The 57,671-nt window shown below is 59.6% G+C and carries 42 protein-coding genes (2 of these 42 running past the window's edge); 28 read left to right on the top strand and 14 right to left on the bottom strand.

The features are described from left to right. Positions 1-321, top strand: the 3' end of a protein-coding gene (ggt, locus tag ACQK2L_RS03720; protein ID WP_425395587.1) for a gamma-glutamyltransferase. The gene continues 1,392 nt to the left of window position 1, outside the view; only the last 321 of its 1,713 coding nucleotides appear in the window; its start codon lies off the left edge, out of view; its stop codon occupies positions 319-321. A 20-nt stretch (positions 322-341) separates the two neighbouring features. On the opposite strand, the gene ACQK2L_RS03715 is transcribed toward ggt, so the two are convergent. Beyond that, positions 342-1,004, bottom strand: a complete 663-nt coding sequence (locus tag ACQK2L_RS03715; RefSeq protein WP_425395586.1) for a hypothetical protein — start codon at positions 1,002-1,004, stop codon at positions 342-344. A 196-nt stretch (positions 1,005-1,200) separates the two neighbouring features. Here ACQK2L_RS03715 and ACQK2L_RS03710 point away from each other — a divergent pair, with 196 nt between their 5' ends. The 3 genes from ACQK2L_RS03710 to ACQK2L_RS03700 all read left to right on the top strand — a co-directional run bounded on the left by ACQK2L_RS03710 (position 1,201) and on the right by ACQK2L_RS03700 (position 3,772). Next, entirely contained in the window at positions 1,201-1,983 is a 783-nt protein-coding gene (locus ACQK2L_RS03710) for a hypothetical protein (RefSeq protein WP_425395585.1), read from the top strand. Between the two features lie 280 nt (positions 1,984-2,263). Then, positions 2,264-3,274 (top strand): site-2 protease family protein, encoded by a 1,011-nt coding sequence (locus ACQK2L_RS03705; protein ID WP_425395584.1) that lies wholly within the window; start codon positions 2,264-2,266, stop codon positions 3,272-3,274. A gap of 15 nt (positions 3,275-3,289) precedes the next feature. Continuing rightward, entirely contained in the window at positions 3,290-3,772 is a 483-nt protein-coding gene (locus tag ACQK2L_RS03700) for a hypothetical protein (RefSeq protein WP_425395583.1), read from the top strand. On the opposite strand, the gene ACQK2L_RS03695 is transcribed toward ACQK2L_RS03700, so the two are convergent. Both ACQK2L_RS03695 and ACQK2L_RS03690 read right to left on the bottom strand, forming a co-directional pair. After that, positions 3,773-4,594 (bottom strand): YgfZ/GcvT domain-containing protein, encoded by an 822-nt coding sequence (locus tag ACQK2L_RS03695; RefSeq protein WP_425395582.1) that lies wholly within the window; start codon positions 4,592-4,594, stop codon positions 3,773-3,775. Between the two features lie 13 nt (positions 4,595-4,607). Further along, the gene (locus ACQK2L_RS03690) at positions 4,608-5,834 is read right to left on the bottom strand and encodes a lactate racemase domain-containing protein (protein ID WP_425395581.1); all 1,227 of its coding nucleotides are present in this window, start codon (positions 5,832-5,834) and stop codon (positions 4,608-4,610) included. Positions 5,835-5,995: 161 nt separating this feature from the next. Here ACQK2L_RS03690 and ACQK2L_RS03685 point away from each other — a divergent pair, with 161 nt between their 5' ends. The 10 genes from ACQK2L_RS03685 (at position 5,996) to phnD (ending at position 15,257) form a co-directional block, all read left to right on the top strand. Then, on the top strand, positions 5,996-6,994 hold the full coding sequence (locus tag ACQK2L_RS03685; RefSeq protein WP_425395580.1) for a hypothetical protein: 999 nt from the start codon (positions 5,996-5,998) through the stop codon (positions 6,992-6,994). Positions 6,995-7,104: 110 nt separating this feature from the next. Next, positions 7,105-7,512 carry a hypothetical protein gene (locus ACQK2L_RS03680; RefSeq protein WP_425395579.1) on the top strand — a complete coding sequence of 136 codons (408 nt, stop codon included), beginning with the start codon at positions 7,105-7,107 and terminating at the stop codon, positions 7,510-7,512. Positions 7,513-7,685: 173 nt separating this feature from the next. After that, a complete protein-coding gene (gene lpxD / locus ACQK2L_RS03675; protein ID WP_425395578.1) occupies positions 7,686-8,771 on the top strand; it encodes a UDP-3-O-(3-hydroxymyristoyl)glucosamine N-acyltransferase in 1,086 nt (361 codons plus the stop codon). Positions 8,772-8,789: 18 nt separating this feature from the next. Beyond that, positions 8,790-9,698 carry an LpxI family protein gene (locus tag ACQK2L_RS03670; protein WP_425395577.1) on the top strand — a complete coding sequence of 303 codons (909 nt, stop codon included), beginning with the start codon at positions 8,790-8,792 and terminating at the stop codon, positions 9,696-9,698. A gap of 435 nt (positions 9,699-10,133) precedes the next feature. Continuing rightward, positions 10,134-11,132 (top strand): sigma-54 interaction domain-containing protein, encoded by a 999-nt coding sequence (locus ACQK2L_RS03665; protein WP_425395576.1) that lies wholly within the window; start codon positions 10,134-10,136, stop codon positions 11,130-11,132. A gap of 583 nt (positions 11,133-11,715) precedes the next feature. Further along, complete coding sequence (locus ACQK2L_RS03660) at positions 11,716-11,892, top strand: hypothetical protein (protein WP_425395575.1); 177 nt, start codon at positions 11,716-11,718, stop codon at positions 11,890-11,892. Positions 11,893-12,272: 380 nt separating this feature from the next. Beyond that, positions 12,273-12,800 (top strand): hypothetical protein, encoded by a 528-nt coding sequence (locus ACQK2L_RS03655; protein ID WP_425395574.1) that lies wholly within the window; start codon positions 12,273-12,275, stop codon positions 12,798-12,800. Between the two features lie 111 nt (positions 12,801-12,911). Further along, a complete protein-coding gene (locus ACQK2L_RS03650; RefSeq protein WP_425395573.1) occupies positions 12,912-13,112 on the top strand; it encodes a hypothetical protein in 201 nt (66 codons plus the stop codon). A gap of 127 nt (positions 13,113-13,239) precedes the next feature. After that, positions 13,240-14,004 carry a hypothetical protein gene (locus ACQK2L_RS03645; protein ID WP_425395572.1) on the top strand — a complete coding sequence of 255 codons (765 nt, stop codon included), beginning with the start codon at positions 13,240-13,242 and terminating at the stop codon, positions 14,002-14,004. 182 nt (positions 14,005-14,186) lie between these two features. After that, complete coding sequence (phnD, locus tag ACQK2L_RS03640) at positions 14,187-15,257, top strand: phosphate/phosphite/phosphonate ABC transporter substrate-binding protein (RefSeq protein WP_425395571.1); 1,071 nt, start codon at positions 14,187-14,189, stop codon at positions 15,255-15,257. 9 nt (positions 15,258-15,266) lie between these two features. On the opposite strand, the gene ACQK2L_RS03635 is transcribed toward phnD, so the two are convergent. Beyond that, positions 15,267-16,061, bottom strand: a complete 795-nt coding sequence (locus ACQK2L_RS03635; RefSeq protein ID WP_425395570.1) for a TrmH family RNA methyltransferase — start codon at positions 16,059-16,061, stop codon at positions 15,267-15,269. A gap of 14 nt (positions 16,062-16,075) precedes the next feature. Beyond that, a complete protein-coding gene (locus ACQK2L_RS03630; protein WP_425395569.1) occupies positions 16,076-17,869 on the bottom strand; it encodes a sulfurtransferase in 1,794 nt (597 codons plus the stop codon). 216 nt (positions 17,870-18,085) lie between these two features. On the opposite strand from ACQK2L_RS03630, the gene ACQK2L_RS03625 reads away from it, so the two are divergent. From ACQK2L_RS03625 to ACQK2L_RS03560, 14 genes are all read left to right on the top strand, one after another. After that, positions 18,086-19,819: a hypothetical protein gene (locus tag ACQK2L_RS03625; protein WP_425395568.1), complete on the top strand. Its 1,734-nt coding sequence runs from the start codon at positions 18,086-18,088 to the stop codon at positions 19,817-19,819. Positions 19,820-20,123: 304 nt separating this feature from the next. Further along, positions 20,124-20,654 carry a sigma-70 family RNA polymerase sigma factor gene (locus ACQK2L_RS03620; protein ID WP_425395567.1) on the top strand — a complete coding sequence of 177 codons (531 nt, stop codon included), beginning with the start codon at positions 20,124-20,126 and terminating at the stop codon, positions 20,652-20,654. Between the two features lie 14 nt (positions 20,655-20,668). Beyond that, entirely contained in the window at positions 20,669-22,111 is a 1,443-nt protein-coding gene (locus ACQK2L_RS03615) for a FecR domain-containing protein (RefSeq protein ID WP_425395566.1), read from the top strand. Between the two features lie 101 nt (positions 22,112-22,212). After that, complete coding sequence (locus ACQK2L_RS03610; protein ID WP_425395565.1) at positions 22,213-26,358, top strand: beta strand repeat-containing protein; 4,146 nt, start codon at positions 22,213-22,215, stop codon at positions 26,356-26,358. 70 nt (positions 26,359-26,428) lie between these two features. Beyond that, positions 26,429-27,184 carry a PEP-CTERM sorting domain-containing protein gene (locus tag ACQK2L_RS03605; RefSeq protein WP_425395564.1) on the top strand — a complete coding sequence of 252 codons (756 nt, stop codon included), beginning with the start codon at positions 26,429-26,431 and terminating at the stop codon, positions 27,182-27,184. 129 nt (positions 27,185-27,313) lie between these two features. Next, entirely contained in the window at positions 27,314-28,321 is a 1,008-nt protein-coding gene (locus tag ACQK2L_RS03600) for a DUF1559 domain-containing protein (protein ID WP_425395563.1), read from the top strand. A 53-nt stretch (positions 28,322-28,374) separates the two neighbouring features. Continuing rightward, entirely contained in the window at positions 28,375-28,806 is a 432-nt protein-coding gene (locus ACQK2L_RS03595) for a hypothetical protein (RefSeq protein WP_425395562.1), read from the top strand. 59 nt (positions 28,807-28,865) lie between these two features. Then, on the top strand, positions 28,866-32,843 hold the full coding sequence (locus tag ACQK2L_RS03590; RefSeq protein WP_425397411.1) for a BNR-4 repeat-containing protein: 3,978 nt from the start codon (positions 28,866-28,868) through the stop codon (positions 32,841-32,843). Positions 32,844-32,859: 16 nt separating this feature from the next. Next, a complete protein-coding gene (locus ACQK2L_RS03585; RefSeq protein WP_425395561.1) occupies positions 32,860-35,802 on the top strand; it encodes a glycosyl hydrolase in 2,943 nt (980 codons plus the stop codon). 266 nt (positions 35,803-36,068) lie between these two features. Next, positions 36,069-36,770, top strand: coding sequence for an L-ribulose-5-phosphate 4-epimerase AraD (araD, locus tag ACQK2L_RS03580; RefSeq protein WP_425395560.1), 702 nt, complete (start codon positions 36,069-36,071; stop codon positions 36,768-36,770). Between the two features lie 21 nt (positions 36,771-36,791). Next, positions 36,792-38,294: an L-arabinose isomerase gene (gene araA / locus ACQK2L_RS03575; protein WP_425395559.1), complete on the top strand. Its 1,503-nt coding sequence runs from the start codon at positions 36,792-36,794 to the stop codon at positions 38,292-38,294. Positions 38,295-38,355: 61 nt separating this feature from the next. Continuing rightward, complete coding sequence (locus tag ACQK2L_RS03570; RefSeq protein ID WP_425395558.1) at positions 38,356-40,140, top strand: sodium:solute symporter; 1,785 nt, start codon at positions 38,356-38,358, stop codon at positions 40,138-40,140. A gap of 59 nt (positions 40,141-40,199) precedes the next feature. Further along, entirely contained in the window at positions 40,200-42,650 is a 2,451-nt protein-coding gene (locus ACQK2L_RS03565) for an alpha-L-arabinofuranosidase C-terminal domain-containing protein (RefSeq protein WP_425395557.1), read from the top strand. Positions 42,651-42,750: 100 nt separating this feature from the next. After that, the gene (locus ACQK2L_RS03560) at positions 42,751-45,315 is read left to right on the top strand and encodes a glycosyl hydrolase (RefSeq protein ID WP_425395556.1); all 2,565 of its coding nucleotides are present in this window, start codon (positions 42,751-42,753) and stop codon (positions 45,313-45,315) included. 43 nt (positions 45,316-45,358) lie between these two features. Here the strand turns inward: ACQK2L_RS03560 and ACQK2L_RS03555 are convergent, their stop codons facing one another. The 9 genes from ACQK2L_RS03555 to ACQK2L_RS03515 form a co-directional block, all read right to left on the bottom strand. Then, positions 45,359-46,255 (bottom strand): alpha/beta fold hydrolase, encoded by an 897-nt coding sequence (locus ACQK2L_RS03555; protein ID WP_425395555.1) that lies wholly within the window; start codon positions 46,253-46,255, stop codon positions 45,359-45,361. Then, positions 46,236-47,408 (bottom strand): FG-GAP repeat domain-containing protein, encoded by a 1,173-nt coding sequence (locus tag ACQK2L_RS03550; RefSeq protein ID WP_425395554.1) that lies wholly within the window; start codon positions 47,406-47,408, stop codon positions 46,236-46,238. Before ACQK2L_RS03550 ends, ACQK2L_RS03555 begins: the two co-directional genes overlap by 20 nt. A gap of 195 nt (positions 47,409-47,603) precedes the next feature. Continuing rightward, positions 47,604-48,311: a 3-keto-disaccharide hydrolase gene (locus tag ACQK2L_RS03545; RefSeq protein WP_425395553.1), complete on the bottom strand. Its 708-nt coding sequence runs from the start codon at positions 48,309-48,311 to the stop codon at positions 47,604-47,606. Continuing rightward, positions 48,277-49,107 carry an HpcH/HpaI aldolase family protein gene (locus ACQK2L_RS03540; protein ID WP_425395552.1) on the bottom strand — a complete coding sequence of 277 codons (831 nt, stop codon included), beginning with the start codon at positions 49,105-49,107 and terminating at the stop codon, positions 48,277-48,279. Before ACQK2L_RS03540 ends, ACQK2L_RS03545 begins: the two co-directional genes overlap by 35 nt. 361 nt (positions 49,108-49,468) lie before the next feature. After that, on the bottom strand, positions 49,469-52,018 hold the full coding sequence (locus tag ACQK2L_RS03535) for a GDSL-type esterase/lipase family protein (protein ID WP_425395551.1): 2,550 nt from the start codon (positions 52,016-52,018) through the stop codon (positions 49,469-49,471). Between the two features lie 34 nt (positions 52,019-52,052). Next, positions 52,053-54,350 (bottom strand): glycoside hydrolase family 3 N-terminal domain-containing protein, encoded by a 2,298-nt coding sequence (locus tag ACQK2L_RS03530; protein WP_425395550.1) that lies wholly within the window; start codon positions 54,348-54,350, stop codon positions 52,053-52,055. Positions 54,351-54,387: 37 nt separating this feature from the next. Next, complete coding sequence (locus ACQK2L_RS03525) at positions 54,388-55,515, bottom strand: endo-1,4-beta-xylanase (RefSeq protein ID WP_425395549.1); 1,128 nt, start codon at positions 55,513-55,515, stop codon at positions 54,388-54,390. After that, the gene (locus ACQK2L_RS03520) at positions 55,512-56,933 is read right to left on the bottom strand and encodes an MFS transporter (RefSeq protein ID WP_425395548.1); all 1,422 of its coding nucleotides are present in this window, start codon (positions 56,931-56,933) and stop codon (positions 55,512-55,514) included. The genes ACQK2L_RS03525 and ACQK2L_RS03520 overlap by 4 nt, the downstream gene beginning before the upstream one ends. A gap of 144 nt (positions 56,934-57,077) precedes the next feature. Beyond that, positions 57,078-57,671: the final stretch of an endo-1,4-beta-xylanase gene (locus ACQK2L_RS03515; RefSeq protein WP_425395547.1), read on the bottom strand. It continues 1,032 nt past the right edge of the window; 594 of the gene's 1,626 nt are visible here — the last part of the coding sequence; the start codon falls outside the window, past its right edge — the gene reads right to left on this strand; it ends in the stop codon at positions 57,078-57,080.

Raw genomic sequence — 57,671 nt, 5'->3', positions numbered from 1 at the left:
CAACCGCAGGGGCACGTGCAGGTGCTCATTAACCTGCTCGACTTCAAGATGGGCCTGCAAGAAGCGGGCGACGCCCCGCGGGTGCGCCACACGGGCTCGTCCACACCCACCGGCCAGTCGGCCGACGAGCAGGGCGGCACCGTGTTCGCCGAAAGCGGCATCGACGACTCGACGCGCAGCGAACTCGCCCGCCGCGGACACGAGCTGTCAACCGACAAAGCCGACTTCGGCGGCTACCAGGCCATCTGGTACGACGCCCAGCGCGGTGTGTACTACGGAGCGACGGAGTCGCGCAAGGATGGCGTTGCGCTTGGGTACTGATCGCCACGCAGGTACTCACGCTATTGCATCGGCTTGCCTGGCGTGTGGGCCTGGAACCAGAGGATGTATCCTGTTCCGAGTTTCGTTTGGTCCTGGTAGAAGGGTCGGTAGGTTCGCAGGATGATAGGTTCGGTTGCCTCTTGAGTCACGGTGGTTGATTTGCCCATCGTGCCGGATAAAACCGACGAGTGCGTCTCTCGCCACGCCATGTCTTCGGCCGGGATGTTGATTGCAAGATCAGGGATCTTGCGCGACTTGCCGTCGCCCGATCGACTGGTCACCGTCAAACGCCATGCACCGTCTTCCGCTTTGCGAAGCCGGGCGGTCACCACCACTTCGATGTCTTCCTCAACCGTCTCATTCGAATAGGAACCTAAGCCCGCTGATTGTGGGATGCCCTTGGTGGGGATCTCTTTGCTGGCTGCATGCACCGAGTAACGATAGCCTTTGGGAAAGAAGCATCGCCACCGCCAGGTGTGCTCTTCTCCCGTATCAATGGCAATCGCGTGGAACATGGTACGATCTTCAATCGTAAGGCGTCCCACCTCATCTCGTAGAGTACGCAGTTCAGCTTCGGCACGATGTAACTTACGCGACATGTTCCAGGTTGCGATGCCCATGCAAACCACCAGAGTGACCCACAGCAGTGTGCGGAGCGAGAACGACTTGCTGGCGATCGCCATGGTTCGCAATCCGTCGTTGGAACTTGTCGCAGATGAAGGGAGACGACCATTCAGGTTACTGCATGGCACTCGCCTTGGCCAGCAACGTTTGGATTGGCACGCGCCTCGGGTTATACTCCGCTTTGGTCTTTCGCACCCGGGATACTGGCACCGGTGGACCGATTCGGATCAGTCTTCGTTTCTATAGCCATTTATCATGAAACTCCTACGCGCCAGCTGCGACTGCGGTTTTTGTTCGCGAAAGGCGCGAGTCGGGTGTCACTTTCACCAATGGTGGTTCCCGCTGTTCGAGCGTCGAACGGGGCAAATGCACGACATTGCCCGCGCGCTGCCTGACGAACAGGTGGTCTTGATTCAACTTGGAAAAGTCGCGGCAGCTGAACTGCACAAGCCTTTTCTCAAGTCGGTGGTGCGCGAGTTGGACGAGCAGTACGCTGGCAACGACGAGTACCTGCTAAAACCGGGCCCTGTGGACCGACTTCCTTGTCCTCAGTGCTCTCGTTCCTCGCTGAAGATTGTGCAGGTCCGCGTTGTGGCAAACTGCAAGGCCGATTGCGGTCATGAATACCGCTGGCTCGATAGCGAATCGCGCGGTTGCCCACGGTGTAACCATCGCCCCCATGCGTTTAGTGCCGATCTGGAACCGGCGTTTGCCGACCAAGGCAGAGTGATTTCCTCCTGTCCTTGCAGTTCCAACTTGGAGTCGGCTGCGCACACAGATGCGTACTGCCCCAAGTGCGGAGAGCTGCCTGAGAAATACCGGGTGGATGGTCGAGAGTTCTGCGGGATGCACCATGTTGCGCTGCAACCATACGACGCTCCGAGCAACTTTCTCTTCATCCACACCGCAGCGAGCCACGCCGCTGATCAGTTTCCGAACGCCAAGCATTGGGGCGACGCCACCGGCGAGGCACACGCGTCGATGTACTGTCCAAATTGCGAATCCGACCATCAGACGTGGCTGGAGAGCCATGCGTGATTGGGGCGGGAAAGCGAGGACCTGGGGCAACCCAGAAGAATGCCCCATTGCTAGCTGCCGCGCGCCCGGCTGGCAGTCGCCGCGCAGGGCCTCGAGTACCCACCCAAGTGGGGCTCGCCGCAGGGGTGTTTTCGCCTGCGTTTTCGCAGATGTTTGCCGTTAGGGGGCACCAGTGGTAACATACTGGATGGTTCGGAATTATCAGGTGGTGTGTCGCACAGGCCGGGGGTTCGCAGATTCAAAAATGTTGAGGCAGAGTGGGTTTTCCTGGAGCGTCGGATTGGGTCGCTGGAATGGTACAGCGGTCGAGGTCCATCTATTGCTGCTGCTGGGACTCGCCGGAGTGCTCGCCCTGACAGCCGACAAGCCGGTTATTGGACTGGTGATGATCGTCGTCTGGTTGGCGAGTGTCACTTTGCATCAGTTGGCGCACGTGCTGGTGGCCATGCGGCTGGGCGGTGAAGTGTCCAGCGTGGTGGTCGGCCCAGCTGGCGGCAGTTACGAAGTCGATCTGGCCGACGAGCCCGAGCCGCAAGTGCTGGTGGCGATCGCCGGTCCGGCGGTGCACCTGATGTTGGTGGTGGCCGCGGTCTGCCCGCTGGTGCTTCAAGGAACCGACGAAGTGCTGGCGCTGCTGCACCCGATTTCGGCCTTCAACCAGTTCACTCTCAACGTGCCGCTTGGAATCACTACCGTGAAGGTGGTGTTGTGGCTCAACTGGATTCTGTTCCTGGTGAACCTGCTGCCCGCTTACCCGTTCGACGTGGCCATCGTGTTGCGGTCGCTACTGTGGCCCATGGTGGGTCGGCGGACCGCGCTACTGGCCACCGGTCGTTTGGCGCAGGCGACGTCCGTGGGCTTCTTGTTCTGCGGTTTGTACCTGGCGTCGATCGTGCAAGTGGAGAGCTACGTGTGGGTGATCCCCATCTTTGCTTTCCTCTACCTGGCCGTTGCAGCGCAGCGCGACTGGTACCTGCTGGAGGAACTCGACGGCGAGACAATCGACGACGATTGGTTGGGTCTGGAAGAAGAACTGGGCGAAGACATCTGGCGCGATGACGCCAGCCACATGGTGCTGGTCGAACAGCACTACGATCAACTTCGTGAGCGGTACGAACGCAAACGCAAAGCCCAGGAAGACTACGAAGACGCCCGCGTCGACGACATCCTGGCGCGGCTGCACCTGGAAGGGTTCGAGCACCTTTCGCAGGACGATCAGGCCTTTTTGCGGCGGGCGAGCCGCCGGTATCGCGATCGTCGTCGCGATCAACACCCTCCCGCCGAATCGTAACGAGCCGCACTCACGATGGCCCGGCAAAAGGAAGCCCGAGAGGATTTACTGCGCGACGCGGTAGCGTTTGTCGAGCGGATCATGTTCACGTCGCCAGAGTGCGCCGAAGTGTTTGTCGGTTTCCGCACCAGCGGCGCGGCCAGCGTGTACCTCGACCAGGATCCGGTGTACCACTTCAATTCCAGTGGCCAGCTTCGCCGCGGCTACGTGGCTGGCGAGCTACTTAAGGCCGACAAGGGCAAGCTCATCGCCATGCACCGCGAGCGCCCTGGCGGAGAAGTGCAACTGGTGAGCCGAGTGCTCGACCCATCCGCCAAAGCGGTCTTGCTTCAGCAAGCCCGACAGCAACTCCAAGCCCTGCTAACCTCCATCGAGCACAACGCGCAGGTAATCGGCCAAGTGCCCGAAGAGCGCGACCTTCACACGCGGGCGACTGAGTGGCTGCGTGAGATCGTTGCCGCGCCGCTGGAAGTGGCCAACTCGCCGCACGCGCGGTGATCAGTCGGCAAGCGACTCGACGACCACCTCACCAGCATCGGTGGTGAGTTTGGTTCCCGCCGCGTTGGCCTCGCGGCGGACCATTGCTAGTCCGGCGTAACCATCGTCGAGCTCGGCGGCGGTGGTCACCGTGCCGACTTGCTTGTCGCCAACGGTTAACGCAGTGCCCGCGGCGAGCGCGGCGCCGTCGATTGCCCGCACGCGCACCATTTGCTTGTTCACGTGCCCCAGCGCGTCGAGCCGCGCGATGGTCTCCTGCCCCAGGTAACAACCCTTAGTGAAGCTAATCGCCCGGGCGTCGCGGCTCAGCTCCTGCGGCAACGTGCCCTCGCCGAAGTCGACTCCGCCCAGTGGCCAACCGGCAGCCACGCGCACACCATCAAGATCGGCACGGGAAGCCTCCGCAAGTTCGCGGTCCGCCATACCGGCGTTAGCTGGTGCGACCCATGCGGGTTCGGGGAGCAGCGGAAAGGGAATCCAACCAGGCTCGTTCTCGGAGCCGACGACTAGCGCCGGCCGTCCTTCGTTCGCTCGCAGCGTGACGTCTTCGCGAATGACGTAACGATCGAGCTGCGCGGCGAGCGGCGCGGCATCGTCGGCCAGTACGACAGCCGTCACGCGGTCCTCGGCGCTGTGCAGCACCGCGTGGCACAGCACGTGCCCTTTGACGTTGGTGAAGAAGGCCTCGCGCGACTCGCCGACCGCCATTTGCTTGACGTCGGCCGTGCACATGTTGTGCAGGAACGCGATGCGATCGTCGCCGGTGACTTCGAGCACGCTGCCCGGCCAGTCGGTGAAGTAGCTTCCTGTTGGCAGGGTCACGGGTGGTCCTTTCTTACTCGGCCCACTTCGGCACGGTGTGTTGCACTTCGTTCAGTACGATGCAACTTGCGCTGCGTTGGGCGAGCCGGGCCAGTTCGTCAGTCGAGGCGATGTGGGTCATGCCCAGGTCTTCTACCACGTCGGGCTCCAGCTGGCTCATGAAGTACACCGGGCCGCGGCATAGCGCTTTGTAGATTTCCCACGCGGCCTGCGCATCGTCGGTCTGGGCGTCGTGCAGTTGGGCGGCGCGGTCGAGGTTGCCGCCGGTGGCGATCAGCTCTTGCAGCGACCCACCCGGCGGTGTGTCGAGCTGCGTGCAGATGGCCACCGCGCTTTGATCCATGTCGGCCACTGTGCCGGCCGTGTGCAGCGCGCGGGCGACGTTCTCCCACGTTTGTTCCTCGGGCCCACCCGCAAGCGTGGCCACCACCAACTGAGCGGGCTGCTCAACGGCCAATGCCCACTCGCGGCCGCCAACTTCGTCGACCACGCGGGCGACGTCGTCCGGCGCGCCGGCCACGACCTGAGCTACTCCGCCTCCACGCGCGGGAATCACTTGTACCACCAACGCCGAACCGAGCAGCCAGCCGGCTTGGTCGGTTTCGCGGCGGCGGATCATTCCGGCGGTGGGCGAGTCGAGCGCGTCGGCCTGCGCGTAGCGCCGCTGGGTGAGCACGTCGGCGAACCGCGGATAGATCGACTCGTACACGCCGCGTGCGTCGCGAGCGTGGGACAACCTTCCGCAGCCCACTGGGATCACCAGGTCGGCTTCGAACAACTGTCGACTGATCATCAGCGGCTCGTCTTCCACGGCCGCCAGATAGCACAGCGAATCGTCGTCGCCCGACACGTGCCCGACGACTACCAATCCGTCGTCGGTCAGATCGCGAAGTTCGTTGCGCAGTTTGTTGGCTTCCTCGACGCTGCCGGTCACTACTTGCACCAAGGACCGCTGTCCGCCGGTTGCTTCGAGCGCCGCCAGCACGCCGCGGACCACGTCGTCCGCTTGCCGCACACCAGCGCCGATGGCGATGGCCACGTGGTCGCCCGGCACGGTGGCTTGCGCGAGCGGCGGAAAGCCGACCGGCGACTCAAGCGCCGCGGTGGTCGCTGCCACGACGTCGCTGGCCGTCAGGCGTGTGGATTCCGCCGAGTCGCCACCGCCCAGCCAGGCTTCGTCGCGCAACGAGATTTCCAGTGGGGGAAGTTCGCCCAGTTGGACATGAGCTTGAATGGACATAGCAACTCGAAACGCACACGGGACAAAGGGAAACATCGGCACAACCGAGTACAAAATGGTATCGGCCGCCGCGCAAGGGGGTCAAGCGGCGATGGCCCACCGCCAGGGCGTGTGGTAGGGTGAATTACGGTTGTTCGCAAACCCTGGGAGCTGTCGCGGCAATGTGGAATCTGAGATCGTCAATCGCCTGCAGCACGCTTGTATTGCTCGGGGCGTTCTGCGCCGGCTGCGGTGAAAAGTCGCAGCAGCCGAGCGAGAATTCGGCCGAGGCCAGCGAGCCCGAGCGGCAAGACGGTATGACGGCCGTTGAGATCATGCAGAAAGTGGTCGCCGTGTACCGCGAGGCCGATTCGTACATGGACAACGCCGAATACGCCGAGCACTTCATCCGTCCAACCGACGGAGTGATGCGTCAAACGCCACCGACTACCTTATCGGTGAGACTGCAGCGTCCCAATCGGTTTCTCATTACTCACATGCGAACGATCATCGACGCTCCTCCACAAGGGGCGATCGTTGCCTCGGATGGATCGCGACTGGAAGCCGTCGTCACGAATCTCGCACCGCAACGGCTGCGTGTAGATGCCCCTGAAGTGGCAAACCTTCAGACCGTGGCCCCAGACCCTATCCTCCGCGAAGCGTTGTTCCCCGGACCGATCCCCGACATTTTTCCCCAGCTAGCGTTATTGCTGCCCGACGGAGAGAAAGCCCCTTGGCCGCTGGAGGATCCCAGGGCGTTAGTGTTGCTCCCACCCAAGAAAATCAAGACGCCATCGCAGGACGCCATCGACTGCTATCGCGTCCAACTGCGTACCGACGAAGGTCCCCAGGTGATGTGGATTCACAAAGAGACCTTCGTCTTTCTGCGGATCGAGATTGCCAACGAGAAAATCCAAAAGCATCTATATCCGGATCAGGAATTCACCGAATTCACTTGGCAGTTCAACTTCTTCGACGTGGCCGTCGACATAACGACCTCGAAGGACATGTTCCGATTGCCCTCGCTGGAGGGCCAGAACGAAGAAGAAATGGTCGACGCATTTCGCCAACCACCCGCCGAGCCCGAAGTCGAAGCAAATCCGCCCGAAGCGACGGAGGGAGCCGAGCAACCCGCGGACACTGAGCCCTCGACCGACGAGGCCGAGCAGCGAGAAGAATAAGGTTCCCGCTGCTTTGCGGCCCGTGTGCAGTGAGCTGCGTAGTCGAGTAGAATACCCGTAAATCCGTGACAGGCGCTGTTCCCAAACCAATTCTGCGATTCGAGGGGGCTATGACGCAGATCCTGGCAGTCCAGCAGCAATGGACCGACAGTTTCGACGTGTTGGTGCTATTGGGTTTCGTGGCGTTGGTCATCGGGGGGCCGGCGTTTGGTTGGGCGCTGATGGTGCTCGACATTCGGGCGTATTACCGGCGGCTCCGTGGAGCGCTGGTGGTTGTTTCCAACTACGTTCGCTATGTACCGGCCTGGGTGGCCGACGAAGCCCGTCGTCGCCGCCGGGTGCCGCCTTGTTTGGCGGTGTTTGGGTTGACGCTGCCTTGCACCGAGGCCGAACTGCTCAAGGCCTACCGCGAACTGGTGAAAGAACGGCATCCCGACGTCGGGGGCGACATGGCCGAATTTCTACAGTTGCAGCGTTTCTTTGAAGAAGCCCGCTCGTTAATCGCAAACGCTGAGTGAACTTGTGCGCGGCAAGTGCTAGCACCGCTGCTGGTTGCTGTTGCCCGGCCGGGGGGGACCGGATACCATCGCGGCCCAACCAGCGGCAGCAGGTAGCGATCGCCGCCGACCGCCACTTCGCGTCGTTGGGCTTATCGCTTTTGATTCCACCAGCGGGGAAAGGATTCCCAACGATGAATGAGCTACGACCTCGCACCCTGGCCGACTTGGCCCATCTGGTCGCCGGCCGCACTACCGGCGACGCCACGGTTACCATTGTCGGAGCTGCCCCACTGGACGAAGTTGCGCCGCGCGAAATCACCCTGGTCGACCAGCCCGAACGTGTCGCCCAGGCGCTCCAGTCGCCTGCCGGCGCCGTGCTCGTGCCCACCGGCATGGCATGCGATGGCAAGCCGACCATTGAAGTCGACGACGTGCACACCGCCTTCACCACCATCGTCAAACTGTACCGGCCCCAACGGCAATCCGTTGCGCCGGGAGTCGATGCTTCGGCCATTGTGAGCGCTAGCGCCCGACTGGCGGACGACGTCACCATCGGCCCTCGCTCGACCGTGGCCGACGATGTGACCATTGGCTCTGGCACCACGATTCACGCCGGCGTGAACATCATGGCTGGCTGCCAGATCGGCGAAGGTGTCATCATCTTCCCGGGCGTCACGTTGTACGAAGATACCATCGTAGGCGATCACGCGATCATTCATTCCGGCGCGGTCATCGGCGCGTATGGCTTCGGCTACCGCCAGGCCCAGGGGCGTCACGAACTGGCGGCCCAACTCGGCAACGTGGTGATCGGACCGCACGTGGAAGTGGGCGCCAACTCGACCATCGATCGCGGCACGTACAGTTCCACTCGCATCGGCGAAGGCACCAAGATCGACAACCTGGTGCAGATCGCCCACAACTGTCAGATCGGCAAACACAACTTGCTGTGCGCCCAAGTGGGCATCGCCGGCAGCACCTCCACAGGCGACTACGTGGTAATGGCCGGCCAGGTCGGTGTTCGCGATCACGTACACATTGGCGAAGGAGCACGCATCGGCGCCATGGCAGGCGTATCGAACGACATTGCCGCCGGCGTGGTGGCCTTCGGCGCACCAGCCACACCCGAACGCGATCAGAAGATCTTGCTCGCCTCGCTGGCCAAGCTGCCCGAGATGCGCAAGCAATTCAAACAGATTCGCAAGACGGTGCAAGACCTGGAATCCACCGCGCGCCAGCAAGACAGCTCTGGCGGCCACGCCATGGACCCGGCTGCTTAAGGCAACTTCGATCCGACAATGCCAACAACACCCGCCAACAACGCGACCGACGATAACACCGTCGGCCTGCTGGCCGCCTGGGGAAGGTTTCCCGTGGTTGTGGCCGAAGCCTTGAAGCGCGACGGGTATCGCGTGTGTTGCCTGGGCGTGAAAGGGTACGCCGACGGAAACTTGGCGCGAGTGTGCGACGAGTTCGATTGGGTTGGCCTGGCGAAGCTTGGTCGCGCGTCGAAGTGGTTTGCTTCGCACGGAGTGCGGCGGGCCACGATGGCCGGCAAGATTCACAAGGTGAATCTGTTTCAGCCCATGACCTTCTGGAACCTGCTGCCCGACTGGACCACGTTCAAAGCTTTCTATCCTCACTTCGTCGCGCGCACTTCCGATCGCAAGGACGACACGCTGTTGTTGGCGGTGGTCGATACGTTCGCCAAAGGTGGCATCGAGTTCCTGCCAGCCACCGACTACGCTCCCGAACTGTTGATCGACGAAGGCGTGGTGGCCGGTAGCGAATTGACCACAGCCGAGTACGCCGACGTGGAATTTGGCTGGCACCTGGCCAAGCAGATGGGCCAGCTCGACGTGGGCCAGAGTGTCTGCATCAAAGGGCAGGCAGTGCTGGCGGTCGAGGCCGTCGAGGGAACCGACAGCTGCATCGCCCGGGCGGGTGAACTTTGCCGGCAGGGCGGGTTCACGGTGGTCAAAACCGCCAAACCCCAGCAGGACATGCGTTTCGACGTCCCCACGGTGGGCCAAGGAACGCTGGAAACCATGGCCGAGGCCGGCGGACGCGTTCTGGCGGTGGAAGCCCGGAAAACCATCCTGCTCGAGGATTCAGCCTTCCGAACCGCGGCCAACCGCTTGGGGATAACCGTGGTGGCGATCTCCCCCAAGGGGATGGATTCCCAGGGTGGCCGGCAAGCCGCATAGCACTGCCGAAATCACAAGTCCCTGTCAATAAGGGACTTGCGCTACGTGGCGGCATCCCGGGCGGGGACTCCCAGCCCGCAAATCCCTTAAATCAACGCCAGGCGCTATTCAAGCGCAAAACGCGGTAATCGCACGGTTTTTTCTCGGCATTCAACTCAACTTGATTGAGACATTCGCACACCGTGACTATACTGCACGCTGGGGGTAGGAGCCCGACGTGTAAGATGCGTGACGGGTCTGCACTCTTATTGTTTTCGTAACTACTATTCAACATTGGAACCGCTAGTGACGCGAATGGCGTCCGATTCGCTTCGAAAGACTCGAAGCTGGAACAGTCGGACTATTTTCACCTAGCCAATGCAGGTAAGGCAACTTTTGGAACAGAGATCCAGAGCACGCAAAATGCGTTGCTTAGGCCTGCGGAGCTTCTGAGAAATGGCACCTGAGGTTATCACTCCCTCGATCGAGCGACTGCTTTCACGGCCGCCCGAACACCCTAGAAGTTGGATTCTGGGATCTAATCCGAGGGTTACTCGCATTGCAAGCCACGCCGAAAAGGCGGCTGAAGTGCAATGCCCCGTTCTAATCACCGGCGAGACCGGCACCGGCAAAGAAGTCTGGGCTCGCTTGCTGCATGAGTTGGGCCCAAGGCGCGATCGGATGTTCGTGCCCGTCAACTGCGCGGCGCTCACTCCCACCCTGGCCGAGAGTCAACTGTTCGGTCACGAAAAAGGGGCGTTTACCGGAGCAGCCGGCGCCAGTTTGGGTGTCTTCCGCGCAGGCGAAGGTGGCATCGTCTTTCTTGACGAAGTGGGCGAAATGCCCGCTGAATTGCAGCCTAAACTGCTTCGTGTACTGCAAGAAGGCGAAGTCACTCCCGTTGGCGCCGCCAAGCCAGTGCCCATCAACGTGCAGATCATCGCCGCAACGAATCGCAACCTGGAAGCCGAGGTGGTAGCCGGGCGGTTCCGCGAAGATCTCTACTATCGATTGAACATGGTGGAGCTGGAAGTTCCTCCTCTGCGGCACCGCGTGGATGACATCCCACGGTTCATCGAGTACTTTTCGGCCAAGTACGCGGCCAAGTACAAACGCGACGCCTGGAAGCCCTCGAGCGACAGGCTCCGCGAATTCTGCGAGTACCCTTGGCCTGGCAACATTCGCCAATTGGGCCACGTGATCGAGCAGGCGTACGTGTTGGATTGCGAACCATCGCTTCCCACCACGCGCACCCCCGAGTCGGCCACGCCGGCGTTGCCTTTCACCAATCTGTCGAAACTGCGTCGTATCGCGGTGCGTCAGGCCCTGCAGGCGACCCGTGGGCACAAAGGTCGGGCCGCCAAGCTGCTTGGCATTCACGCCAACACGATGACTCGCCTGCTGGCCCAGATCGACCAGGAGCCGCAGGACGGCGATAGCCCCTCTAAGAACTAGTCTGACGGGCGGCGATTTGAATCCCCGGATGGTGGATGCTTCGCTCTCGGTGTGTCAGCACCTGATTGGTGCCGCGGTGGCGATCTACCCGTGATTTCTAGTGTTTTTTAGCCGTTAATCGCCGTTTCGGGCCATGTACGGCCACTTCTCACCGCGCGGCCCAAGGCACTCCTTGCTTTGGTGACCATTCATCATGTCGGTGAAATGGTCCGTAAGTGTTTTTCTCCTAAAGACTTACGACGTACGCGCAGCTGCACTCTCACCATTCGAGTGAGCTTCTCCCTGCTCTGCTTCTTGTCAGCAGAAAAATCTTGAGCTCCTAAGTTCTTTTGCACCATCTAGTTGCGCCGACTCTTGGCGACCCGCCGCAACCTTGGCACGCCCGTCGCTTTAGTGAGGGACGCGATCTGGTTGTGGACTATCCCAACAGAGGTCGTAGTCCGCCTGGTATGCCGGCCGGGTGTGGAGGGAATTGGATCCCTCCGCGCGAAGGCGCCCTGGCGGAGAGAGGTGTATTTCGTGTCGCTGCGCCCCGGCGCGTAGCGCAGGTCTCCTGGATATCAGGAAACAAGGAGCATTGGCAATGAGCATTGAGCAAGTTTACGAGAGCGCTGAATCGAAGTACGGCACGGAGAAATTTCAGCAGATTCGGGGTAACGGACACAGCAAGCGTCGCGCCCCGCAGAGCCGTCGTCGAGGCAAAGCACCGCAATCGTTTAACGGCATGCACCGTCGTCGTCGCAAGAAGGTTGCCTGGTAGCCAACGCACCCACGGCATTAGTTCACGCTGCGCGTTGAGGGACGCTCCAGCGCGGATAGATGTGCCGATTGGGCTGCAAGCATTGCGCAGCTACCCGGCTGCCGGTGTCTTCGCAGTTTGCTGAAGCTACCGCAACTCGTTGCGCGCCGACTTGCGCAAGCGTGTGGAGTGAGGGCTCTCGCGCAGGCGTAGTGCTAGATGTTCAACAGTGAAGAAGGTGCGTGGCCATGGATAGCCACGCGTGCGCTGGTTTGTCCCGCATGGGTTCAAGCGCAGCGCAACCAGAGTGCCAAGAGACTGACGCCGAGCAGTCTCGCGCCTGCGTGCATTGGCAAGGGAAGTCGGCGAACAACTTTGAATCTCGCAGAAACAAGTGATTGATGAACGCGCCTGAACTGAATGTTGCCGTGCCGTCGTCGGCTTCGTCGACGGTGGCACCCGTAACTCGCGCCGGACCGGCAGCGATAGGCCGCTGCTTGGTGGTAACGGTAGATTCTGCGCATGCCACTCTGCTCGAATCGTCGGCTGGCGAAGAGGGTTGGAGTGTCGACGTGTGCGACTGCTCGATGCAGGCGATGCGTCTTGCGTTCCGTCTGAAGTTTCATCTTGCTGTGGTTGATCTCCAAAGCGTTGCGGACAACGAGTCTTCGCGGAGCGACTTCGAACAGTTGGCGCACGATCTGGCGCAGAACCATGTTCCGCTGCTGGTGATCAACGGCGATCCCCACAACCCACTGGCCGAGTTCGCGGCGCGCCAACTTGGCGTATGGGTCTATCTGCCTGGGTTGGGGGAAGACGTGGGACTGGAAAACATGTTTCGCGAAGCGCGATTGGCGACCGAGAAGCTAGCGCGGGAGTCGGCAACAACCAACCCACAGGCAAAGGAGTGCAAGCTGCCCGGTGGTTAGATGCTGCCAGCAGTGTGCAGGACAGGGTTGGCTACGGCCAGCCAACAACCCGAGAGCGGCTGTGCAAGCAGTACAAGGTTTGTGGCCGCCAACCAATCGAGGGGAGTAACGATGAGCGAAAGACAACAACCAATAGTGCTGGAAGACCAGGAAGCCAGCGATCGGCACGCGCGCAGTATTGCGCCGATGCGTTCGCGCGGCCACAAGAAGCCCAGCAACCGCTCGAGTCGCAGCTCCGCCAAACGGAGCAAGCGCACCAAGAGCGCGCCCGGAGGTATCCACCAACGCCGTAACAAGCGTTCCAGTTGGTAACAAGTTTTTGAGACCGTTTTACGGAGCAACGGATCCGGCGGTCGAGAGTGAAGCGTTTGATCGGATCGCCGCGCGGCCATCCGAAGTGATTTTAAACAAGGGGATTCAATCGATGAGATGTACAGCTATGAACCGAATTGCTATGTGTGTGGCGGTTGCGTGCTTGGCCGTCGCCACAAATGGTGCGACGCAGGCCGCGACCATTACTTTGAACTTGGATAGTCTCGATGTCTTGTATGCCGGCGGGGCGTCGTTTGAAGGCAAGCAAGGTATCCTGCACGACATGAACACCGTGTCGAGTGCCGAAGGCGGCAACGAGGATCCAGTAGAAGCTCACAAACTAGTTGGCGGATCATTCAAACTCGACGAAACGCTTGTCGAGCAGTATATGGAGTCCGACAATATCTATGGCGATCTCTTGATCTTTGACCTCGGCTCGTCCATCGCATCGCCCAGCCCGGTATCGTTCGCCACAGGCGACAATTCCGTGGGCATGGATGACTACAATTTCGGCTTCGATTGGTTTCAGAAGTCGGGCGGCGTGACGACGAGTTCGCTTTCGCTGAAGTTCGACGATTCCTTGGTCGTGCTCACCGACACCGGTTCGCAAGGGAATCCAACCCTATTGATCTCCGCTTCAACCACCGAGTGGTCGCAGTTCAATCTGCCAGGCGGATTGCAGTTCGCACCAGGCTCGGAGATCAGCTTCTCGTTCACCACTACCTCCAACAATACGAGAGGTGTTCCTCAGCAGGGTGATTTCGAGAACATCATTGCCATGAACGGCGTGTTGACGATCTCCGGTCAAGCCATCCCCGAGCCCACCGGCGCCTATCTGCTGCTGACCGGTTTGGGAGTCGCCGTGGTGGCCGTCCGCTGGCGGTTGGGCTAGCACCCGGTTTGGCCTTTGTAGGCACAACTGAGCAGTAACGCACTGAACCGGTCGAGGTTTCCCCTTCCTCGGCCGGTTTTTGCTGCGCGCTAGGGACGCTTGCTTTGCGCGCCCCACGGCCCCTGGTATGCTGAGTGGCGCGAGTGCGCCGCACGACTATGTTGACTAGTGGGGAATACCAAATGACCGATGTTCAAACGCCTGCCGACGACCAATCGACCGCAGTTTCTCCCGCTCGCGTGCTGAAGGTGGTGATACCGATCGCGCTGGTGTTGTTGTGTATCTGGTGGGCCGTGCAGACCTTGCCAAGTGCCGCGCAACAGAATCTCGAAAGCAGTGAACTAGTCCGATTGCTTGGCAAGCCAGCAACGGCGGAGAAAATGGCCGGCTGGAGCGACGCGGATGGCGACATGGTGGCCGACTCGCCCGCCGACGATAAGTGTGTGACGCCGGAGGTGATCGTGTTCTCCTACGTCGGCTCCGACGACGCCGGCAACGCACCCACCGCTTGGAAGCCTTTTCTCGATGCATTGACCGAGGCTACCGGTGTGCCAACCGAGTACAAGCACTTCGTCGAACCGCAAGAGCAGATCGAAGCGATGGCCAACGGAGAGTTGCACGTGTCGGCCTTCAACACCGGTGCGGTGCCGGTTGCCGTGAATGCGGCGGGGTTCGTACCGGTCAGCACCTTTGGCCACGGCGACTCGTTCGGCTACACGATGGATTTGCTCGTCGGGGCCGACAGTCCCATCAAGAAGGTCGAGGATCTGAAGGGGAAGAAGATCACTTTCGTCCGACCTAACTCCAACTCAGGCTTCAAGGCAGCGTTCGTATTCCTGATGGACGAGCACGATATGCTGCCAGAGCGCGACTACCAGTATGGCTTCTCCATGGCGCACGACACCTCGGCCCAGGAAGTGGCCAGCGGCAAGACCGATGCGGCGCCTGTGGCCAGCGATTTGTTCGAGCGCTATGTGACGGATGGGCTGATCGACGCAAGTCAGGTTCGCGTGCTGTACCAGTCAGAACGATTCCCGCCGGTCGCGTTGGGTTACGCTCACAACCTGTCGCCAGCGGTGCGCGAAGCGGTGACGAAGTTGCTCACCGAGTACGAGTGGGAGGGAACACCGCTGATGGACGAGTACGGCGCTCCACAGCGCGATGAGTTCGTAGCAGTCGACTACAAAGACGACTGGGCCAACGTACGTCGCATCGACGACACACTCGAAAAAGCGCGCAAAAGTGTCCAGTAGCTCGGCGCTTTAGGAACCGTTGCGCTGCCGCCGCGCTTCGTAGAACAGAACTGCCGCCGTGGCCGAGACATTCAAGCTGTCGGCCACGCCGTGCATCGGCAGGGCAACCGGCGTGACGTCGGGCGACTGCCAAGCGTCGGTCAGACCCTCCGCCTCCCCTCCCAGGACAATGGCCCCGGGCTGCCGGAAGTCGACGTCCCAGTACATCCCGCTGGCGTCGGGCCGAGTGGCCCAAATCGCAAGGCTGTTCTCGCGAAGCCAGGTGAGCACCTCGCTGGCGGTGGCCGCTACTACGTTGGCCTGGAACACGGCCGACACGCTTGCGCGAATTGCGTTGGGGTTGAACAGATCGATCACCGGATCGACCACCAGCACCGCATCGATGCCCGCCCCGTCGGCCGAACGCAGTACAGCGCCAAGGTTGCCCGGCTTCTCGACTCCTTCGAGCACTGCGACCAGTGGCGTTTCGGGCAGTTGCAACTCGGCGAGCGTGCGTCGCGGCGTCTCGAACACCGAGACCACTCCGTCCTGACGATCGCCGTAGGCCAGTTTGTCGAACGCCTCGCGGGCCACCTCGAACAACTCCGCGCCGGCGGAAGCCAACTGCTCCACCACGGTTTCCGCCTCGGGCGAGCGGAAGTAGTCGCGGCACCACAGGCACTCCACGACTTTCCCGCCGGCATCCAGCGCCCTCTGCGATTCGCGTACTCCATACACCACCGCCCTACCCTCGCGTTCGCGGTTCGCGCGATTTTTGAGCGCGGCCACGGCCTTGATGCGCGGATTCTGCCGACTGGTGATCATCGGTGGATCCATAACTAGTCCGGCGCTCCCGACTGAGCCCACGCTGGCTGAGGTGCTTCGAAGACCACTCTTTCGCGCGACGAAGGGTGCACCAAACTCAGCCGCCACGCGTGCAGGCACATTGGCGGTTCGTCGACTGACAGGGTTTGCCGGGCGGCTGTTTCGCCCTCTGGCAGGTAGGACGGGTCGCCGACGATCGGCAAACCTAGCTGCCACAAGTGGACACGTATCTGGTTGGTCCGCCCCGTGATCGGTCGCACCAACAGCAGTGTCGTGCCGTCTGCCATCCGATGCCGTACCTCGAACTCGGTAGACGCCTCGGCGCCAGCGGTGTCCGGCAGGCGAACCCCCGCGGCCGAAGCATCCCGCGCGATGGCCGCGTTGCAATCGAACTTGTCGTCCTCCGGATGCCCGATTACCAGTGCGAGGTACTGCTTCTCAACTTCCCCCCGCTCGAACTGCGGTTGCACCAGCTTTGCGACTCGCCGGGTTCGCGCGAAAACCACCAGCCCGGTGGTATTGGCGTCGAGACGGTGGGCGTGGCGAAGTCGCTCAGGCGCGTAAGCCTTCGCGAGCAAGTTCGACAGCGTGTTCTTCTCGAAACGGCCACCGGGGTGGATCGGCAGCGGCGCGGGTTTGTCGACCACTACCAGGTCGGCGTCCTCGTAGAGAATGCGAATATCGGCACGCACTTTCGGCTCGACAACGCCGGGCAGCAGGTGCTCGTACTTCTCGCCTGCGGTTACCGTGCGCGAGCTATCGACAGGGTGATCGTTGAGCAGGATGCGCCCCAGTGTTAGCTCCTCCTGCCAGTACTCAGCCGGCATCGAGGGGACCGCACGGTGCAGGAAGTCGACGATCGGCAAGCCGTCCCATCCGCCCGCCACGTGCAGCGGCAAACGGCGATCGTAGGCCTCCGCGCCGGGCAGCGGAGTGGCGACTTTGCGAATCGTCGCGTGCCGCCGCGCAATCGATTGCTGCATCGCTTCGTCACTGGTGCGATAGCAGCGCGGGCACGACTCGCCTTTCACGTAGAGCGGAGACTGCTGATCTTCGGGCGACAGGATCGCTTGGCACGCGTAGCACTGGGCGGCGTCGGTCTCGCGCAGCGCCGCGTCGACCGCCACCCGCTGGTCGAACACAAAGCAATCGCCACGATAGTGCGCGCCACCGACGTCCTCGAAGTACTTGAGGATGCCACCGTCGAGTTGATAAACGTCACGGAAGCCAACCTGCTCGAGCATCGGAGCGGCCTTCTCGCAACGAATTCCCCCGGTGCAGAACGTTACGACGGGTTGCTCGCGAATCTCCTCGGGCAGCGACTCGACTGCCTTGGGGAAATCGCGGAAGTGGCCGATGTCCAAATGCTCGGCTCCCTCGAAGGTGCCGAGATCGACTTCGTAATCGTTGCGCGTGTCGAGCAGCGTCACCGGACGGCCTTCGTCGAGCCACTGTTTCAGCTCGCGGGGCGCGATACGTTTGGAAGTGTAGCGGGCGGGTTCCACGCCTTCGACGCCGAAAGCGATGATCTCCTGCTTGATCTTCACCAGCATCCGGGTGAACGGTTGGTAGTCGCTGTGGCTTTCTTTGATGTCCAGCGCCCCGATCGCCGAATCGGCCTGCAGGTGCTCCATCAGCGCCGCCACGGTCGGCGGCTGGCCGGCGACGAACAGGTTGATCCCTTCTTCGGCCAGCAGGATGGTGCCCCGTAGGTCCAGTTCATGGCACCGACGGCGCAGCTCCGCCCGGCGGGACGGCAGGTCCGTGAGTTCGACAAACTTATAGGCGGCCACATTCAGAATCGACATGCACTAATTATGCGGCCCGACCTCGCGAGGAGAAAGGTAGGCGTAGCCGGGGCGTGGCTGTACCGATTTCCCAAGTGTGCGATTCGCAAAACCGGTTATTTAGGACCACCTCGTCGCCGTTGGGCCGACCGCGTCCCTCGACAAGCGTAGTTAGAACCCTGGAGAATGGAGCAGATGCGGACTGTCGTATTCACGAATTAGCTGAGAGGACTTCCGATGTCAGGCCGGGTTTCCATCGTTGTGATACTACTTGCTGGTGTCGCTTGGTTCTGCCGCACTGCCGGTGCCGCTTCGCCGGAGGCGTTGCCTGACCTCCAGCAGCTTGCCAAGGATCTCTCCGCGGAGGATCTGACCCCGCTCCAGCGTGCGCGGATTCACGGCCGGCAGGCCTCCGCTGCGTGGATTCGCTGTCACCGGTACTTGCACGGTTGGCTCGCTCAAGCCGACGAGAAGACCGGACTCATTCCGCAGAACCTTCGGCAGGGCAAGGACATCTGGAACGGGCGCAACTCCGCCGCGGACAACTACGCCTTCATGGTGTTGGTGGCGGCCTTCACCGACCAGCCGATCTACCGCTCGCGGATGCTCGACATGCTGCGGACCGAGCAGCAACTCACCAGCCGAGTTGGAGCGCTACCGGATGCCTATAGCTTCTCGAAGCAAGGCTTTGCGCACGACGAGATCGACATGGATCGCGTGGTGTTCGACGGCTCGGAATACGTCAAGGACGGTTTGATGCCGATCACCGAGTTGCTGGGGTCCACGCCCTGGACCGAGCGGATGGTGGCGATTGTCGACTCGATCCTCGAGCACGGCACGCAGTCCACGCCCCACGGTGTCGTTCCCTCCGACAGCATTGAAGTCAATGGCGAAATGATGCAGGTGATGAGCCGCCTGTACTACCTGACTGACGATCAGCGCTACCTAGATGGTGCGTGCCGAATCGCGGACTACTATCTGCTGGGCGACCGCCATCCGACGCGTGACGTGGAGGTCATTCAGCTCCGCGACCACAATTGCGAGCTGATTTCCGGCCTGACCGAAGTCTACTGCGCCTGCCATTTTGATCGACCCGAGAAGAAGGCCTCTTACCAAGCTCCGCTGCATCGGTTGCTCGACGATCTGCTGGCTCATGGTATCAACGAACACGGGCTGATGTACGACTCGGTCAATATGAAGACGGGCGAGGTCGTGAACGCGAGGATTCACGATAGTTGGGGATACAACTTCAACGGCGTGTACACTGTCTATCTGCTGGATGGCACGCAGTCCTACCGTGAGGCTACACGCAAGGCACTGGGGTGCCTGAAGCCGCATTACTGGAGCTTCGCCTGGCAGGGGAAGAGCGCCGACGGCATCGCCGATAGCGTCGAGGGGGCAATCAACCTCATGAATCGCGAGCCCGATGTCGCCGGTCTACCCGAATGGGTGGACGCCAACATCGAGCGGATGCTCGCCATCCAACAGCCCAGTGGCATCGTCGAAGGCTGGCATGGCGACGGTAACTACGCCCGCACGGCCATGATGTGGGCGCTATGGAAGCAGCAGGGCGCCACGGTTCAGCCATGGAGGGGCGACGTTTCGGTGGGCGCTGCCGCTCAGGGCGATGGGCTGGTGTTGTCCGTCCAGTCCAGCGGTCCATGGAAGGGAAGACTCTGTTTCGACCCGCCGCGGCACCGTGAGGTCATGCGCATGCCGTTGGACTATCCGCGCATCAACCAGTTTCCCGTGTGGTTCACGGTCGCCAGCGACAAGCACTATGCAGTCGTTCGCCGAGGCGACGACGGAGAGCCCGTGAGCACCGTCTATCCTGGATCAGAGCTGATCGCTGGACTCGAGTTGGATCTCACCAACTCTCAATCGACTGCGCTGCTGGTCATTCCAGTCGCCGGCGCAAACCACAACCTTTTACCCGATGCGCTGCAGAAGGCCGCACACCAACTTCGGTAGACGGCCATTTGCGTCGGTGTCCGAATTCTTGGCCCATCGTTCGGCAGCGAGTGATACCCGCAGTTGCGGAAATCCGGCGGAGCTGAACTGGCTATTTCCATCTTATGATGGAAAAAGGTGGGACAACCACCGTTAGGTTCCCCTCCCGCCGTACATGTACTATCCCGTAAGGCGGCTTTTCCTAGAGATACTAGGGCGTTCGCTCTGAAATCGGATTCGACAGTTAGGGTTCGCGCCGAGACTGATCGCGCTGCCTTGCCACTACTCAGTACATTTGTGCGTGTAGCCACTGCCCAGGCCCACCATGCATTCTCGCGACGAGCACCAAATAGCTGCCTTCTCCGACTTGCTGGCTGCCAGCCGCAGTCGAGTGTTTGGCTACATCTACGCCATGTTGCACAACATGAGCGACGCCGAGGATATCTATCAGCAAACCACTGTGTTGCTCTGGGAAAAGTTCGGCGAGTACCAACCAGGCACCGAGTTCACGAGTTGGGCGCTCAAGATTGCCTACTTCAACATCAAGAACTTCCAGCGCTCGCAGCACCGCGCCCGCGTGTTCTTCAGCGAATCGGTCATGGAGAAAGTGGCGGACAGTTTCCTAGCAGAGAGCGACCGCGAGGCCGACGAACGTACCGAAGCCTTGAGTGGCTGCTTGAACAAGCTGTCGCCAGAGCAGCAAGAGTTGCTCCGGCTGCGATACTCCGACGGCGCCTCCGTGAAGCAGTTGGCAGAGCAGGAGAACAAGACCGAGGCAGCCGTTGCAATGGTGCTGACTCGGCTAAGGAAGAGTCTGCTGAAGTGCATTAAGATGCAGATGGCTATAGGGCGATAGGAAGGGTTCTAGGTATGGCGATCGACGAACAACTGGTCAAGCTGATCGACGCGGTGCTTTCCGGCACAGCGGACGACGCTCAGGTGCAGCAACTGGAACAGTTGCTGGACCAGGATGAAGAAGTCCGCCAGTTGTTTGCCCACGTGTCGCGGTTGGACGTCGATCTCCGCTACAACTTCCGCACCGGCAGTTCTCAACCCGTGCCGCGCAGCGTAGAGACTTCGTGTCCCGCACCGGTTGGCCAATCGAAACGAATCGTAAAGCATCCGTGGTTGTGGTTTGCTGCCATCGCGGCCAGCGTTGCTCTGCTGCTCTCCTTGCCAAATCAGCAACCGGCGCCGACACAGCCAACTGGTCCGGCTGCCACGGTGGATGCACCACTGCAGCGTCCCCCCGCGCCCGTGGCAACGCTTTCGTCGCAGGACAACGCACGCTGGCAAGAGGGCAGCCCCGCCATTGGCCAGGTGTTTCGCGAAGGCCAAACGGCGGAACTGATTGAAGGCGAAGCGCGTATTAGCGTCGGTTGCGGCGCCGAGATCGCCATGCGAGCCCCCTGCGCCTTGAAGTTCGTCGCCCGCGATAAGGTGGAACTCGAATACGGCGACGTGGCCGTGCATGTTGCTGAGTGGGCCAAAGGGTTCAGCGTGCTGACCGACAGCATGGAGGTGGTCGACCTGGGCACCACGTTCACGGTCTCTGCCTCGAAAGAGAAGGGCGTCCAGACGGAAGTGATCCAAGGGTTGGTGCGAGTCCATCCCAAAATGGCCGATAAAGATCGTCGAGGCCTGTTGGTCGGCGAAGGCAAAGGCTATGCAGTCGACCGACAGGGGCGAGGCAATGCGTTGCAGCAGGCGAGCGACTCGATGTTTGAGACCGCCAGCCTCAGCAAACTGCACCTCTACCGACCCATCAACCTGTTGAACACTGGTGTGGGATTCGACGAAGGTGATGAGGACCCCAACTGGATGGTGGTCGACGGGCCCGGCGAAGGCAATTTCGAGCCCCGCTATGCGGTGGTGTGTGTTCCCGACGAGCGGTACCTGCCAAACGACAAAGCGAACTCGCAATGGGTCTCGATGCCGGGTTGGCAGACGGCCGAAAAGAATTCGCTCTACACCTTCAAGACAGAGTTCGAGCTGGACGGCTACGACCTGCGCACCATCCAGCTCTTCGGCCGCTTCCTGGCCGACAACGGCATCAAGGCCGTGCGCATCAACGGTATCCCGGTAACGGTGGAGTCGTGGATCGACAACGAATCCTTGCAGGAGTTTGACCACAGCCAGTTCCGGTACGTCAACGTGACGGATGGACTGGTTGCCGGAACGAACGTCGTAGAGATCGACGTATGGAACGGTATCTTTGCCGAGCCAGCCGAGTGGCGGGACCTCCCCAACCCCATGGCTCTACGAGTGGAATGGTACGCGTTTGGACGCCAGTCTGAAGCGCGAGACGAGTAAGCAACGATTGAATGAGCGAATCGCAAGAACTTGTGCGACGCTTTTCCCAGAAACACGCACCGCATCTGTCGAGGCGGGACATGATCAACGGACGAACTTCCATGAAACCAACGTGGCTTTTAATTGGCATCCTGGCAACCGCAACCGCGCACGCGCAAACCACTCTGTATTCGGACGACTTCAGCGGAAATGGCGGATTGCTCAACGGAGCAGCGGTCGACATTAGCAACGGCCTCTCGACTAACTGGATCGCCAATAGTGCGTTTCTGGACGATGGCACAACCGATGGCAGCCTTTCGGGTTCTGCGTTGTTGGATGTCTCGCTGCAGCCGAACGCTCAATACAACCTGTCCGTCGACATTGGCGTTAATGCGGTGGGCGGTGATTGGGGTGGCTTCGGTTTCGCCTCCGGCGACGCCGCCACGTTTATTGGTCTTCCGGGTGCCGATGGTGGCAACGATGACCGCTTTACCGATGGGCCGGGTGGCCGCTCCTGGGCGCTCTTGCGGGATATCGACGGCGCGCTGAATGTGGGCGACGTCGAGTATTTCGGCGGTGCGGGTGCAGCAAACGGATTCAACGCGGACGACACGCTCGACATCGTCGCCAACACGACCTACGACGCGGAGATGCAGTTGATCACGGCCGCCGATGGTTCCAGCTATACGGTCGAGTTGTTCATCAACGGAGCGTCGGTCCTCGACGGCGATAGTGGTCTGGGGACTCCCCGAACCATCACCGACAGCATCGCCCTCATCGGTTCGGTTGGTCTCACCTTTAATAACACACTGACAACTGGTCACACCTTCGACAACTTCTTGCTCACCGAGCAGGTACTCGGCGCTCCCGACAATGTGTGGAAGGTCGACGGAGGCGGCAACTTCAACGACTCCGCCAACTGGTCGGAAAACACAGTGCCGACTTCCAAGGCTACCTTCGGTGCTGTGCTCACGGCGGCAAATTCACCGGCAACGGTCACGCTGGACAGCCCGGTGTCGCTCAACAACATCGTATTCAGCAACGGTGTCGCCGACTACATCATCAATGGCGGAAACACGCTGACGATGATCGGCGACGCGGACGTGTCGACGGTTGGTCGGCACTGGCTAAGCGTGGACGTGGCCGGTTCCGCTGGACTCACCAAGTCTGGCGCTGGCGAGTTGATTCTCGACGCTGGGAACTCCTTCAATGGAGCGCTGACCGTCAACGATGGCCGTGTGTCGGTCACGCACCCGAGTGCGATTCCCGCCGGTGCGAATGTGGACCTCGTGGCCACGACTTCCAATCTGCTGTTTGGCGGCGATAACGGCTTCTTCGTGGAGAACGGAGCAACTGGCGGTGGCTACGTTGGAGGCACGGTCGATGGCGTCATCTCCGGCACCGGCTCGGTGATCGTCACCCTGGGTGCCAAAGTTACCTTCACCGGGGCCAACACTCATACCGGCACAACCACCATCGAAGGGACCGACACCGTCCTGACGCTATCAGGAAGTGGTACCCTCGGTGCTTCAGATGGCACAGCCGCTTCCGAAACGCGCATCGGCGGCGCCGCCCAACTCACCTTCCAAGGCAAGGCCATCGGCAACGAGGTGCTGAAGCTCGACGAGCGGGCGAATGAAGGTACTCCCGCTCACCTCTCTACCGGCGGCACAAGCTCCTGGGCCGGCAACATCTTCGCCGACACGCCCGGTGAAGGAAGTCACTACAAGATCGAGTCGACTTCTGGCACGCTTACGCTTGGTGGAACCATCTCGGCCTTTGACGATGTCGCGCCCAACGACCGCTACTACGTGTTCGACACGGCCGCTGGCAGCACGATCGCCATCACCGGTGCGATTACTGATTACGCTACTGACGCCAACGGCGACTTTCTCGACGCCGACATGAACGGCACTCCCGATACCAATGCCGGCGATAACGTGCACGTTATCAAGCGAGGCCCCGGTACGCTCAACATCAGCACAGGTGGCCAGAACACCATTGCCGACCAGTTCAACTTCCACCGTGCCACGACGGTGATTGAAGAGGGAACTCTGGCAGTCATCGACTCGCAGACCGCCAACGCGGGTGAGTTGTACACGTCCCGAATCGAGGTGCACAGCGGCGCCGTCTTCGATACCAGCGCGTTCACCACCTACAACCTGCAGGTAACTCAGGATCCGGATGGAATCGAGTTCAACGGTGACGAGATCGGACAAACTCTGGCCGGCACCGGCACCATTGATACCGGCGCCGGTACTCTCGGCATGTTCGAAGACTCTGTTGTGGAGCCCGGTACCAATAACGTGGGCACGCTCACGGTCGATGGCACTCTCAGCATCAGTTCCACTCAGGCGAATCCGAATGGCGGGATGAACTTCGATCTGGCAAATGTCACCACTACCGGCAGCGGCGTGAACGACCTGCTGGATGTTGATGGTGCGCTGACGCTTAACGCATCGGGCGGTGGGCAGCACAACCTGCGGGTCACCCCCGTTAGTGGCAGCCTGGCGTCTGGTCCCTATACCATCATCACCGCCAACTCCCGCACCGGTTCGGCGACGGGTGGTAACTTCGACGTAAGCTTCACCGACCAGAACGGCAACGCCCTGAATCCTCGTCAGACCGGATCGGTCACCGTTAGCGGCAACAACGTAACGGTCAGCTTCGCAGGAGCGGCTGCTGCACGCACGTGGAACGGCACCGCTGGCAACAGCACGTGGGACGTCAACACCAGTACCAACTGGACCGGTGGCGACTCGAGGTTCCGAGACCTGGACAACGTGACGTTCGGCAGCGGCGGCACCAGCAAGGACGTTGTTTTGGAGACAACGGTCTCGCCTGGCAGCACGCTGTTCAACTCCGTCAGCACCTACACGTTCACCGGCAGTGGCGGCATCACGGGCTACGGCCCCGTGAACGTGAACGCCGGTACGGTCAAGCTGCACAACACGGCTAACGACTACCGCGGTGCGACCACCGTCGCCAGTGGGGCAACGTTGGAAACGGTCTCTGCATCCACCGGCGATGTCACCATCAATGGCACCCTGGTGCTGGGCAAACCCACCGCCACGACCATCATCGACGATTTCAGCGGCGACTTGAGCAGTTACACCAACACGGTCATCCTTGATACGGATACCGGCGGCGGTGCGAATACGGCCGCATGGCAAATCACCGGCGGAGCCGCTGAGTACAACACGACCACCTATCAGTCCATCGAGCAATCCGCACTCGTTCGTAGCGGGCTAAGCCTCGCGGTGGGTGAAGAGCTCATTGTGGACGTTGCCCACAGTGGCGATTCCCAAGACATCGGCCTCTACGTGGGTGGAACCACTCCAGTGGCTGGAACGCGACAGGACTACGTTTCGGTCTATGCTCGCAACGACGGGCAGTTGTACTCGCGAGGATTCGACGGAACCACAGAGTACGGCTTGGTGGGCGGGGGTGCTCCCGAATACACATCGCTGTTTGTCGCTCGTACCGGCGAAAACACTTTTGAGGCTGGTTTCTACGATGCTACCGGCCGCAACGTCATCACGACACGAACTCCCGCTACCGCCAACGAAGCAGACGTGATTGGTTTCTACACCGACGTTCGCGCGGCCGGAGTATTGGGTAGTGTGGACAACCTTCGAATTCTCGAGCTTGGTGGTACCGCCACCTTGGACGTCAATGGCGACTTTGACCTCAGCTCCTCGGGTGTTCTGGAGGTTGACATCATGGCAACCGGTTTCGACAGCCTCGACATCAGTGGCATGGCGACCCTCACTGGGGAGATCGCCGTATTGCTGGAAGAGGGCCTCCAACCAGCAGACGGTACGCAGTACACCATCCTTTCGGCCGCAGGCGGGATCGCCACGGCGCTCGGCAGCCTCGACTTCGGCGACGGACTGCCAAGCGGGTTCTCGGCCTCCTACGACGACTCGATGACCGACCTGATTCTGACCTTCTCGGCCGGATTGGGTGGCGACTTCAACGGAGACGGCATTGTCAACATCGCCGACTACACCGTGTGGCGAAACAACCTGGGTGCCGACGAGACCGTCCTGCCCGCTGGCACTGCGAGCGGCAATGGAGTGGTGGACGAGGCCGACTACACCTTGTGGAAAGACAACTTCGGCATGACTGCCGCCGCACTGAGCAATATTGCGTCGGCGTCGGCCAACGTGCCGGAACCAACTTCATTTGTTTTGATTGCCGGCCTTGTGGCCGGTGGGTTTTTTGCACTGCGTCGCCGTGGAATAGGGCAGCATTCCACGGTTTGACGCAGTGCGTTTGTTTGAGAACTGTTTTGCTTGTGGCCTTTTTGGCTTTTCTGTACTGGAGGTTTGATTAATGAACTGCTTTAGATTCGCATCGTGCCTTGTGGCAATCCTGACGGCCCTTGTGGCTGGCAACGCCGCACAGGCAGGACCAGTGGGAGAGATCGACAATTTCGACACGGCTGGTGTGTCGGAGTACGATTTCTTCAAAATCCTCGACCAAGGACCAACAACCAATGTGTCGTTTTCGGATGCTGGTGGAAACCTGTCGGTGCTGTCAACCGGCGCTGATGGCGCTGAACAAGTACTGTTCTTCCGCAACGATGGTGTCTCCCTGGGAGTCAACGAGGAACTGCAGGTGGACGGTCCCGCAACGGTCAATGGCGCCAACGATCTGGGCCTGGCTATTGGTGCAACCCCAACCGATCTGGGGGATGGCAGCAGTGGAGACACGCGCAGCTCGGCCGATTTCTTATTCCTTTCGTTCCGTTCGTCGACCCAACTGAACAGCCGTGGCTTTGTCGGTGGCAGTGAAGTCGGCCAGGTGCAGGCTTTCGGTGTCAACGCCGATACGCTGTTTATCGCCCGACTCGACAACGACAACATTGAGATCGGCTACTACGATGGCGCGGCTCGCAATGTGTTGCGGACGGAAACTCCGGCGTCGACCGACATTTTCAATAACGTCGGTTTTTACGCGGATCTCCGAGGCGACGGAAACACGGCCTCGGGTTTGGATAACCTTCGTATCGTTCCGGAGCCCGCTTCGTTTGTGCTGGCAGGCCTCGCAGCACTAGGCCTCGTCGCCGTGCGGCGACGACGTGCCTAGGCAACATGCGGAGCAGTAGGCTGCTCCGCGGATTACGGCACAAGCCGCTCTCGGCTGCGGCGAACTTTTCCTCCGTACCGAGAGCGGCTCTACAATTCACTACTCGCTCTCAATAAAGGCGTATTTGAGATGGCTTCCAAACGGAACGCATTTACCCTGGTCGAACTGCTGGTGGTGATCGCCATCATCGGCATTCTTGTGGCACTACTGTTGCCCGCAGTTCAAGCCGCCCGCGAAGCGGCCCGGCGGATGCAGTGCACGAACCGTTTGAAGCAACTGTCGCTCGCTGCTCTCAACTACGAGAGCACGCACGGCAAGCTCCCGGCCGCACGCATGGGTTGCGACACCGATCCGGCCTGCCCGCTAAGTAGCAACGATACCAATCATCTAGAAGGGGCAAGCGTCTTTGTACAGCTTCTGCCGTTCATGGAAGAGCAAGCGTTGTTTGATCTGTTCGACCTGGACAACAACGACATCTGGTATCCCGGTACCTGGAATTGGAACGCCCCCAACATCCAACAGGCGCTTGCCGCGACGCCGGACTCGATGGTCTGTCCTAGCGATGGCGAGCGTTTGCCGTACGCACAGTATCAACACAACGTGCCCGCCAATGTCCAGGTGGCGACCGGCAGCTTCGCGGCCGTTTGTGGCGACGTTGGCCCTCCGGCAATCGGAGACGAGTTCTATAAGAACGACCGCGCCGATGCGCGGGGCAAGCCGTTCAGCATGAAGTACAACAACACCGGCGTATTCTTCTACGCCAAGCAGATCAAGCTAAGGCAGATCCAAGACGGGTTGTCCAACACCATGTTCTTTGGCGAGACTATACTCGGTCACTTGCAGGAGCACAGCAACATCTGGAGCAATGGCAATCGAGGCACTTCCTCGATGCGGAGCACCTTCTATGCACTAAACACGCTTCCCGAGTTCGTGCAGCTGAAGGTTACTTCGCAAGAGAGTCATGGAGGTTTCAACAGCATGCATCCCGGTGGCGCGAACTTCTCCTTTGGAGATGGCAGCGTTACGTATCTGACAGACGACATTGAGCGCGAGACGTACCGCAGACTGTCGACGCGCATGCCAGAAGCCGACGTCGTGCTGGGCGAGGGCAACACGGGTGGCGGCGGCCCGCGTTGAAAACCCTACCACTTACCTACGTAACTCGACCTATACGACAGAGGTTTTTCCGAATGCGGTGCTACCACCTCTACCCGCTTGTGTGGCTGTTGAGCCTGGCTGTTCTTGCTGGATGCGGCGACAACCGCGGCTTGGTGCCCGTTTCGGGCACCGTGACCATCGACGGAAAGCCGCTGACGGTGGGCCAGGTGATGGTATCGCCCGAGGGGCATCGGCAGTCCATTGGTCCGCTGGATGACCAAGGTCGGTTTACGCTGACCTGTTACGAGAAGGGCGATGGCGCCCCCGTGGGGACCTTCCCCGTGGCTGTGATGGCAGTGGAGCAAATCAGCGAGCGCGAACTCCGCTGGCACGCACCGCGAAAGTACGCCAACGAGTTGAAGTCGGGCATCACAGCTACCATCGACGGGCCCACGGACGACCTCAAAATTGAGCTTTCGTGGGATGGCAGCCGACAGAAGGGCCCGTTTGTCGAGAAGTTTTAGCACGCAGCATCGTGGACTACGCGAAGCGGCGTGAGAAGAGGCAGGCAACAGACATCGTGATGAAGCATCGTGGAAGATTCTTGGGATCGAAGATCGTACTCGCGACGATTCTTCTGGTTGGTGGTCTGTGCGGCAGTCCCGTGGAGGCGCAACTAACGCTCGCCAGTGACATGGTGCTCGATTCCGAAGCACTGCTCATGCCAATCGGATCCACTTACGGTCCGGCCATCAATGGTCTGGGGCACCAGTCCGAGGCATTGCTGACCCGTGGCGACTACCAGTACGCCACGTGGTATCACAACGGTCCGGACGACGAGTACGTTTACGTTGCGCGGCGTCATCTATCCGGCACCAACTGGGAAGTGATTGACGACCTGGGAATCACTTTTGATCGTGGCGACGGAAACGCATGGGACAATCACAACGTGATTGCGATGGGCGTCGCCGACAATGGAACCGTCCATCTTGCGTACGACCACCATGGCCACACACTCCGGTACACCAACTCGGCCGCAGGCGCGGCAACCAGCGGCACTTGGAACGCATCACTGTTCAACTCCGAGCAGAATGCGCTGAACGTCAGCGACGCGAATCTCACGGCAGTCACCTACCCGCGTTTTGTCGACGATACGGCAACTGGTACGACGCATTTCATCTATCGCTCCGGTGGCAGTGGCAATGGCGATTTGCACGTTGCCACCTACGATCCCACATCGAGCACGTGGGGACCGCTCCGCAACTTTATTGATGGCGACGCAGGCACCTACGTCGATTCGGTGGGTAGCTCCAACAACCGCAATGCTTACCTGAACGGAGTCGACGTCGACGCCAGCGGACGGATGCACATTACCTGGACTTGGCGGGAGTCGGCGGGTGGCACCAACCATGACATCATGTACGCCTACAGCGATGATGGTGGCGACACTTGGAAGAACAATGCCGGTGTCACCGTTGGCACGCCCGGCAGTCCGATGGACCTCGACTCGCCCGGCATCACCGTGGTGCCAATGGATCGCACCAACACGCTGATGAACCAGCAGACCCAAACCGTTGACGCCGACGGCGCTGTTCACACGGTGATGTGGCATCGCGCCGACGGCCAACCGCCCACTGGAGGGTTCACGACCAGCGTCTCTGCCTACTACCACTACTTTCGCGACCCCGGCAAGACCTTGCTGGCCGATTACTTCGACGGCCAAGGCCTCGCGCTCAACGGCGCTTCGCCCGACCGCGCGCGGAACGGTGCAACGTGGGAGGCGGGCGACACTTTCCTCGACAGCGGCATCGCTGGCACCACGGTTGCCGGCGAAGCTAACGGCCAGGCGGCCCATCTCGACTTCACGCCCGAAGCCGGCAAGGTTTACACCGCCGAAGCCACCATTGTGAACAACGAGTCGAACTGGGTTGGATTCGGTTTTCTGCCATCCGATCCGTCGAGCGGCGACTGGTCGCAAACCTCGTTCGAGGTGCGACATTCCAACGCACCCGGCTACGCCTGGATGCTCAGTCGCGACAGCACTGGCAACGATCAGGAAGGCTTCCTCGGCACCGGCACCACTGGCGCGCAAGCGTGGAACGGCGACGTGGTCGATCCGACCGCCCCCGTCGACATGAAGATCGTGCTCGACACTCGCGACGAGAATTGGACGGTCGAGTGGTTCCTCAACGGCGAATCGCAGGGCACGCCGGTGGCGTACGGCTCGACCGGAAACCCCGGCATCGGCGGCATTGGATTCAGCCACGACCGCAGCGACACTTCCAACGGCGGTGCGACCATTACCAACTTCTCCCTTAAAGAGGGAGAGACTGTCGGCGAGTGGGTCCGCAACGAATTACCCACCGAACGAGCCGTTGGCTCCAGGCCCGACATGGGTTACGACGAAGCCGGCAACCTGTACGCAGTGTATCTATCCCCGGGCGAGGGAGACGGGCAGGGCGTCACGGCCGACTACTACACCAACGGCGACTTGATTATCGCGGCTGCCTCGAAGGCCACGCGCTGGCAAGACTGGGAGATCGTCTATACCGACTCCGCCGACTTCGTCGGCGAACCACGCCTCGACACCACGCGACTGGTGCAGGATGGCATTCTTTCCATCTTCGTGCAAGAGAACGGCGGCAACATCGGCACTCCGACCGGCTCGGCGCTGCACGTCTACGAGTTCGATCGCCTTGCGCAACACGTAGTGTGGGCAGGCACCGACGCGGCCGAGTGGAACAACGACGCCACTTCAGACTGGGATAGCGAGGGCGACGACTTCGGCGACGCAACTTTCCAAGCTGGCTATCGCGTGACCTTCGACGACGGCGGCACCAGCTTGAACTTGCAAATCACCGAAGCTGTTGCTCCGTCCTCCACAGTGTTTCGGAATACGTCCGGCAGCAGCTACTCACTATCTGGTCAGCCCATCGCTGGAACAGGCGACTTGCGACTCATCGGTGGCGGCGACGTCCATCTCAACAACGGAGCCAACACCTACTCTGGCGATACGATCGTCGACAGCGGCACGCTCTACCTGCAAGGCGACACCTCGCTCGTCTCGCCAAACATCCGCGTTGCAGCAGGCGCGGCACTGGATGCCTCGGGCACCATTTCTGGTAATCTTGCCCTGGTCGGTCAGAACCTCACGGTCGACGGGCAAGTCGCAGGCAACGTGCAAGCCTCAAGCGGTTCGACAGTCGCGCTCGGCGCGGCCGCGCAAGTGCAAGGCGCCGTCAGCGTTTCGGGCTCCGCGATGCTTTCCGGGCAGGGCACCATTACCGGGAACCTGCAAGCGATTGGGGGCGTTGTCCGCGTGGGCGGTGTGGGCCTAAGTACGACGGGTGGAACATCCTCCACGGTGATCGACGACTTCGAAAGCGGCCTTTCCGGCTACACCTCGACCATCATTCTGGACACGAATGGTGGCGGGTCCAACTTCGCCAGTTGGCAAATCGATCAAGGACGCTTGCAGTACGTCACCACATTCGAGTGGGGCTCGACTGTGGAACAATCGGCGTACATTCGCAACGGACTCGCGCTTGACGTTGGCCAGGAGGTGCAAGTCGACCTCGACCACACCAACGCTTCCCAAGACATCGGGCTGTACGTGGGAGGCACCTCCCCCACAACCGGCGTTCGCGAGAACTACGTGAATATCTACGCGCGAGCGGGTGGAGGACTCTTTTCGCGGGGGTTCCTCGGCGAGAACGAACTCAATCTGCAGAGTGGAGGCTCTCCCAGTTTCGATCAACTATTCATCAAACGAGTGGGTACCGACGACTACGAACTGGGGTACTACAACGGAACGAATCGCGTTGTTCTCACCACTCGCAACGGCATGACTGGCAACGATGGAAGCGTGGTTGGTTTCTACACCGACGTACGCAACGAGGGAGAACTCGGACTACTCGACAACTTCACCATCGTCGAGACCGGCGTGCTTCAATACCAGGGAGAAACACTGCTAGTCGAGGGAGACGCCGAGTTCGATTCCTTGGCGACGCTCCAGCTAGACATCGCCACACCGAATGGCAGCGACCTGCTGATGGTCACGGGGAACATGCAGGCCGGAGGAACATTGGAAGTCACACTGGACGATGAAGCGCCGGCGCCCAGTTTGGGAGACGGCTTTGATCTGCTGGATTTCGCGTCGGCCGGTGGGGCGTTTGACGACTTCGTTCTTCCGCTGCTATCCACGGGGTTGGCCTGGAACACTACCCAACTGCTGGAAAACGGTTTGCTGAGTGTCGGTCTCGCTGGAGATTATAATGGGGATGGAGCGGTTAACCTGGCCGACTACACCGTCTGGCGGAACAACCTGGGCGGCAACTGGATCAGCAATCGCGATTCGGGACTTTTCGGCGCGATCGGCGTTCAAGATTACGATGTCTGGAAGCAGAATTTTGGGCTCACCATGGTTTCGGGCGCGGTTCACACTTCCGCCGCAGTGCCCGAACCGAGTACTTTGTGGCTAGTCGCCCTGACACTTGGGATCACGTGCTTGGTTCGTGGCTATGGCTCTCCCGGTGCCGAGGCCAGAGAACAGAGACGTTAACGAAACTCATCGAAACATGCCTTGCAGGTCCGCAACTCTCTGGCTTTCCGCGCTGTCGTTGGCAGTGTGCATCGCCGCATGTCCTGCCCATGCCGACCCGCCCGAAGTTGTTCATCCGGAGTTGTCGGCCTCGCTTGAAGCGAGTATGGACCTCGAAAGTGGTTGGCAGAATCCACCGCGCATGGCGCGCGTACATTGCTGGTGGTGGTGGCTGAATGCCAATGTCACGAAGGAGGCCATCACGCGCGACTTGGAACAGATGAAGGCCAAGGGGATGGGCGGGGCCAACATCATCGACGCCGCCCACGCCAGCCAGGGAGAGCAATCGAAACCCCCACACGGCCCCGACTTCGCTTCGCCCGAGTGGCGAGAGTTGTTCGTCCACGCGCTCCGCGAAGCCGAGCGGCTCGACCTGGAGCTTGGTTTCAACATCCAAAGTGGTTGGAACCTGGGAGGACCGACGGTCACACCCGAACATGCTGCCAAGGAGGTCACCTGGTCGCGACAGTTTGTAACCGGTGGCAAGGATGTCGAGCTTGAGCTGCCCGAGCCGGACTCGCGATACGACTACTACCAGGACATCGCCGTGCTGGCGGTGCCCCTTCCCGCCGGGCGGAGGCAGCGACTGGCGCGGATCGACAACTTTCGACAGAAGGCCTACCACGATTACCCCGGCGGCTTCACGGCGGTCGACGCCACGCACCTGCTAGAAGTCGGCCCGCGTGGGCGCGGTGTGGCCATCGACCGCGAGTCGATACGCGACCTGACCGAACTTGTAACCCCCGATGGCGTGCTTAACTGGAAGGCGCCGGACGGTCGGTGGTTGGTTCTGCGTTTCGGCTACACGCCCTCTGGCGCGCACGTGTCGACTTCCAGCGACAACTGGAAAGGGTTGGCGATCGACTACATGGATCGTGAAGCCTTCCATCAGTACTGCAATGATGTGTTGAACCCCATCCTCGAAGCGGCGGAACCGCACATCGGAAAGTCGTTGCGGTACCTGCATACCGATAGCTGGGAGCTCGGCCCAGTGAACTGGACCGCCGCCATGCGCGACGAGTTCCAGAAACGTCGTGGCTACGAGCTTCAGTCGTTCCTTCCGGCGCTAGCCGGATACGTAGTGGATGATGCCGAAACGTCGAACCGTTTTCTGAGTGACTTTCGCCGTACCATCGCCGATTTGATTGCCGACGGCAAATACACTGCCTTTGCTGAATACGCCCACCAGCGCGGGCTGGGCATCCACCCTGAGTCGGGTGGACCTCACGCGGCACCGGTAGACGCGTTACTCTGCCTGGGTAGAAGCGATATCCCCATGGGCGAGTTTTGGGCGCGCTCTCAAACGCATCGCACCGCGGACACCTCGCGGCTGTTCGTCAAGCAACCTTCCTCGGCAGCGCACATCTACGGTCGACGGCTGGTCATGGCCGAAGCGTTCACCACTATTGGGCCTCACTGGCAACGCGATCCTCGCGACTTGAAGCCGGTGTTCGACCGCGTCGCCTGCGAAGGGCTCAACCTGGTGATGTGGCACACCTTCGATTGTTCGCCACCCGAGGCCGGCACGCCGGGCAATGCGTACTTTGCCGGAACGCATCTAAATCCGCAGGTTACCTGGTGGGATCAGGCCGATGGCTTTCTGGGCTACCTGAATCGCTGCCAGTTCCTCCTGCAGCAAGGCTTGCCGGTGTCCGACGTGCTGTACTTCTATGGCGAGAACGTACCGAGCTTTGTGCGCCTGAAGCGCGATAACCCAGCCTCCGTTCCCGAGGGCTACGACTACGATGTGGCGAACCTTGAAGTGCTGGCCACCCGCACGCGCGTGGAAAATGGCCAGATCGTGCTACCCAATGGCACCAGCTACGCAGTGCTGGTGCTGCCGCCGTCGGGCCATTACGGGCTAGAAGCGCTACGGCATATCGAGCGACTGGTTGAGTCCGGAGCCACGGTAGTTGGCGAGAAGCCCACCTCGGCCATTGGTTTGTTGGCCGACCCCAAGCAGGAGACTGAGTTTGCCCAACTAGCCGATCGGCTGTGGTCTACCGGAGCCGTCAAACCCATCGAAACCCAAGAGTTGCTCCAAGATACTACGCCGCCCGACTTTGCCTATTCCAACTTGGATGGAGCTCAGCTCGACTACATTCACCGTCGCACCTCGGATGCCGACATCTACTTTGTTGCCAACCGACTAGAGGAGCCTTGTCGCACTGAGTGCCATTTCCGAACGCGCAGCAGTAGCGTCGAATTGTGGGACCCCGTGACCGGCGTTATAAAGGCAGCCTCAGAAGTTCGCTCCCAGGACGATCAAACAACTCTTGAATTAGACCTTCCGGCCAATGGATCGGTGTTCGTGATCTTCCGCGACGAACCTACGCCCGGCGTGGAGCCTGCTGTGCATTGGCGACAGGTCGACACGGTGCCGTTGGAGGGGCCCTGGAATGTTTTGTTCGACCCCGAGTGGGGCGGCCCAGAAGAAGTCGTCTTCCCATCGCTGATCGACTGGACAAAGTCCGACGACGATCGTATTTGCTACTACTCCGGCACGGCTGTTTACGAGAAAAAGTTCGACCTGCCCGAGTCGCTCGGTCCCCAACAACGTCTGTTGCTGGATCTGGGCGAAGTAGAAGACATGGCCCGTGTTTACCTGAACGGCCACGATCTGGGTGTTGTTTGGACCACGCCGTTTCGGGTGGAGCTTGCGTCCGCTTTACGCAAACAGGAGAACCATCTCCGCATTGAGGTGGTCAACCAGTGGCCGAACCGTTTGATCGGCGATGCAAAACTCCCGCCAGAAAGTCGGCGAACCAGAACTAACATCCGCAAATTCGACGAGGGCAAGCATCGCCTGATGCCGTCGGGACTTCTGGGGCCCGTTAGGTTAGAATTGGAATCGCCCGCGGAGAGTGATCGTGTTACCGAGGCTCGCAGGGAACCGCTCGACTCGAAGGAGTCGAAGTGAGATTCAGGCGAGAGTCGGCTCTCGGTCCCTTCGGTAGAGCCTCGTTGAACCCCATCTCGATCCGCGGCACTGGTCAACGCTCGTTCGGCCAATTGCCCAGGCGCGACGAGTGAGGATTCGTCTGCCCTCGATTCCGCACCTTGGATAGCGATAGCTATCTGTACAAGACAAGCCTTTTCCCACAGCGCCGTTGGAGTTTTCCGTCGGACGACGTGTGCGAAGCAGGGCGACCTACGCAATTCCCAAGACAACTCACGAATCTCTCGATGCTCGAAGAACTGAAACAAGCGGTCTGCCAAGCCAACCTCGACCTCGTGTCGCACGGATTGGTAATCCTCACCTGGGGCAACGTTAGTGGCCTGAGCGAAGATCGCGAACTGATGGCCATCAAGCCGAGCGGCGTGGCGTACACGGAGTTGCGCCCCGAGCATATCGTGATCGTCAGCATTGCGACCGGCGAGGTGGTCGAGGGCGACTTGAACCCTTCGAGCGACACTCCGACGCACCGCTTGCTTTACCAGAGCTTCGATCAAATTGGCGGAATCACGCATACGCACAGCGTCAGCGCCACCGCGTGGGCGCAAGCCCGGCGATCGATTCCTTGTTTCGGAACGACCCACGCCGATCATTTCTATGGCGAGCTTCCCGTCACGCGGCCACTCACCCAGCAGGAGATCGAGGAGGCGTACGAGGAAAACACCGGCCACGTAATCGTGGAGACGTTTGCCCAGATCGACCCCAGCGCCGTCCCTGGCGTGCTGGTGGCCAATCACGCTCCCTTTGCTTGGGGCAAAAGCGCTGCGAAGAGCGTGGAGAATGCGGTGGCGATTGAGGCCGTGGCGGAAATGGCCCTCAAGACGCTCGCGGTGAATCCCGCTGCAGCGGCTGTCGATCAATACCTGCTCGACAAACACTACTTCCGCAAGCACGGTGCCGGCGCCTACTACGGCCAAGGCGGCGACCATTGATTTCCGGGGGCAGTTCCTTCCATGCCGAACATTCTTCCCAAACTCGAAACCCTCGAAGCCTGGTTCATAACCGGCAGCCAGCACTTGTATGGCGATGAGGCGCTGGCCAAGGTGGCGGAGCACTCCCAGCAAGTCGCCGCCGCCCTGGATGGGGATGCGGAGATTCCTGTTCGAGTGGTGTTCAAACCGGTGGTCACGCGGCCCGAGGAGGTTTGCCAACTGATCGACGAGGCCAACGCCGCGCCGAACTGCGTGGGGCTGATCGCGTGGATGCACACGTTCTCACCCGCCAAGATGTGGATCGCCGGCCTGTCGAATCTGAACAAGCCGCTGCTGCACCTGCACACGCAGTTCAATCGCGAACTGCCGTGGCAGACGATTGATATGGATTTCATGAATCTGAACCAATCGGCCCACGGTGGCCGCGAGTTCGGCTTTATGTGTAGCCGGTTGCGTGTTGCGCGCAAGGTGGTGGTTGGTCATTGGGACGACGCTCAAGTGCGAGGCGAGGTCGGCACCTGGACCCGCGCCGCGGCAGCGCGACACGATCTGCGGTCGGCGCGCATCGCCCGCATTGGCGACAACATGCGCGAGGTGGCCGTGACCGAGGGCGATAAGGTCGCCGCCCAGATCACGTTCGGCTACTCGGTCAACGGCTACGGACTGGGAGACGTCGCCGCGTTCGTCAGCCATGCAACCGAAGCCGATGTCGACCGACTCTGCAGCGAGTACGACGAAACGTACGCGATGGCCAACTCGCTAAAGCCCAACGGCCCGCATCGGCCGTCGCTTCGCGATGCCGCCCGCATCGAGTTGGGGCTCCGCGGTTTTCTCGAGTCCGAAGGCTTCGTCGGCTACACCGACACATTCGAAAACCTGCACGGCCTTAAGCAACTGCCGGGCATTGCCTCGCAACGGCTGATGGCCGACGGTTACGGGTTCGGCGCCGAAGGCGACTGGAAGGCAGCTGCCTTGGTGCGGGCGTCGAAAGTCATGGCCGCCGGACTATCAGGCGGTACGTCGTTCATGGAAGACTACACCTATCACCTCTCGCCCGACGGATCGCAGGTGCTCGGCGCCCACATGCTGGAAGTCTGCCCGACTATCGCGGCAGATCGACCGAAATGCGAAATCCACCCTTTAGGCATCGGCGGCAAAGAAGACCCGGTGCGGTTGGTGTTCGATACCCCAGCCGGGCCGGCAGTGAACGCCACTGTGGTGGACTTGGGTAACCGCTTCCGCATGGTCTTGAACGAAGTCGACGTCGTGACTCCGCCGGATCCGATGAGCAAGCTGCCGGTAGCGCGGGCGTTGTGGGAGCCCAAGCCGAACCTCAAAACGGCGGCTGCCGCGTGGATTTACGCGGGCGGATCGCACCATCCCGTATTCAGTCAAGCGCTCACGGCACAGCACTACGAAGACTTTGCCGAGATGACCGGCATCGAGTTGGTAGTGATCAACTCGGATACGAGGCTTCGCGAACTGAAGAACCAATTGTTGCTGGGAGACCTGCGCAAGGATTAGTTCCCGCAACGTTCCCTTTTCCTGTTTACTACTTCACCCTTCTAATCGGACGCAACTACAGATGGAAACTGTCGATTGGCTTGTTGTCGGCGGATACTTCGCACTCTTGGCCGGACTGGCTTGGTGGGTCATTCGCCAGAGTAAGGACACCTCGGACGATTACTTCCTGGCTGGGCACAGTCTGGGTTGGTTCATCGTGGGCGCATCGATCTTCGCCTCGAATATCGGCTCGGAGCATCTTGTCGGCCTGGCGGGTTCGGGTGCGACCGATGGTGTCGCAATGGCTCACTACGAACTGCACGCTTGGTGCCTGCTGGTTCTTGCCTGGGTGCTAGTGCCGTTTTACGCACGCAGTCAGGTGTTTACGATGCCACAGTTCCTCGAGCGTCGCTTTTCGCCCGCCTCGCGGTACACATTGAGCGTCATCTCACTAGTGGCCTACGTGGTGACCAAGATCGCTGTGGGCATCTTCGCGGGCGGCATCGTATTTAGCGTCCTGTTGCCGGAGCTTTCTTTTGCCGGGCTCAACAGCTTCTGGATCGGCTCGATCCTGGTGCTCGTCGTCACGGGGTTGTATACGGTGCTCGGCGGTTTCCGCGCAGTGGCCTACACCGAAACGTTGCAGACCATCATTCTGATCGTCGGCTCAGCGCTAGTGACCTACTACGGCTTGAAGTACGTTGGTGGCTGGAGCGGATTGCGGGAGACCATCGGCTCCGAAATGTTCAATTTATGGAAGCCACTTACGGCCATCGGTGCCGATGGCCAGGCGTTACCTATGGAGTGGGCGCCTGTGGAAGAAGTCAATGAGAACGGCGACTTGGTGCGCCAGGCCTGGTACTTCAACGGCAACTATCCATGGCTCGGCATGCTGTTTTGTGCCCCGATTATCGGCCTTTGGTACTGGTGTACCGACCAGTACATCGTGCAGCGCGCCCTCGGCGCAGAAAACGAGACCCAGGCCCGCCGTGGAAGTATCTTCGCCGCACTGCTGAAGTTGCTGCCCGTGTTCATCTTTATCGTTCCCGGCATGATCTGCTTTGGGCTGATCATGAAATCGCAGAGCGGCGCCGTCGAGGGAATGGACTTTTCCGAGATGCTTCACGAAGATGGAGCGATCAAAGAGTCGGGCAAGGCCTTCCCTCTGATGGTCAAGAACGTACTACCTGCCGGTGTGCGAGGCCTGGTAGTCGCCGGGCTCCTCTCCGCCCTAATGAGTTCGCTGGCGGGCGTATTCAACGCGTGTAGCACGCTGTTCACCATCGACCTCTACAAGAAATTCGCCCCAGAAGCCAGCGAGAAACGCCTAGTGCAAGTTGGTCGTTGGGCTACCGTCGCCATGGTGCTGATCGGCATGGCGTGGATTCCGGTTATCCAAGGTTCCAAGGGACTGTACGACTACCTGCAGAGCGTGCAGGGTTACCTGGCGCCGCCCATCTTTGTGGTGTTCTTTCTCGGCATTGCGTGGAAGCGACTCAATGCCCAAGGGTGCTTGGCCGCGCTGTTAGTCGGCTTCGCAATGGGGATATTCCGCCTGGGAGTCGATACGCCGCCAAAGATATATGAGAACTTTGCTTACGCCGAGGGCTCATTCTTCTGGGTCGTCAACAAGATCTACTTCCAGTACTTCAGCTTGCTCATCACCGTGGTAAGTGCAGTTGCCATGATCGTGGTGAGCTATCTGACTCGTGAGCCCGACTATCAACGTTTCCAAGGGCTCACCTACGGCGTCGTGTCCGAGGAAGAGAAACGCACTACACGCGAAAGCTGGGGCGGCGCCGACGTCGCCCTCTCCGGATTGGTTCTGGTGCTCATCCTGGCAGCGTACTTGTACTTCCAAGGCTAATGCAGAAGAGCCCATTTGTTGTTAACTCCTGATGCTTTCCTCCAACTGAGTTCGATACCATGTCACGTCTTACGGCCAGCATTAATCGCGTTTTGTACCTTCCGTTACTTTTGGTGTTGCTCACTCCCGCGACATCACGCAGCGCAGAAGTGAAGGTAAACGTCCGAGTCGATCGTCCCACGGCGGAGATCAGCCCCGTGCTGTATGGGCTATTCTTCGAGGACATTAACTACGCTGCCGATGGTGGGTTGTATGCCGAATTGGTGCAGAATCGTTCGTTCGAGTACTACTCTGTGGGAGGTTGGGCTGCGAACAGTGAGCGTTTACATCCACTTTACGCGTGGAAGAAGGTCGAGCGCGACGGCGGTGAGGTTCAGCTCAAGGTGGAGAGCGAAACACCGCTGAACGACAACAACACGAAGTTTCTCACGCTCACGCTCGATGGTAGTGGAGCGGCGGGAATCGAGAACTCCGGCTTCGGCGGAATCGTCCTCGAGGAGGGAGCCAAGTACGACTTCTCGGTTTACGCCAAACGAACCGACGACCAGGAAGTTCCCTTGAAAGTCGAGTTGCAGACGTCTGAGGGCGACGTGCTGGCTTCGGGGCAGGTGCCACGCACCTCCGGCGAGTGGGAAAAGTACGAGTTGACGCTCTCGCCCAACGCTAGTGCCGACGAGGCCAAGCTGGTCCTCACCACCACCGGCGGTGGCAAGCTGATGCTCGACATGGTATCGCTGATCCCTCAGGACACCTTCAAAGGTCACGGAATGCGCAAAGATTTAGCGCAGGCGCTGGCGGACCTGAAACCCGGTTTTTTGCGATTTCCCGGTGGCTGCATCGCTCACGGACATGGACTTGAAAATGCGTACCGTTGGAAGGATAGCGTCGGCGACGTGGCCGAGCGCAAGCCCAACTGGAACCTGTGGGGCTATCATCAGACTTACGGGCTGGGTTACTTCGAGTACATGCAGTTGTGCGAAGACATCGGCGCCGAGCCCCTGCCTGTTATTCCGGTAGGTGTCTGTTGTGGCTTCCGCGATCCATTCGAAGTGGTGCCGATGGAGCAACTGCACGTGTGGATCGACGACGCACTCGACCTGATCGAGTTCGCCAACGGACCGGTCGACAGCAAGTGGGGTGGGCTGCGTGCCAAGATGGGGCATCCGGAGCCTTTTAACCTCAAGTACGTTTGCCTTGGCAACGAAGAGCACGACACACCCGAGTGCCGCGAGCGATTTCCCTACTTCGTCGAGGCCATTCGCGAGCGCTATCCCGACATCAAGATCATTGGCACTTCGGGACTGGGGCCCGAGATTCCCTTGTACGACCTGATGACCACCACGAACGTCTATAGCTCGGACGAACACTACTACATGCCGCCTGAATGGTACCTGAGCAACGTCCACCGCTTCGACAACTTCGACCGCAGCAAACCCAAGGTGTTTGTGGGTGAGTATGCTTCGGAGGGCAACACGCAGTACAACGCGGTGGCCGAGGCGGCCTACCTGACGGGCGTGGAACGCAATGCCGACATTGTCGACATGACCTGTTATGCGCCGCTGTTCGCCAAGTACGGCTCGACGCAGTGGACCAAGGCCGACTTGATCTGGTTCGACAACAAGTCGCTGGTGAAGACACCGAACTACTACGTGCAGCAGTTTTTCAGCACATCCAAGGGCGATGCGTACCTGGAAAACACCGTCGAGATGACAGGCCGCGCCTTGCCCCAGGAAAACTACGCGGGACAGGTAGGCATTGGCACTTGGCGCACTGGTATCGAAGTCGAATCGGCCTCGCTGAATGGGCAGCCGCTGAAACTTGACGATTGGAAGGTCCTGGCAGGCGACTTCCGCAACACCGAGGACGGCAACTATGCCCAGCTCGACCGAAACAGAGAGGCTGCGGTAAGCGTGGCTCCGGACAGTGCCGAGGGTGAAAAGACCGTGTACGAGGTTCGCGCCCGCAAGACCGGCGGCAACGAGGGCTTCCTGCTGGTGTTTGGCTACGGAAATGAAGACAGCTACTACTGGTGGAACGTTGGCGGTTGGGGCAACACCCAGCACGGCATCGAACGCCGCGTCGACGGAGCATCGACCAACCGATTGGTCTCCGCTCGGGGACGCATTGAAACCGATCGTTGGTACGACCTGCGAGTCGTGCTTGAGCCGGGCCGAATCCGCTGCTACATCGACGACAAGCTCGTTCACGATTACCGTCCGCTGGCGCCGGAGGTGCGAGTGTCGCCTACGCTAGATCAATCCACCGGCGAGTTGTTCGTCAAGCTGGTCAACCCAGGCACAACAGCGGTCAAAGCAACCGTCGAGCTTGAAGGTTACTCCGCATTGGGTTCCGACGCCACGCTGACCACGCTGGCCGGCCCGGCGGAGGCAACCAATTCACGCACAAAGGAAATGGTGAAGCCCGAGCAGCGGACGATCCCCGCCGACAGCACCATGACGTTCGAATTGCCTCCCACTTCCGTCGAGGTGCTGCGGCTGAAGGTCAAATAGCTCAGGTTACTGTGCAAAAACGAGCGATGCCCGGCGGTTTACCTCCGCTGGGCATCTTGTGCAGCCTTAGTCCCCACATGAGTGACAGGCAGGTATGTGTATGCGAACGGCCGAATTGAATCGAGTCGGAATCTGCTTCAGGTTCTGCTGTCTCTTCGCACTCTCCGTAGGTCACGCCGTGTTCGGCGGCGTTTGCACCGCGGGTGAACTCGATTGGCCGGAGCCCGTGCGCTTCAGCCGCCCAGGTTGCATCTGGTGGTGGATGGGTAACGCGGTCGACCAGGAGAACCTGACCGCGAATCTGGAAGCGATGGACGAGGCGGGCATGGGTGGTGTGACCATCGTGCCTATCTACGGAGTAAAAGGTCGAGAAGCAGACACTATCGAGTACCTTTCGCTCGAGTGGCTCGAAATGTTGAACCACACCATGCGCGAGGCCGAGCGTTTGGACATGTGGGTCGACATGACGCCCGGTACCGGCTGGCCCTTTGGCGGACCTGGGGTCACCGAAGCGGATTGTGACGCGGCGGTGAGACTGGTCGACGGAGAACTCGTCAGCCGACCATCAGGATTTCGCGTCAAAAGAGCGGCGCCGGGTGCGGCGGGATTGGCCGTGAATCCCTACTCAACGCAATCTCTCTCCGCTTATCTGGGGCGTTACGATCAAGCTCTCAGCCAGACGGAGGTGCTGCTCCCGCGGGCGCTCTATCACGATTCGTTTGAGTTCACGGGAAACTGGTGTTCCGACTTCCTGGAGCAGTTCAAGAAGCGTCGTGGCTACGACTTGAGCGAGCATGCATTGGTTCTGATGGGCCAGGACACCAGCGACCCGGACAAGGTCGCCAGAATCAAGAGCGACTATCGCCAGACACTCTCCGAACTGCACCTGGAGTACTTGCAACTGTTGCAGGACTGGGCCGAATCAAAGGGCAGGACGACACGCATTCAAGCTCACGGAGCGCCGGCGAATTTGCTCGACGCTTACGGCATCGCTGGCATCCCCGAGACCGAAACGTTCGGCGCGAGCAAGTTCCGGATACCAGGCATCCGCCGCGAAGCGGATAACGTGCGGCCTGATACGCCACAGCCAATGGTCAACCGATTCGCATCCTCGGCGGCGCACGTGATGGGAAAACCATTGGTGGCATCGGAGAGTTGCACTTGGCTCCGTAATCACTTCCGCACCTCCCTTTCGCAGATCAAGCCTGAGATCGACGAGCTGTTTCTGAACGGCATCAACCACGTTCTGTTTCACGGGACAATCTACAGCCCTCGAGATGCCGCCTGGCCAGGTTGGCTGTTCTATGCGTCGATTCAATACAGTCCCCAGAATAGCATCTGGCGGGACACGCCCGCGCTGAATGCGTACATCACACGTTGCCAGTCGATGCTCCAATCGGGAACACCCGACAACGACGTGGCGCTCTACTGGCCCATCCATGATATTTGGCACACCAGACGCGGCATGCAGCAAAAGCTGACAGTTCACGGTGCCGGCTGGCTGAATAACAGCGAGTGCGGCAAACTGGCGGAGTGGCTCCGCACCAATGGCTACGGGTTCGACTTTGTTTCGGATCGTCAACTCACGTCTGGGAAGGTCGAGCCCTACCAAGTGGTGCTGGTGCCGAAGATGAAACGCATGCCGGTCGAAACCATGCAGGCTCTGGTGGAGTTGGCCAAGGAAGGCAAGAGCGTGATTTTCCTCGATAAGATTCCAGCCGACGTGCCCGGCTACTATCAAGTGGGCGAACGGCGCGAGCAATTGCAGAACTTGGTCTCCGAATTCCCTGGCGAGGCGGTCAAGCAGGAAGGGCTCAGAGAAGCCCTCGACGCGGCGGGGGCCGCGCGCGAGTCGATGGTCGACCTGGGACTCGATTTCATCCGGCGAGATCATGGGGAAGGGATAAACTACTTTGTCGCCAACATGAGCAGCAAGCCTGTCAATGGCTGGGTGGCACTGGGCAAACCATTTAAGTCGGCGGCAATCCTCGATCCCCAGTCAGCACAAACCGGTGTGGCTAGCACCAAGCAAGGGCAGGTCTATTTGCAGCTACTGCCCGGCGAGTCGAAGTTTGTACGTACCTTCACGACGAAGGACCTTGCGGGAAGCAAGTTTCCCATTTTTCATCCCGCAGGCGCAGAGCCACAACCTATCACCGGCGAGTGGCAGCTCACGTTCACTCAAGGAGGCCCCGATTTGCCGGATGGCAATCGTCTGAGCGAATTGACCTCGTGGGCAGACGGTCAGGATGCGAAGCGCGACGCGTTCGCTGGCACAGGGCGATACGAAATCGAGTTTGATCTGCCGGACGTCGACGCCGACGATTGGGTTCTCGATTTAGGCGAGGTTTGTGAGAGCGCGCGCGTCATCGTCAATGGAACCGAGGTTGCCACTTTGTACAGCATTCCGTTCCAAACTCGCATCGGCGAGCACCTCCATCCCGGTCGCAACACGTTGGCGGTAGAGGTGACGAACCTCTCGGCGAATCGCCTTCGTGACATGGATCGGCGCGGCCTCGAATGGCGAATCTTCCACGACGCCAATGTGGTCACTCAAAACTACAAACGCTTTGACGCCAGCGATTGGCCACTCACGCCCTCTGGCCTGCTCGGTCCGGTAGAGTTGATTCCACTGCGCGCCTTCGATCCGACTGCCGCGGACTAGAGTTTCGCGACCACCCCCGTGGGCCAGCTACGCCCTGCGAATTCTACTGAGTGTCTTTCGAGTGCTTGTCGAGAAACTCGACGACGCTCTGTCGCTGCTGCGCATTGAAGAAAACGTTGCCTCCGTGGCCAGCGTTCGGGATTTTGATGAACTCCACGTCGAGATCGTACTGTTTGTAAGCGTCGACCATCGCTTGGGCCTGATCGATCAGCACGACTCGGTCGTTCTCACCGTGGAGAACCAACAGTGGCGGGTCGCCTTTTCCGACGTGGTGCGCGGGACTGGCGCGTCGCGCCAGTTCCTGTTTGTCGCTCGCCTTGCCTCCCAGCAGCTTATACACGGAACCGCTTGCCGATTCGGTCTTGCTCGGTTGGGTTCGAGTTCGCAACAAGAAGTCGCTCGGGCCGAAGAAGTCGACCACCGCTTGCACCTCGGAACTTACATCAGTGTTGTCGCCGACCTCGCCTTCCAGTTGTTTATCACCGGCAGTTACACCAAGCATCAGTGCGAGATGTCCACCCGCAGACGTCCCCATCGCGGTAATATGCGAGGCATCGAAGTTGTAGTCGCCTTCGTGGGCGCGCAGCCAACGTACGGCGGCCTTGCAGTCGTGTACTTGGGCAGGAAAGATTGCCTTGTCTGTAAGGCGATAACCAATGCTGGCTACGGCAAAGCCGTGTACTGTTAACCACTTCACGGGACAGCGCTCGTAGCTGCCGGCACGCCAGCCGCCACCATGAATGAATACCACTAGCGGCGCTTTTTCGGGTTCGTCTGGCAGGAACAGATTGAGCTTCAAGTCGTGCGCGTCGGGGCTGGCAAATACCACATCGCGAGTCGGAGCGGTCTCGCCAACGACTTCGCTGCACATGCATACCAAGACGACCAGGAAGAGCGCCGATCGTTGAGCGGACAGCGGGCTATCGAGTTGGATTCTCATACCAAATCACTCCCAGATTGTGACGTTCTTCGCAGGTCAGCAGATCGAGATCGCCGTCATGGTCGAGGTCGATCATCTCGATCAAATCGTACTTGTAACCCCTGGGTCCACCCAGGTCGTGATAGGTAGCTTCGATCTGCGGCTGTTCGAGGTCACCTAGTTCCATCCAGGTACAGGCAGGCACGCCGGGAGATCCGCCCAGGTTGGCGGTATGCACCAGGTCCAATCGTCCATCCAGGTTGACGTCGGCAACCGCCACCGCCTTGCCGAGTTTCACTCCGAAAGGATTGGCAATACGATGGCGTTTCCATTGGTCTCCGTTCGGCGAAGCCCGCTCAAAATACAGAATACGCCCGCTCCTGGTGGTGCAGACGATATCGTCGAGCCCGTCTCGGTTCAGATCGGCGACCTCTAGGAACATGACCGTTCGGCCGCGACCGCCGACATGGTGAGACTTCCATTCGGCGCCGGAAGCTGTGGCTACAGGCCCCGGGTTTTCCAGCCAGCCGACTCCACTTCGCCCGCCCGTTCGATCGGACGACAGGATGTCGTTATCGCCATCGCCGTCCATGTCGAGTAATTCCAGCGACATGATCCAGCCCGCGTCGGCCAAACGGTGGTAGGTCCACGCGGAAGTGTCGCGCGGATTCTCTGGCGACTGCAACCAGCCAATCGATCCGTCCCGCATCTTCGATCCGACCACAAGATCGGTACCGCCCTGCCCGTCCAGGTCTGCTGGCACGCAGTACATCCACATTTGCGCGCCTTGAACGCTGGGCACCGCTTCGGTTTTCCAAGCGGTAGATGTTAAGTAGTCCGACTTCGATTTTGGCGCCCAATGGAAATACACGCTGCGATTCTTCTGCTCGCAGCAACTAACCACATCGACTGCCCCGTCGTTGTCGAGATCGCAAAACACCGCGTCCTCGGGTGCGGCGACTTCGCCCACGGTGATGGAGGGCCAACGGCTGCGACAATTTTCAGGACCGGGGTTCAGATAGACCCGTATGAGGCCTCCTTCCTCCCAACCCGTGCATACATCTTGGTGGCCGTCGTTGTTGACATCGGCCAGTCGCACTCCGTCGGCACCTTGCGACGAATCGTCGATGGTGTGCCGTTTCCAAGGAATATCGGAAGCTGTGGAACGGGACACGAGAGCAACGACCAGCAGCAGAACAAGCCCGAAGACTCTTTCAGAATGCCAATTCATAATCGCACCTACTTAGGCCGCAGCGGGATTCACACGAATATAAGCTGTCGTTGGAGTGTTCGCTCCGTGCCAGTCTACATGGGGTGCCATGCAGGGTACACAAGAGGCACGGTCGATTTCGCGCACAGTGCGGACGAATCAGTCGCTATGAGACTCGTCCTTGAGTAAGATGTTCCGATAGTCCACTTCGCCGCCGTGATTCTGCAGCGAGATGTAACCTTTGAGAGGCTTCTTCTTGGTCTTGGACGATTTCCTTTGATCGTAGTCCTGGATGACCTCGCCATTCAACTTGACGCGAATCCGTGGTCCGATGCACGTAATCACGAGTTTATTCCATTCGCCTGCCGGCTTGGCCGGAGCCGCGCTCGCGGCGGAGTGCAAATAGATAGCGCCAGTGGAGTGGCTTGTGGGTTCATCGACACCGTCGTCGACCAATTGAATTTCATAAGCAGCACGCGAGGGGCGCGTTGGCTTCTTGCCATCCTTGTACTCCACCGTTCGGATGCCCACACCCGAATTCGTACCGGGCTGCAAGCGATACTCGAGGCTCAAGGTGAAGTCTGTAAACTTCTGATCGAAGCGAAGGAAGCCGAAGCCTCCACCGGCGCAATGAATCATTCCATCGCGAGCGGTCCATACTGGAAGCGTCTGTTCAGCGTCTTTGGTGGTCTTGTCGCCATCGACGACCCATCTCTCGAGATCTTCGCCATTGAACAGTGCCTGCGGTGCAGCCGTTTTGTCAGCATCGGTCGCTGCTACCGCGCAAGCCGCTACGCATGCGGCGATCAGAAAGCCTGTGGCAGACAAATGACTAGACAACCACTTGGCCGGGTTTTCGCAATGCATGGTTGTTGTTCTCTGTCGGTGCTTGGCCGATTCCTTTGCGAATGGCATCCAGTTCCAATTGAAGATGCTTGCTGAACAGGGTGATATCGCCGCTATGAATCAACAGGTTCATTCCCGCCTGTAGCCAGTTGGTCTCGCTTTGCACATCTTCCCAGAAGTGGATACCAACACCTATTTGACGAGATCTCGCTTTGCTGATGATCCGCTGAATCGCGGAGGCGAACTTTTCGTGTCCGTATTGCTCCGGTATGCCCAAACTGCACGAGAGATCGTGTGGCCCAATCAACACCGCGTCCAAGCCGGGAACGCTGAGGATTTCGTCGAGATTCTCAATGGCGGGAGTGCTCTCGATGTTCACAATGAGCACGTTCGACGAATTGTATTCATCCAAAAAAGCTTGCAGTGGGGGCTCGAGTTCCGCTCCGTCGAGGGCTTGCTCCAACCTTTGCCCTTTGAGCGGGCGGAACTTTACTGCACCAGCAAGGCTGCGAACTTCATCCACCGACTCGACGTACGGCGCGATAATCCCCTTCGCTCCACCATCCAGCATTGTCGCGGCCAGCGTGGCACTCGGTTCCGGGATGCGGACGATGGGTGCGAGGTCCATGCCTCCATACAACTGACACATGAACGACACCGTTTCGCGATCCAAAGGAATGTGCTCGGTGTCGATGAAAACAAAGTCGAGGTTCGCACCCGCCAGCGCCTTCGGCCAGATTGGCGAAGGGGATACGATTAGCGTACCAAAGACTGGTCCGCCATGGTGCAAGGCGTCTCTTAACTGCTGTCCGTTCAATGGAACCTCGATAGTTGCCCGTACCCAAAACGATAACGTTGTCGATTGGCAGGATCGAGCAACGGTGAATCACTGCGGGGGCAGTAACGAGGTCTATTCTCCTAACTGAAACAGGGAGCGTCAATGCGACGGCCAAAATCCGAAGCGCGGAACGACTGGCGGCTGGCATTTCAGCGATATATCCAACGTCTCAATTTCCTCGATCATACGCATAGATAGAGAGAAATATTTCGGGGCAACACACGTGGGAGCAAACGCACTTGGTGAGCATGAAGTCGTCGCCGATCCGGCATCAGATGAATGGTCATGCGAAAACACCAAATCGACGGATGGACCATCGTGGTCCTCAAGGCAAGTGGGCTCAATTCGCCGCACTCGGGTCGCCCGTCGGAGGTGGGGCGAGGTCGACGTCGGATGGTGGTCCGAGCAACTCGGTGAGCAGCGGCTTCAATGCGTCGGCCCAAAGTTGATAGCCGTTGCGGTTCAGATGCAGGTTGTCCATGGTCACGCCGTTGTGGAGCTGTCCCTGCGAATCCGCCAGTTTGTGGTTGATGTTGAGATACCGCACTTGTTTGCCATCGGCCAGTTCTTCTAGATTCTCGTTGATCCTGTTGATCACCGGCATCGCCGCCAATGGATTTCGAGGATTGTCGTTTCGTGGAAGGATGCCAGTCAGAATGATCGTCGCTTCAGGTGCCTTCTCTCGGCACACGCGAACGATCTCCCAGATTCCGTCTGTGACTTCTGTTGCGAGTGAATCCTCCTTTGGCGCGTTCCCAACGTTGTTCGTTCCCGCAAGGATGACGATCACTTTGGGATTCACACCGTCGAGTTCCCCGTGAAGCAACCTCCACAACATGTGCTGCGTTTGGTCGGCGCCCCAAGCAAAATTGCCGGCGTTCCAGCCGTGGAAGTTCTCTTTCCAGTTTTTCAGCAACTCGGGGTAGTCCGTCGCTCCCCATCGCCGCGTGATGGAATCGCCAATGAAGTAGACGTCGACGCGCCCGCTTTGTACTTTCCGTAAGAGCTGCTCATGCGCCAATTGCGAGTTGCGGTCCATACGCTCCACAGGTCGCACCGCGGATGGCCGCTCAAGCGTTTCAACGCGGGCGTAGCCAAGGCCATCGTACGAGGTCCGATGGTTGTCGTGCGTCGCGGGATCTTCGACGAAGACCTGCACGGCCGCGCCTTTCTCAACGGCTACGCGTCCCAGATAGGTTCGGTACAAAGTGTCCTTTCCTCTGCGGACCGCAACGTCTTGCCCTGGAGCGAATTGAGAGGACTCCGCCGCCTGGGAGTTCTGCTGTGATGCAGTAAGGAGCACATCAGGCGTTAGGCTAGTGCGGAGTTGTGCGGTTCCATCGACGCTTCCCCAGAAGAAGGCGAAGAGATCGTAGTGACCGTCGGCAAGTCCCGACACTTCGGTCACAAGCTGCCCATTGGAGGTCTTTGTGTTCTCGTCGTTGGCAGCGACGTAGTGAATGGGTCCGATAGAGCCATCCTTGGAGTCGATAACACCTACAATGGCTGCGTCGTAAGCTTGTGACTTATACATGAGGCCGCGGAACCACAGAACGGTGGGGTGGTCCAGATCACCCTGAGGGACGATAGGCCGGAGGTTGTCGACCGTCGACCCTGCCGTGATGGCGGTCCATCGCCAATTGCGGCCGGCATCGTCGGTTTGTCCTCGATAGATTTCGTGGAATGGAGTCTCTGCCTGCGTCGCTGGGTTGATGGTTGACGAAACAAAGACTGTATTCGGATCGCCTGGCACGAGTGCACCGAGGCCGGTGTAGTCTTGCTCCGAGCGGAAGAGTCGTCGGCCCATCTTGGCCACTTCATGGCAGTGCCACTTCTCGCCATTGTATCGAGCATAGTACAGCCGGCGGTCGTCGCCGATTCCGTCGGGGCTCGGGACCGCGTCGCCAGCGCGCGTTGTGAACAGTGCGAAGGGCTGTCCCTCTGAGTCCAATGCCAGATCCGTGGTCCACGCGCGGTGGCGTTGTTGCGTTCCATCCTCCTGGTCGGGAAGAAACACCGGCGAGAGCGAGTTCGTGGCAGGAATGTGCTGGTTGTCGAAGATGTCTGCGTCGATCAGCGCTCCATCGGATCCATACAGCTTTCCTCCTTCGATGTAGGCATGGTAGATACCATTGTTGTAATCGCGAGGGTGGGCCTCTGTGGCGATAAGATGAATGCGGTCGACGCCGTTGGACGCGTATTTGAAGTAGCCGTTCACATAGCCGACGTCTTCACTTCTGGTCAGTTGCCCCCCGTACATCCAGCTCTCGCCTTGGTCCGTTGAAAGCATCATGTTGGGGCTGCGGTCATTGACTCGCGCGAAGTTGTAAACACGCTTCTCGGTGGGAAGGTAGAACAGATTGGAATAGGTTACGTTGAAGTCGTTTCCAGGCGTCTCTCGCCAGTCGAATGTGCGTTCCGGCCCCCAGGTGGTTGCGTCCTCTGGATGCGTCGATATGCGATATCGTGTGACCCGATCCGTGTTGTGATTCGCGTACACTGCCAGGTAGCGGCCATCGGGGCGTTTGAGCAATGCCGCCAGGTTGTGGTCGTCTTCTTGGATGGCTCCCAACACAACGCGCGATCGTCGACCGGTGGATAGGTCGAAAGTTGTCAGATCGACATTGCCATCGCGCGGCCCATCCACGTTCAACGGCGATGCCGCCACTGAGCTGACCAGCAGGGAACCGCTAGACGGATCGATGATGGCCCGCTCGTCCTGATACCAGGACCACGCCCCGTTGTCGTTTAGTAGAACCAAATTGCCTTCGACGCGGTTGGGCTGCAACGCAGGAGCATTGAGAAGCTGTTGAGCTGCCGAATTCGGTGAACCTGCAAGAATACCAACCGCCAGGAATAGAGCCAACCATGTCAGAGTTCTGACTTTCATACTAGCTCCCTATCGGTCTCGGTTGTCGTCGGGTTCACTCATCGACCACCGTGAGGACGGCAGATTGAAGGTCCTCGCAGTTGGAGCCAACCAGGATCTCAAACTCTCCTGGCTCGACGATGAACTGCTTGTCGATGTTCCAGAACGCGAGGCTCTCTGGCCCGATCGGAAGCGATACTTCGCGCACCTCTCCTGGTTCAAGATCCACTCGGACAAACCCTTTTAGTTCCAGTACCGGGCGGGTCACCGAGCTGACTCGGTCGCGAATGTAGAGTTGCACGACCTCTGTACCACGGCGATCGCCAACGTTGCTTATCTTGACGCACACGGAAGTCGTTTCACCCTGACGAATCTGTTCGGACTCTAATGCCGGTTCGTCAATCTGGAAGGTGGTGTAGCTCAGTCCGTAGCCAAACGGAAATAGCGGACTGACATCGTCGAACAAGTAGCCACGGCGTGCCGAGGGGCGGTAGTTGTAGTAGGCGGGGACGTGGCCCACCGAGCGCGGAATCGAAATCGGTAACTTGCCTGCAGGGTTGCACTTGCCGAGAAGTACATCGGCCACCGCGGTGCCCGACTCCTGTCCCAAGTACCAGCATTCGAGCAACGCGTGGGACTTCTCGACGACTTCCGGCACGGCCAGTGGTCGACCGTTGAACAACAGAGAGACAATCGGCGTGCCCGTCGCATGGATGGCGTCGAGCAGTTCGTTCTGGAGTCCAACCATCGACAGATTTGTACGATCTCCCAAGTGATTGGAGAACCATGCCTCGCGCGAGGTTTGTTCGTTTCCGCCGATGGCGAGTACTACCAGATCGGCTTTGTTGGCGATCTCCACCGCCTGGGCGATCAGCTCTCGATCGGCTTCGGGGTCGTTGGGGGTAACGGCGTCTTCTTCCCAACTTCCGCCCTGGGTGATCTGGCATCCTTCGGCATAGAGGACTTCACACTTCCCCTTTAGGGCGGTGCGCAGGCCATCGAGGACCGTAATGAACTGCTTGGGCTTGCCACTGTAGCCCCCCAGCATCGTGCGATGAGCGTTGGGCCCGATCACAGCAATCGTGCCTAGTGATTCGGCCTGCAGTGGAAGTGTGGCAGACTCGTTCTTGAGCAACGTGATCACTTGTCGGGCAGCCTCGATGGCAACGTCGCGATGATCGTCACAGCCGACAATCTGTTCGGCTTGGTCGGGCTCTGTGTAAGGCGATTCGAACAAGCCCAAGCGGAACTTATGCGCGAGCAGCGGCGCTACGAGTTCGTCAATCTCCTTCTCGCGAACAACGCCCTGCCGTACCAGAGCAACGATGTGCTGATAGCAGTCGGGCTCCGGAAGTTCGATATTCACGCCTGCTCGCACGGCAAGCGCCGCTGCCGATGGACTGTCTTCGGCAACATGGTGCCCGTACAGTTCCGGTCGGTCCCAAAGTTCGCGGATGGCGTAGTAGTCGGAAACGACGGTGCCATCGAATTGCCATTCGCCACGCAATACGTGGCGGAGCAGCCAGCGGCTGGCGTGGGAGGGAACGCCGTCGATTTCGTTGTACGACGCCATCACGCTCATCGCTCCGCCCTCGCGGATGGCTCGTTCAAAGGGATACAGAAAGATCTCGCGAAGGTGGCGCTCCGAGATGCTCGCCGGAGCACAGTTTGTGCCCGACTCGGGCTGGCCATGGGCGGCAAAGTGCTTCAGAGTACAAATCACGCGGTCGTTATTCGAAACTTCGCGATCGCCCTGGAAACCACGCACAGCTGCGACACCCAATTCCCCAACCAGGTAGGGGTCTTCGCCGAATGTCTCCTCGACTCGTCCCCACCGAGGGTCGCGAGCCACGTCCAGGACTGGCGCAAGGGCTTGGTGCACGCCGCACGCGCGCGCCTCCTTGGCGGTCATCGCATAAATCCGTTCTACCAACTCCGTATTGAAAGTCGCTGCCAGGCCAATTGGTTGGGCAAAGCTAGTTGCGTCGCGAGCGACGAGTCCATGCAGGCACTCGTCGTGAAACAGCACAGGAATGCCGAGCCGACCTCGTTTGATAAAGAACTTCTGAATGGCGTTGGTTCGCTCGGCAAACTCACGAGGGGGAATGCCTCCGTTCGAATCGCCCGGACGGCCAACCTGTCCCAGGCCATGCCCATGACCAAAATGCGCTTCGGCCAATTCCGGGTCAAGAACGCCATACTCATCCAACAGGAAGTCGTTCTTTTTGTTCCAAACGCAGATCATCTGCGCCGCTTTCTCCTCCACACTCATGCGTCCCAGCAGATCAGCAACGCGCTGATCGATTGGAAGGTCTGATCGTTGGTAATCGGCAGGAGGTGACACTACAGACATTATGATTCTTGTACGCGAGCAGTAAAGTTTGTGAGATCTAACGGTTGGATTTCTCAGCGGTTTGCAAGACAGCGTCGAAAGCCGGTTTGGGTTTCAGCGAACGGTCGAATAGCAGGGAATGAGCGGTGCGCCCTCGAATGGGCCAGTTGTTGTGCCAGGTCTGCCCGTCATCGAGTCCCCATAAGGTAACTCGATCGATGACGTCGCTTTGTTGAGCAAACAAGCCGAACAAGTGGGCGTACCGGTCGGCGAGCCGTTGTTGTACATCCTGCGGCAGTCCGCCTGTGTAGGGATTCATGGCGGAGGTGAGCTCGGCCCTATCTGTCACATCGGCGCCGGTCTGCTGACCTGGCCTCGGTAGCACGTTGATGTCCAGTTCTGTAATCATCACCTTGCCCGCCGACTTGGAGAACGCCGCCACCGAGTCTTCGATTTCATGGTCCGCGGGAAAATCCAAACCCCAATGTCCCTGCATTCCTATGCCGTCTACGGTCGTGCCAGACTGGCCCATCGAATCCAGCACGCGGACGACGCCATCGCGTTTGTCGGCTAGATGCAGGTTGTAGTCGTTGTAGTAGACTTCGCACTTGGGGTCGGCCTCCTTGGCAAATCGGAAGGCATGGACCAGATAATCGTCGCCGAGAATCTTCCGCCACGGCGTGTCGCGCATGGTGCCGTCGTCGTTCACCGCTTCGTTGACAACATCCCAGGAATGAACTCGGCCAGCGTACCGACCCACGACGGTGTGAATATGTTCGCGCATCCGCTCCAGCAGTTTCTCGCGTGAGAGCGGCTTTCCATTCTCGTCCTCAAAAACCCAGCCGGGCGTCTGGTTGTGCCAGATGAGGGTGTGTCCCACGAGAAACATGCCATGTTCTTCCCCGAAATCTACGAATCGGTCGGCAGCCTCAAAGTCGTAGCGATTGGGTTCGGGATGAATCGATTCCCACTTAAACAAGTTCTCCGACGTGGCAGAATTAAATTGCTTTGCGATTAGATCGAGCGCGTCTTGTTGATTGTCCTGAATCGCGGGCGTGCTGATTGCCACTCCCACGCGAAACTCAGGAGCGTAAGCGTCCTTGAGGCTTGCCTGGGGCGTCTCGGCCGTGGCGTGCAGCCCTAATATGAATATACCCATCGCGGCGATGAGTCTTCGATAGTTCATGACGTGCTCTCCGTTTGAGTGTTGGGCTGTCCGGAGGGGTCTTCTGCCCTTCGCCTTTCCTCGAGTTGGTCGCACAGCGTCGATTCGGTGTGTCGATCAATCTTGTAGAAGAGCAGGGCTGCTGCCGCCAGCAGGAAGGCGACCGCGGGGAAGAAACTCATCATCAAGCGAATGCCATGGATCGCCTGTTCCGACTGTGTGGAGTTTGGCACGTAACCAAACGCGTCCAACATCCATCCCGCGAGCGCACCGCCAAGACTTAGACCAAGCTTCAGGGCGAACACGGTGGCGGCAAAAGTCATCGCCGTGGCACGGCGGTAGTTAATCCACTCCGACAAGTCTGCCACGTCAGCCATCATGGACCAAGTGAGAGGTATCGTCACACCGAAGATGAACTGCAGCAAGCATTGCAGGCCAATGATGGTGGTCACATTGGATGGAGGCAACCAGTAAAAAACGGCTGTGATGGCAGCGCAGATCAGCAGGACGCTTCGGAACAAGTCGCGTTTGCCAAACCGCATCGAAAGGGGTTTCGACAGGAGGATGCCAGCCATCGAGGCGAGTTGCCCTGCTCCGTTGAATACGCCAAAGGACGAGATGCTTCCCCCGAAAAGCTCAATGCTCTGCTGATCGACGTAGTAGTCGAAGTAGTACTTGCCGATACTGCCGCGCATGGACAGATAGACAAAATAGAACAGCGTCATCACTGCTAGCGCAATCCAGGATGCGTTGTTCAGCAGATCTCGCAGGTCACGACCGACAGACGACTTCTGGCTTGCGGGAGGATGGACTCGCTCCTTTGTGGTAGCAAACGTGATGACAAAGAACACCGTGGCGACAACAGCCCACAGCGTAATCGTTAACTGATACCCCAGAGCCGAATTTCCCTGCCCAAAGTAGTCCACCAAGTCGGGCGTGAAGGTCTGGACCACGAACGAGGCAGTCATCGCCAGCAGGAACCGCCAGGCGGTGAGGTTGGTTCGTTCGACGCTATCGGAAGAGATCACGCCGGTAAGCGCCGAATAGGGAATGTTGTTGGCGGTGTAGACCATCATCAACAGGTTATAGGTAACGTACGCCCAAACGATCTTGCCCTTATCGCCCAAATCGGGTGTGGTGTAGACCAACACGAAGCAGAACGCGAACGGAATCGCGGTAAAGAGCACCCAAGGGCGAAACTTGCCCCAGCGCGTATTGGTGCGATCGGCCAGGGCGCCGATCATGGGATCGTTCACGGCGTCCCACAGACGGGACACGAGAAACATCCAACCTACCACCGACGCGGAGATGCCAAACACATCGGTGTAGAAACTCATCAGAAAGATGAGTTGCGTTTGAAAAACAAAGTTCGCGCCGCAGTCTCCTAATCCATAGCCGACCTTCTCGAGCAGCGATAGTTTTCTGGCAGAGGTCGACATTCGATGGAGATGGCCTTTCGTGTGACCATTGGGTTGATCGGATCCTGGTTGGTGTCGAACTGTAACAACCTAGCACTTGACGCTAAGGAGCCGATCAATACGTGGATAGCAAAGTCTGGGGGATTAATCCTGTTGGTCGGTGTCTTAGTTTTGACTTCGGGGTATGAAAACTACTCTTCTGCGGTGCCGGGCTGCTGTGGCGGCGACGACCCCGCAGAAGAGCGTAGCGACGGATAGTGTGCAGGGTTCGGGGATGGATCCTGCTCCAACATCCGTCAGGTTGCTCGGCGACGATACTCCAAAGTTGTGCATCCAAAGGTCATAGTCGGCAATGTCGACAACGCCTGCGCTGCCGCCCGACTCGTCGCCGTTGCCACCTAGATCGAACGTCGACCCAAGGTTATTTCGCCAAATGGTGAAGTCGCTAAGGCCGACCTTTCCATCACCATTAAAATCGCCCGGTAAACCGGCGGCTGCAACCTGTACTTGCACGCTTAGATTGTCGGTCAGCAGGACATCGTTGAGCTCGTACACCTCGTCGTCAACGGTAACGACTACGTTGTAGCGACCTTTGAACCCCCGCAGGCCATATGAGCCTTGGTCGTTGGAAACGCCGTTCTCGGTGGTCCACCATTGGTTGAGCACCAGACTCTGATAGGCTTCGAGCGAGGGCTTTTCTGACCAGTCGTTTCGATACAGGGCGCCGTTCTCGCCCCGCCAATGGGAGCCTCCCCAGAA

It is taken from the genome of Aeoliella sp. (assembly GCF_965227375.1).
GTDB lineage: Bacteria > Planctomycetota > Planctomycetia > Pirellulales > Lacipirellulaceae > Aeoliella.
The sequence above is the reverse complement of the archived record's forward strand: the minus strand, read 5'-3'. Positions and strand labels throughout refer to the sequence as shown.

Bases quoted from the DNA above. Each gene is read 5' to 3' on its own strand.
- ACQK2L_RS03545 (WP_425395553.1), bottom strand. From the start codon at position 48,311: ATGCATTGCGAAAACCCGGCCAAGTGGTTGTCTAGTCATTTGTCTGCC.
- ACQK2L_RS03715 (WP_425395586.1), bottom strand. From the start codon at position 1,004: ATGGCGATCGCCAGCAAGTCGTTCTCGCTCCGCACACTGCTGTGGGTC.
- phnD (WP_425395571.1), top strand. From the start codon at position 14,187: ATGACCGATGTTCAAACGCCTGCCGACGACCAATCGACCGCAGTTTCT.
- ACQK2L_RS03690 (WP_425395581.1), bottom strand. From the start codon at position 5,834: ATGTCCATTCAAGCTCATGTCCAACTGGGCGAACTTCCCCCACTGGAA.
- ACQK2L_RS03680 (WP_425395579.1), top strand. From the start codon at position 7,105: ATGACGCAGATCCTGGCAGTCCAGCAGCAATGGACCGACAGTTTCGAC.
- ACQK2L_RS03685 (WP_425395580.1), top strand. From the start codon at position 5,996: ATGTGGAATCTGAGATCGTCAATCGCCTGCAGCACGCTTGTATTGCTC.
- lpxD (WP_425395578.1), top strand. From the start codon at position 7,686: ATGAATGAGCTACGACCTCGCACCCTGGCCGACTTGGCCCATCTGGTC.
- ACQK2L_RS03565 (WP_425395557.1), top strand. From the start codon at position 40,200: ATGTCACGTCTTACGGCCAGCATTAATCGCGTTTTGTACCTTCCGTTA.
- ACQK2L_RS03595 (WP_425395562.1), top strand. From the start codon at position 28,375: ATGCGGTGCTACCACCTCTACCCGCTTGTGTGGCTGTTGAGCCTGGCT.
- ACQK2L_RS03670 (WP_425395577.1), top strand. From the start codon at position 8,790: ATGCCAACAACACCCGCCAACAACGCGACCGACGATAACACCGTCGGC.
- ACQK2L_RS03665 (WP_425395576.1), top strand. From the start codon at position 10,134: ATGGCACCTGAGGTTATCACTCCCTCGATCGAGCGACTGCTTTCACGG.
- ACQK2L_RS03625 (WP_425395568.1), top strand. From the start codon at position 18,086: ATGTCAGGCCGGGTTTCCATCGTTGTGATACTACTTGCTGGTGTCGCT.
- ACQK2L_RS03610 (WP_425395565.1), top strand. From the start codon at position 22,213: ATGAAACCAACGTGGCTTTTAATTGGCATCCTGGCAACCGCAACCGCG.
- ACQK2L_RS03570 (WP_425395558.1), top strand. From the start codon at position 38,356: ATGGAAACTGTCGATTGGCTTGTTGTCGGCGGATACTTCGCACTCTTG.
- ACQK2L_RS03650 (WP_425395573.1), top strand. From the start codon at position 12,912: ATGAGCGAAAGACAACAACCAATAGTGCTGGAAGACCAGGAAGCCAGC.
- ACQK2L_RS03600 (WP_425395563.1), top strand. From the start codon at position 27,314: ATGGCTTCCAAACGGAACGCATTTACCCTGGTCGAACTGCTGGTGGTG.
- araD (WP_425395560.1), top strand. From the start codon at position 36,069: ATGCTCGAAGAACTGAAACAAGCGGTCTGCCAAGCCAACCTCGACCTC.
- ACQK2L_RS03630 (WP_425395569.1), bottom strand. From the start codon at position 17,869: ATGTCGATTCTGAATGTGGCCGCCTATAAGTTTGTCGAACTCACGGAC.
- ACQK2L_RS03660 (WP_425395575.1), top strand. From the start codon at position 11,716: ATGAGCATTGAGCAAGTTTACGAGAGCGCTGAATCGAAGTACGGCACG.
- ACQK2L_RS03635 (WP_425395570.1), bottom strand. From the start codon at position 16,061: ATGATCACCAGTCGGCAGAATCCGCGCATCAAGGCCGTGGCCGCGCTC.
- ACQK2L_RS03590 (WP_425397411.1), top strand. From the start codon at position 28,866: ATGAAGCATCGTGGAAGATTCTTGGGATCGAAGATCGTACTCGCGACG.
- ACQK2L_RS03615 (WP_425395566.1), top strand. From the start codon at position 20,669: ATGGCGATCGACGAACAACTGGTCAAGCTGATCGACGCGGTGCTTTCC.
- ACQK2L_RS03555 (WP_425395555.1), bottom strand. From the start codon at position 46,255: ATGAGAATCCAACTCGATAGCCCGCTGTCCGCTCAACGATCGGCGCTC.
- ACQK2L_RS03710 (WP_425395585.1), top strand. From the start codon at position 1,201: ATGAAACTCCTACGCGCCAGCTGCGACTGCGGTTTTTGTTCGCGAAAG.
- ACQK2L_RS03585 (WP_425395561.1), top strand. From the start codon at position 32,860: ATGCCTTGCAGGTCCGCAACTCTCTGGCTTTCCGCGCTGTCGTTGGCA.
- ACQK2L_RS03645 (WP_425395572.1), top strand. From the start codon at position 13,240: ATGAACCGAATTGCTATGTGTGTGGCGGTTGCGTGCTTGGCCGTCGCC.
- ACQK2L_RS03530 (WP_425395550.1), bottom strand. From the start codon at position 54,350: ATGTCTGTAGTGTCACCTCCTGCCGATTACCAACGATCAGACCTTCCA.
- ACQK2L_RS03620 (WP_425395567.1), top strand. From the start codon at position 20,124: ATGCATTCTCGCGACGAGCACCAAATAGCTGCCTTCTCCGACTTGCTG.
- ACQK2L_RS03655 (WP_425395574.1), top strand. From the start codon at position 12,273: ATGAACGCGCCTGAACTGAATGTTGCCGTGCCGTCGTCGGCTTCGTCG.
- ACQK2L_RS03520 (WP_425395548.1), bottom strand. From the start codon at position 56,933: ATGTCGACCTCTGCCAGAAAACTATCGCTGCTCGAGAAGGTCGGCTAT.
- araA (WP_425395559.1), top strand. From the start codon at position 36,792: ATGCCGAACATTCTTCCCAAACTCGAAACCCTCGAAGCCTGGTTCATA.
- ACQK2L_RS03700 (WP_425395583.1), top strand. From the start codon at position 3,290: ATGGCCCGGCAAAAGGAAGCCCGAGAGGATTTACTGCGCGACGCGGTA.
- ACQK2L_RS03525 (WP_425395549.1), bottom strand. From the start codon at position 55,515: ATGAACTATCGAAGACTCATCGCCGCGATGGGTATATTCATATTAGGG.
- ACQK2L_RS03605 (WP_425395564.1), top strand. From the start codon at position 26,429: ATGAACTGCTTTAGATTCGCATCGTGCCTTGTGGCAATCCTGACGGCC.
- ACQK2L_RS03560 (WP_425395556.1), top strand. From the start codon at position 42,751: ATGCGAACGGCCGAATTGAATCGAGTCGGAATCTGCTTCAGGTTCTGC.
- ACQK2L_RS03535 (WP_425395551.1), bottom strand. From the start codon at position 52,018: ATGAAAGTCAGAACTCTGACATGGTTGGCTCTATTCCTGGCGGTTGGT.